General features: G+C 59.4%; 53 protein-coding genes (2 of these 53 cut by a window edge). 23 read left to right on the forward strand and 30 right to left on the reverse strand.

The features are described from left to right. On the forward strand, positions 1–3 hold the 3' portion of the coding sequence (locus ED655_RS02295; RefSeq protein WP_162993350.1) for a hypothetical protein. 570 nt of this gene lie to the left of the window's left edge; only the last 3 of its 573 coding nucleotides appear in the window; the start codon falls outside the window, past its left edge; its stop codon occupies positions 1–3. Between the two features lie 138 nt (positions 4–141). Then, entirely contained in the window at positions 142–1467 is a 1326-nt protein-coding gene (locus ED655_RS02300) for a UDP-glucose dehydrogenase family protein (protein WP_205835967.1), read from the forward strand. 150 nt (positions 1468–1617) lie between these two features. On the opposite strand, the gene ED655_RS02305 is transcribed toward ED655_RS02300, so the two are convergent. Continuing rightward, the gene (locus ED655_RS02305; RefSeq protein WP_205835973.1) at positions 1618–2901 is read right to left on the reverse strand and encodes a DEAD/DEAH box helicase; all 1284 of its coding nucleotides are present in this window, start codon (positions 2899–2901) and stop codon (positions 1618–1620) included. 538 nt (positions 2902–3439) lie between these two features. After that, positions 3440–4561: a phage shock protein operon transcriptional activator gene (pspF, locus tag ED655_RS02310; protein WP_122048812.1), complete on the reverse strand. Its 1122-nt coding sequence runs from the start codon at positions 4559–4561 to the stop codon at positions 3440–3442. Between the two features lie 133 nt (positions 4562–4694). On the opposite strand from pspF, the gene pspA reads away from it, so the two are divergent. From pspA to ED655_RS02375, 10 genes are all read left to right on the forward strand, one after another. Then, positions 4695–5381 (forward strand): phage shock protein PspA, encoded by a 687-nt coding sequence (pspA, locus tag ED655_RS02315; RefSeq protein WP_023979662.1) that lies wholly within the window; start codon positions 4695–4697, stop codon positions 5379–5381. 40 nt (positions 5382–5421) lie between these two features. Continuing rightward, a complete protein-coding gene (pspB, locus tag ED655_RS02320) occupies positions 5422–5676 on the forward strand; it encodes an envelope stress response membrane protein PspB (protein ID WP_122038574.1) in 255 nt (84 codons plus the stop codon). After that, entirely contained in the window at positions 5673–7199 is a 1527-nt protein-coding gene (locus ED655_RS02325; protein ID WP_122048813.1) for a hypothetical protein, read from the forward strand. Before pspB ends, ED655_RS02325 begins: the two co-directional genes overlap by 4 nt. Beyond that, positions 7196–8482 carry a GIN domain-containing protein gene (locus ED655_RS02330; RefSeq protein ID WP_122048814.1) on the forward strand — a complete coding sequence of 429 codons (1287 nt, stop codon included), beginning with the start codon at positions 7196–7198 and terminating at the stop codon, positions 8480–8482. The genes ED655_RS02325 and ED655_RS02330 overlap by 4 nt, the downstream gene beginning before the upstream one ends. A gap of 91 nt (positions 8483–8573) precedes the next feature. Continuing rightward, on the forward strand, positions 8574–9986 hold the full coding sequence (locus ED655_RS15435; RefSeq protein ID WP_162993351.1) for a head GIN domain-containing protein: 1413 nt from the start codon (positions 8574–8576) through the stop codon (positions 9984–9986). Between the two features lie 222 nt (positions 9987–10208). After that, the gene (locus ED655_RS02350; protein ID WP_023979657.1) at positions 10209–10994 is read left to right on the forward strand and encodes an MlaE family ABC transporter permease; all 786 of its coding nucleotides are present in this window, start codon (positions 10209–10211) and stop codon (positions 10992–10994) included. Beyond that, on the forward strand, positions 10991–11779 hold the full coding sequence (locus ED655_RS02355) for an ABC transporter ATP-binding protein (protein WP_122038579.1): 789 nt from the start codon (positions 10991–10993) through the stop codon (positions 11777–11779). Before ED655_RS02350 ends, ED655_RS02355 begins: the two co-directional genes overlap by 4 nt. A gap of 209 nt (positions 11780–11988) precedes the next feature. Next, positions 11989–13371: a DNA repair protein RadA gene (gene radA, locus ED655_RS02360; RefSeq protein ID WP_062165648.1), complete on the forward strand. Its 1383-nt coding sequence runs from the start codon at positions 11989–11991 to the stop codon at positions 13369–13371. A gap of 310 nt (positions 13372–13681) precedes the next feature. Beyond that, the gene (locus ED655_RS02370; protein ID WP_122048819.1) at positions 13682–14311 is read left to right on the forward strand and encodes an IMPACT family protein; all 630 of its coding nucleotides are present in this window, start codon (positions 13682–13684) and stop codon (positions 14309–14311) included. A gap of 83 nt (positions 14312–14394) precedes the next feature. Continuing rightward, positions 14395–16518: a M3 family metallopeptidase gene (locus ED655_RS02375; protein WP_122048960.1), complete on the forward strand. Its 2124-nt coding sequence runs from the start codon at positions 14395–14397 to the stop codon at positions 16516–16518. Positions 16519–16702: 184 nt separating this feature from the next. Here ED655_RS02375 and ED655_RS02380 read toward each other — a convergent pair whose 3' ends face one another. From ED655_RS02380 to zapE, 3 genes are all read right to left on the reverse strand, one after another. Continuing rightward, on the reverse strand, positions 16703–17770 hold the full coding sequence (locus tag ED655_RS02380) for a Hint domain-containing protein (RefSeq protein WP_162993352.1): 1068 nt from the start codon (positions 17768–17770) through the stop codon (positions 16703–16705). 538 nt (positions 17771–18308) lie between these two features. After that, positions 18309–19307, reverse strand: coding sequence for a phosphorylase family protein (locus tag ED655_RS02385; RefSeq protein ID WP_122048821.1), 999 nt, complete (start codon positions 19305–19307; stop codon positions 18309–18311). A gap of 405 nt (positions 19308–19712) precedes the next feature. Then, positions 19713–20846 (reverse strand): cell division protein ZapE, encoded by a 1134-nt coding sequence (gene zapE / locus ED655_RS02390; RefSeq protein ID WP_122048822.1) that lies wholly within the window; start codon positions 20844–20846, stop codon positions 19713–19715. A 247-nt stretch (positions 20847–21093) separates the two neighbouring features. Here zapE and sdhC point away from each other — a divergent pair, with 247 nt between their 5' ends. The 4 genes from sdhC to ED655_RS02410 are packed head-to-tail and all read left to right on the forward strand — an operon-like array spanning position 21094 to position 24549. After that, positions 21094–21555 (forward strand): succinate dehydrogenase, cytochrome b556 subunit, encoded by a 462-nt coding sequence (gene sdhC / locus ED655_RS02395; protein ID WP_240993451.1) that lies wholly within the window; start codon positions 21094–21096, stop codon positions 21553–21555. Then, a complete protein-coding gene (sdhD, locus tag ED655_RS02400; RefSeq protein ID WP_122048823.1) occupies positions 21552–21956 on the forward strand; it encodes a succinate dehydrogenase, hydrophobic membrane anchor protein in 405 nt (134 codons plus the stop codon). Before sdhC ends, sdhD begins: the two co-directional genes overlap by 4 nt. Further along, complete coding sequence (gene sdhA / locus ED655_RS02405) at positions 21956–23758, forward strand: succinate dehydrogenase flavoprotein subunit (protein WP_122038591.1); 1803 nt, start codon at positions 21956–21958, stop codon at positions 23756–23758. Before sdhD ends, sdhA begins: the two co-directional genes overlap by 1 nt. Positions 23759–23769: 11 nt before the next feature. Beyond that, positions 23770–24549, forward strand: coding sequence for a succinate dehydrogenase iron-sulfur subunit (locus ED655_RS02410; protein ID WP_122048824.1), 780 nt, complete (start codon positions 23770–23772; stop codon positions 24547–24549). Positions 24550–24622: 73 nt separating this feature from the next. On the opposite strand, the gene tcuC is transcribed toward ED655_RS02410, so the two are convergent. Together tcuC and gmk are read right to left on the reverse strand one after the other, a co-directional pair. After that, a complete protein-coding gene (tcuC, locus tag ED655_RS02415) occupies positions 24623–25909 on the reverse strand; it encodes a tricarballylate/proton symporter TcuC (RefSeq protein ID WP_122048825.1) in 1287 nt (428 codons plus the stop codon). A gap of 168 nt (positions 25910–26077) precedes the next feature. Continuing rightward, positions 26078–26716, reverse strand: coding sequence for a guanylate kinase (gmk, locus tag ED655_RS02420; protein ID WP_122048826.1), 639 nt, complete (start codon positions 26714–26716; stop codon positions 26078–26080). 262 nt (positions 26717–26978) lie between these two features. On the opposite strand from gmk, the gene ED655_RS02425 reads away from it, so the two are divergent. Then, positions 26979–28301, forward strand: coding sequence for a DUF1800 domain-containing protein (locus ED655_RS02425; RefSeq protein ID WP_122048827.1), 1323 nt, complete (start codon positions 26979–26981; stop codon positions 28299–28301). A 3-nt stretch (positions 28302–28304) separates the two neighbouring features. Beyond that, positions 28305–29507 (forward strand): DUF1501 domain-containing protein, encoded by a 1203-nt coding sequence (locus ED655_RS02430; RefSeq protein ID WP_122048828.1) that lies wholly within the window; start codon positions 28305–28307, stop codon positions 29505–29507. A gap of 41 nt (positions 29508–29548) precedes the next feature. Here ED655_RS02430 and ED655_RS02435 read toward each other — a convergent pair whose 3' ends face one another. Beyond that, positions 29549–30613 carry an SDR family oxidoreductase gene (locus tag ED655_RS02435; RefSeq protein WP_122048829.1) on the reverse strand — a complete coding sequence of 355 codons (1065 nt, stop codon included), beginning with the start codon at positions 30611–30613 and terminating at the stop codon, positions 29549–29551. Between the two features lie 101 nt (positions 30614–30714). Here ED655_RS02435 and ED655_RS02440 point away from each other — a divergent pair, with 101 nt between their 5' ends. Continuing rightward, complete coding sequence (locus ED655_RS02440; RefSeq protein WP_122048830.1) at positions 30715–31107, forward strand: winged helix-turn-helix transcriptional regulator; 393 nt, start codon at positions 30715–30717, stop codon at positions 31105–31107. 15 nt (positions 31108–31122) lie between these two features. Here the strand turns inward: ED655_RS02440 and ED655_RS02445 are convergent, their stop codons facing one another. Both ED655_RS02445 and ED655_RS02450 read right to left on the reverse strand, forming a co-directional pair. Further along, positions 31123–32106 carry an aldo/keto reductase gene (locus tag ED655_RS02445; protein ID WP_122048831.1) on the reverse strand — a complete coding sequence of 328 codons (984 nt, stop codon included), beginning with the start codon at positions 32104–32106 and terminating at the stop codon, positions 31123–31125. Between the two features lie 56 nt (positions 32107–32162). Then, positions 32163–32558 carry a (R)-mandelonitrile lyase gene (locus ED655_RS02450; RefSeq protein ID WP_062163870.1) on the reverse strand — a complete coding sequence of 132 codons (396 nt, stop codon included), beginning with the start codon at positions 32556–32558 and terminating at the stop codon, positions 32163–32165. A 131-nt stretch (positions 32559–32689) separates the two neighbouring features. Between ED655_RS02450 and ED655_RS02455 the strand changes: the two genes are divergently transcribed. Continuing rightward, positions 32690–33583, forward strand: coding sequence for a LysR family transcriptional regulator (locus ED655_RS02455; protein WP_122048832.1), 894 nt, complete (start codon positions 32690–32692; stop codon positions 33581–33583). Between the two features lie 15 nt (positions 33584–33598). Here ED655_RS02455 and ED655_RS02460 read toward each other — a convergent pair whose 3' ends face one another. The 6 genes from ED655_RS02460 to iolE (ED655_RS02485) form a co-directional block, all read right to left on the reverse strand. Then, entirely contained in the window at positions 33599–34339 is a 741-nt protein-coding gene (locus ED655_RS02460) for an SDR family oxidoreductase (RefSeq protein WP_122048833.1), read from the reverse strand. Next, a complete protein-coding gene (locus ED655_RS02465) occupies positions 34336–34689 on the reverse strand; it encodes a carboxymuconolactone decarboxylase family protein (protein WP_122048834.1) in 354 nt (117 codons plus the stop codon). The genes ED655_RS02460 and ED655_RS02465 overlap by 4 nt, the downstream gene beginning before the upstream one ends. 176 nt (positions 34690–34865) lie before the next feature. Then, positions 34866–35867, reverse strand: coding sequence for an inositol 2-dehydrogenase (gene iolG / locus ED655_RS02470; protein WP_122048835.1), 1002 nt, complete (start codon positions 35865–35867; stop codon positions 34866–34868). 22 nt (positions 35868–35889) lie between these two features. After that, positions 35890–36906, reverse strand: coding sequence for a Gfo/Idh/MocA family protein (locus tag ED655_RS02475; protein WP_122048836.1), 1017 nt, complete (start codon positions 36904–36906; stop codon positions 35890–35892). A gap of 96 nt (positions 36907–37002) precedes the next feature. Beyond that, positions 37003–38217: a Gfo/Idh/MocA family protein gene (locus tag ED655_RS02480; RefSeq protein WP_122048837.1), complete on the reverse strand. Its 1215-nt coding sequence runs from the start codon at positions 38215–38217 to the stop codon at positions 37003–37005. A gap of 11 nt (positions 38218–38228) precedes the next feature. Continuing rightward, positions 38229–39194 (reverse strand): myo-inosose-2 dehydratase, encoded by a 966-nt coding sequence (gene iolE / locus ED655_RS02485; RefSeq protein ID WP_205835968.1) that lies wholly within the window; start codon positions 39192–39194, stop codon positions 38229–38231. 158 nt (positions 39195–39352) lie between these two features. On the opposite strand from iolE (ED655_RS02485), the gene ED655_RS02490 reads away from it, so the two are divergent. After that, the gene (locus ED655_RS02490; protein ID WP_122048838.1) at positions 39353–40366 is read left to right on the forward strand and encodes a LacI family DNA-binding transcriptional regulator; all 1014 of its coding nucleotides are present in this window, start codon (positions 39353–39355) and stop codon (positions 40364–40366) included. A gap of 430 nt (positions 40367–40796) precedes the next feature. Then, complete coding sequence (locus ED655_RS02495) at positions 40797–41891, forward strand: tyrosine-protein phosphatase (protein ID WP_122048839.1); 1095 nt, start codon at positions 40797–40799, stop codon at positions 41889–41891. Positions 41892–41995: 104 nt separating this feature from the next. Here the strand turns inward: ED655_RS02495 and ED655_RS02500 are convergent, their stop codons facing one another. From ED655_RS02500 to ED655_RS02510, 3 genes are all read right to left on the reverse strand, one after another. Further along, on the reverse strand, positions 41996–42289 hold the full coding sequence (locus tag ED655_RS02500; RefSeq protein ID WP_122048840.1) for a DUF1330 domain-containing protein: 294 nt from the start codon (positions 42287–42289) through the stop codon (positions 41996–41998). Between the two features lie 47 nt (positions 42290–42336). Continuing rightward, a complete protein-coding gene (locus tag ED655_RS02505) occupies positions 42337–42951 on the reverse strand; it encodes a YitT family protein (RefSeq protein WP_122048841.1) in 615 nt (204 codons plus the stop codon). A gap of 93 nt (positions 42952–43044) precedes the next feature. Continuing rightward, a complete protein-coding gene (locus ED655_RS02510) occupies positions 43045–44694 on the reverse strand; it encodes an alpha-keto acid decarboxylase family protein (protein ID WP_122048842.1) in 1650 nt (549 codons plus the stop codon). Positions 44695–44790: 96 nt separating this feature from the next. Here ED655_RS02510 and ED655_RS02515 point away from each other — a divergent pair, with 96 nt between their 5' ends. After that, positions 44791–45711 (forward strand): LysR family transcriptional regulator, encoded by a 921-nt coding sequence (locus tag ED655_RS02515; protein ID WP_162993353.1) that lies wholly within the window; start codon positions 44791–44793, stop codon positions 45709–45711. Positions 45712–45819: 108 nt separating this feature from the next. Here ED655_RS02515 and ED655_RS02520 read toward each other — a convergent pair whose 3' ends face one another. From ED655_RS02520 to ED655_RS02575, 11 genes are all read right to left on the reverse strand, one after another. After that, positions 45820–46134, reverse strand: a complete 315-nt coding sequence (locus ED655_RS02520; RefSeq protein ID WP_122048844.1) for a hypothetical protein — start codon at positions 46132–46134, stop codon at positions 45820–45822. Positions 46135–46284: 150 nt separating this feature from the next. Next, a complete protein-coding gene (locus tag ED655_RS02525; protein WP_122048845.1) occupies positions 46285–47745 on the reverse strand; it encodes a catalase in 1461 nt (486 codons plus the stop codon). Positions 47746–48057: 312 nt separating this feature from the next. Further along, positions 48058–48888, reverse strand: coding sequence for a TIM barrel protein (locus ED655_RS02530; RefSeq protein WP_205835969.1), 831 nt, complete (start codon positions 48886–48888; stop codon positions 48058–48060). A 25-nt stretch (positions 48889–48913) separates the two neighbouring features. Then, positions 48914–49303: a tautomerase family protein gene (locus tag ED655_RS02535; protein WP_122048846.1), complete on the reverse strand. Its 390-nt coding sequence runs from the start codon at positions 49301–49303 to the stop codon at positions 48914–48916. 184 nt (positions 49304–49487) lie between these two features. Continuing rightward, positions 49488–50609, reverse strand: a complete 1122-nt coding sequence (locus ED655_RS02540) for a Gfo/Idh/MocA family protein (protein WP_122048847.1) — start codon at positions 50607–50609, stop codon at positions 49488–49490. A 15-nt stretch (positions 50610–50624) separates the two neighbouring features. Further along, positions 50625–52091, reverse strand: a complete 1467-nt coding sequence (locus ED655_RS02545) for a sugar porter family MFS transporter (protein WP_240993452.1) — start codon at positions 52089–52091, stop codon at positions 50625–50627. A gap of 171 nt (positions 52092–52262) precedes the next feature. Next, positions 52263–53291, reverse strand: coding sequence for a Gfo/Idh/MocA family protein (locus ED655_RS02555; RefSeq protein ID WP_122048850.1), 1029 nt, complete (start codon positions 53289–53291; stop codon positions 52263–52265). A 24-nt stretch (positions 53292–53315) separates the two neighbouring features. Beyond that, positions 53316–54116 (reverse strand): 5-deoxy-glucuronate isomerase, encoded by an 801-nt coding sequence (gene iolB, locus ED655_RS02560; protein WP_122048851.1) that lies wholly within the window; start codon positions 54114–54116, stop codon positions 53316–53318. Beyond that, positions 54113–55012 carry a myo-inosose-2 dehydratase gene (gene iolE, locus ED655_RS02565; protein WP_122038745.1) on the reverse strand — a complete coding sequence of 300 codons (900 nt, stop codon included), beginning with the start codon at positions 55010–55012 and terminating at the stop codon, positions 54113–54115. Before iolE (ED655_RS02565) ends, iolB begins: the two co-directional genes overlap by 4 nt. Positions 55013–55050: 38 nt before the next feature. Then, the gene (iolD, locus tag ED655_RS02570) at positions 55051–56907 is read right to left on the reverse strand and encodes a 3D-(3,5/4)-trihydroxycyclohexane-1,2-dione acylhydrolase (decyclizing) (protein ID WP_122048852.1); all 1857 of its coding nucleotides are present in this window, start codon (positions 56905–56907) and stop codon (positions 55051–55053) included. Between the two features lie 22 nt (positions 56908–56929). After that, a protein-coding gene (locus tag ED655_RS02575) for a bifunctional 5-dehydro-2-deoxygluconokinase/5-dehydro-2-deoxyphosphogluconate aldolase (RefSeq protein WP_122048853.1) crosses the window boundary here: on the reverse strand, positions 56930–57671 show its 3' end. 1184 nt of this gene lie beyond the right edge of the window; 742 of the gene's 1926 nt are visible here — the last part of the coding sequence; its start codon lies off the right edge, out of view; its stop codon occupies positions 56930–56932.

The raw sequence follows: 57671 nt of genomic DNA on the forward strand, positions 1-57671 counted from the left end.
TGATCAGGAGGAGGGTCAAGTCCTGCGCAGAAACCGTAGAGGGAACCATCTGCCACCCCCTTTCCAGCACGCAAGCTTTATCCCGTGCCCGGTTTGGGCTACGCCCTGCACAAAGAGAGTTCGCACAGGATAAGAGATCACATGCGCATAGCGATGATTGGCGGCGGTTATGTCGGACTGGTTTCCGGCGCCTGCTTTGCTGAGTTCGGCACCGAGGTCGTGATTGTCGAAGCGGATCAGGACAAGCTGGCCGCGCTCCGCGCCGGGTCCATTCCCATCTACGAACCGGGTCTCGACAAGATTGTCTCGGCCAATGTCGCAGCCGGTCGCCTCAGCTTTACCGATGATCTCGCCACCGCCATCGCGCAGGTCGAGGCTGTCTTCATTGCCGTGGGTACACCGACACGGCGCGGCGACGGCCATGCTGATCTAACCTATGTGTATGAGGCCACGCGCCAGATTGCCCGTCATGCCCGTACGGGTCTGCTGGTTGTGACGAAATCGACCGTGCCAGTGGGCACAGGGCGTGAAGTCGCCCGCATCCTGCGTGAGGAACGCCCCGAACTTACCTTCAGCGTGGCCTCGAACCCGGAATTCCTGCGTGAAGGCAATGCGATCGGGGACTTCATGCGCCCTGATCGCGTCATCATCGGCATTGACGACACCGGCGCCGACAAGGGCGAAACTGCCAGCGCCCTCATGCGCCAGCTCTACCGCCCGCTCTATCTGATCGAGACGCCCATCGTCATGACCGGCCTTGAGACGGCTGAACTGACGAAATACGCTGCCAATGCCTTCCTTGCCATGAAGGTGACCTTCATCAACGAAATGGCCGATCTTTGCGAAAAAGTCGGTGGCAATGTTCATGACGTAGCGCGCGGTATGGGCCTCGACCAGCGCATCGGCCGTAAATTTCTCCATGCGGGGCCGGGCTATGGTGGCTCCTGCTTCCCCAAGGACACACGCGCCCTGACCGCCATTGCCCGTGATGCCGGGGCCCCCTCCCTTCTGGTCGAAGCCACGGTCTCCATCAACGAGTCCCGCAAATCGGCCATGGCCGAACGCGTGATCGCCCTGTGTGGGGGCACGGTCAAAGGCAAGAAATTGGCCGTTCTTGGCCTGACGTTCAAACCCGACACTGATGACATGCGCGAGGCCTCTTCCCTTCCGCTCATTCATCGCCTCGTGGAAGAAGGTGCCATCGTTCAGGCTTTCGATCCGGAAGGTATGAAACCGGCCCGCCCCCTCCTGCCAGAGAGCGTGATCTACGCAAATTCTGCCCAGGAGGCCGCAACGGATGCCGATGCGCTGATCGTCCTGACCGAATGGAACGAGTTCCGCGCCATCCCGCCCGCCAGGCTCAAAGCCGCGATGCGCGGCAGGGTGATTGCCGATTTCCGCAATATCTGGGACCCCGCAACCCTGCGCGACGCAGGGTTCACCTACCGCTCCATCGGGCGCCCCTGAGCGGTCCCGCCCATGAATACGGTGAAGTCAGTTCCCTGACGTCACCGCACCCGGGTCGATCCGGTTTCTGTACCCATGTCCCTGACGCGGTACGGGCAGGAGTTATGCATGGCAGGGGCAACGCCCCCTGCCATGCATAAGTAAAATGGTTCAGATTGCGCGTTTGGCCATAGCAGCGGCACGGGCTGCCGCCTTCTCTTCATCGGTCCAGATCTTGCGCTCGCGTATTTTCGGCACCTTGATCTGCTTGACCGGGCCGCCGCCCAGCACCGGTGCCCGTGCCGTGGAATGGCGTGCTTTCTCGCAATGCCATTCGTGATTTTCATGCACTGTCAGTGCGCGTCCGATCGTGCGCTCCACATCGTGCAACCAGGCGCGCTGCTCGGCATCGCACAGGGTGATGGCCCGCCCGCTCCGTCCCGCACGGCCCGTACGGCCAATACGATGGACATACGCCTCAGGCAGGCTGGGCAGATCGTGATTGACCACATGCGTCACCGTATCGACGTCGATACCGCGTGCGGCAATATCCGTGGCGACAAGAACCCGTGCACGGCCTTCGCGGAATGCTTCGAGCGCCCGTTCGCGCTGACCCTGCGACTTGTTGCCGTGCAGGGCTTCAGCCGTGATGCCCGCTTCGGTAATATGAGAGCAGACCTCATTGGCGATGTTCTTCTGAAGCGTGAACACGACAGCCTGCCCGACATCGGGGGCGCTGAGAAGCGATAGCAGGGCCGCCTTCTTGTGCTCTGCATCGAGAAACATGACTGTCTGCTCGATACGATCCACCGTGGTGGAAGGCGGGGCGATTTCCACCTTCGCCGGATCGCGCAGCAGGCTGTCTACCAGTGCCGCAATGGATTTCGGCATGGTTGCGGAAAAGAGGACCGTGTGGCGCTCAACCGGTGTTGCAGCAACGATCTGCTCGATAGGCTTGGCAAAGCCCATATCGAGCATCTGGTCTGCCTCATCCAGCACAAGAGCTTCGAGAGTGGACAGGTCGCAAAGCCCCTGCTCGATCAGATCCAGCAAACGACCGGGCGCCGCGACGAGAATATCGACGCCTTCCTTCAGCGCATTGACCTGATGAAACTGGCTGACACCCCCAAAGATTGTGGTCACGCTGAAATCCAGATGGCGGCCAAATGCCTCAAACCCATCGGCAATCTGGCTGACCAGTTCACGCGTAGGTGCCAGAACAAGAACACGGGCACCGTTTTTCGGCGCGGGACGTGGGTCAGCAGCCAGGCGATGAAGCAGGGGCAGCGCGAAGGAAGCGGTCTTGCCCGTTCCCGTCTGGGCCATGCCCAGAAGATCACGGCCTTGCAGCAGCAGGGGTATGGATTGCGCCTGGATCGGCGTGGGCGTTTTGTAGCCAGCCTCGGCCAACGCTTTGAGAATAGCGGGCGCAAGGGCCAGTTCGTCGAATGTCATGGTCAAGATAGAACAGCGCCTCCGGCGCACAAATTGGTTGCGCCTTGGCGGGCATTTAGACTGTGGAAGTGCTCTTTTGCGGGCGAATGGTCGTCGCGTCAACGCAATCGCGCATTCATGTCCTTATGGTCATCCATTGTGGCAATAAGGATGCGTTTCACGCTTGTTCTGCCCCTCGCACGATGCCCGGATCAAACTCTCCAGGGAAACGCGCCGGAGTAATACAGCCAATCCAGCAGGGCATTTACACCCCTTGAGGCGACAACAATGCCGAACGCGGGGCAACAGCTTATTCCTACCACCTGTCAAAAAAGCAGCGTGGCACACATCCTGACTGTGTCATCCCTGAAAAACCCCCTGTCGGGATGCATGCTCGCACATCTTCCGAGCGTCGATCGCCCCAACACACGGAGGCAATTTCTCCCAACTTATGGTGGTTTGCACCATATCAAAACGATCAAAGGCAAGCAGCCCTCAGTGATGGTAACTTTGGCATGTTTTTTGCATGATTGAGATCATGATCAAGATCCCACCCCTTTCAGGCTTCGGTTCCGACGGATTTACGGGCGTTACGCTCGGCGAAGCCGTGCGCGCGGAGCAGGTGCCGGAACTGGTAATAGGTCAGCCCCAAAGCCGTAGCGGCCTGCTTCTGGTTGAAGCGTGCGTCACTCAGGGCGTATTCGATCAGGGCACGTTCATAGGCGCGCGTGGCTTCGGTGAAGGTGAGCCCCTCAGGGAGGGAAGCAGGCAAAGGCGCGGATGGGGCTTTACGCGGGGCCGGCGCGGCGGCGTCCTGCACGATGCGCTCCGTCATGACGGGCAGCTTCGTGGCCGTCGCTCCTTCGGGGGCGAGAGGACGCAACCAGTCAGGCCCATTGCGGAAAGGATCGAACACGATGTCATCGAGGGGGCGCTCAGGACGCTCCATACGATAGACGCTGCGCTCCACAACGTTGCGGAGCTCCCGCACATTGCCGGGCCATTCGTACTGCATGAGACGCTCGCGGGCCCTGTCGCTGAACCCGGCGAAAAGCTTGCGACCAAGGCTTGCGGTCATACGGGTGGCGAAATGCTCGCAGAGAATGAGGATATCCTCGTGTCGGGCACGAAGGGGCGGCAGCATGACCACATCGAAGGCGAGACGATCGAGCAGATCGGCTCGAAAATCACCCTTGCGGGCCATGTCGGGCAGGTCGGCATTGGTTGCGCCGATAATGCGGACATCGACATGGATGGTCTCGTTCCCGCCCACGCGCTCGAAGCTGCCATACTCGATGACACGCAGGAGCTTCTCCTGAACCGCCATGGAAGCAGAGGCAATCTCATCGAGGAACAGCGTGCCACCATGCGCCTGTTCGAAACGCGAAAGCCTGCGACGCTGGGCCCCGGTAAAAGCGCCAGCCTCATGACCGAACAGCTCGCTATCGAGAAGGGTATCGGGCAGGGCTGCACAGTTGAGCTTGATAAGCGGCCTGTCCCAGCGCGGCGAGAGCAGAGCCAGTCGTGCGGCCACAAGCTCCTTGCCTGTACCGCGCTCGCCGATGATCAGCGCCGGCCGATCGAGCGGTGCGAGACGCGAGATATGGTCGAGCATCTCCAGAAACGCGGGAGATTGTCCGATCGGTGTCGGGTTTTCTTCGTTTCTGGCAGATCGCGCCATTTTCTGGCCAGTCTCATCCGTGGTGTTGCAAGAACTCTATCTTTCACCCCGGATCGTTACGCTTGCAAGAGAAGCCTGTGTTCTCCTGCCCCGATTTCCTGTTAAATTCGTTCCAGCAAAGAAAGATCGTCACATGGGTATCTTCTCCCGCCTTGCGGATATTGTGAACTCCAACCTCAACGCCATACTGGCCAGCGCCGAAGACCCGGAGAAAATGATCCGGCTGATCATCCAGGAGATGGAAGACACGCTGGTCGAGGTGCGCAGCCAGGCTGTCACCATGATTGCCGAGCGCAAGGGGCTTGAGCGTCGTGCACGCACGATGGTGCAGGAGGAAGACGAATGGCTGCGCAAGGCCGAACTGGCCCTGACCCGCGACCGCGAAGATCTGGCCAAGGGCGCACTTGCCGCCAAGGCCACCATCGAGCAGTCGCGCAAGACGCTGGAGCAGCAGATTGCACAGGTCAATGAAAGCCTTGACCAGCAGCATGACGATATTGGCAAGCTGCAGGCCAAGCTGGCGGACGCGAAATCCCGCGAAAAATCGCTTTCGCTGCGCCACAAGGCTGCGACCAATCGCATCAAGACACGCGAGCGCCTGTATGACACGCGCGTGGAAAATGCCTTCAACCGCTTCGAACAGGTCGAGCGTGCGCTTGACGCCCTTGAGGGGAAGGCCGAAGCCTATGATCTCGGCCGTGGCCCCGGTGGCACGCGCAAGCCAAGCCTGCAGGAAGAACTGGCGGGCCTCGAAACCGATATGGCGGTCGAGAACGAACTCGAAGCGCTGCGCGCCCGGATCAAGAGCCGCCAGGGATGAGGACAAGCATGAGACGCGTTGCAAGCAAGGATAGGCCGTCATGAGTCATGGTTCCGGAACCGATCTGGGTGATCTGATCGGCCTCGCTGCGGTTGTGATGCCCTTCGTCATGGTCATGTATATCGTGACCATCCGTGCGCGTTCGAAGGCGACGGCCAGCAAATTGCAGGAATCGGATCTCGCTGCGCTCAATATGGCGCATGTGCAGGCACGCCGCCTTGAAGAACGCGTCGACCAGCTCGAGCGTATTCTGGACGAGGATGTCCCTGGCTGGAGAACGCGGAGCTTTTCATGATGGCAGACTGTCTGTATCGCCGCCCCGCCGGTCGCCACACGCGCCGCGTGGCGCTTGCGGCCCTGCTTCTGGCTGGCCTGGCACCGCTCGGGCCGGGAGGAGCCGGGTTTGACGGCCATGCCATGGCTGCACCGGCTCATGCCGGTTCGCCCGTTGTGATGGATGCGGAGGATCTCGATCTCAGCGTGCCCTGCCTGGGGCGCTTCGAGATCATGGTCGATCCGGCCATGAGCGACGGGGTATCGATCGACAGCTCTCCCTCAGGTGGGGCGCATCTGACCATGCGCACAGGCAAGACGCAGGGATCGTCCAAGGTTCTGATCACCAGCCGGACCTGTGCTCCCAGTGCTCGCGTCTCCATTCTGGTCGCGCCGAATGTCGGGGTGATGATCCATGACAGTCATGACACGCATATCATCATTCACGGCACGTTGGCCTCGCTGGAGGCCAGCCTCGAAGCCGGACAACTCGATGCCGACACCATCCAGTCGCTCGATCTGAGCCTGCGTGGCACCGAGCAGGTCCATATCGCCAGCCTCAACCGCGCCGCTCAGGTGGTTGAGACCGGGGCTTCGGGTCTTGTCGTCGATCACGCCGATCTCGATGCCTTTTCGGCACAGCTTTCTGAGACCAGCCATCTGACGGTGACGGATGGCCGTTTCGACGTGTTGACCCTCATGGTCGAAAATGCCGCCAGCGCCCGCCTTGGGGGGAGCGCCAATACGGCCACCGTCTCCGCCTCGGGCACAGGGCTCGTCGCCATACCAAAGGTGAGCGGTGCCCTGACACGCACGGGCAACGTGCAGATCGGCCCGGTCGCATCGCCACCGCCCGATGCGGGATCACCACCCCAGAGCCCCTCTGCTCCGACAGCCGCGCCGCCAGCCCCCCCGGTTCCCGGGGACAAGACCCTGCCGCAGGATCATGCCGCGCAAGGAAGCGTTCCCCAGGATAGCGCTACCCCGAGCGGCGTCCCTCAGAGCGGCGCCACAACGGGAGGCGCTTTCCCTGCCGGAATACCGCAGGGCCGCCCCGTGCAAGGCAATGGGGTTTCTGGCCCGACACAAATTGCCCCGCAGGGCATGATGCCCCCGAGCACGCCGCCCCTTCCCCCGGAAACATCAGGCCAGACTGTGCCGACACCGCCCACACCGGCACCTGCTACGGGGAATCCGGGCCAGAGCGGCACGGTAACAGCACCCGCTACGGGCTCGACTTCGGGCATCGCTACGTCCCCTTCCGCCTCTGTGGCGACGGTGCCGAACACGAGTGCTTCGCCCCAGAGCCCAGCAGCGAACACATCTGGAGTAACCAACAATGCTCCGAATAGCGCCGGGCAGCCCTCAGGCACGGACACGCCCGCCAGCTTACCGGATGCAGCGCCCGCCACGCAGCCCGTGACGAATGGCGCAGCCCAGACCATTCCGCAGGATTCCTCAGGCGCGGCGACGCGCACGACAGGGAGCGTCACGCCCGCCACCCCTGCCGCTCCCTCCGCATCAAAGGGAGATCAGACGAGGTGATCCGCCTGCCCCTGTCCCGCTATCCGTATGCAGCCGTGAGCCGGATCCTGCCACAGGTCATAGGCCTTATGGGTCTGTGCATCCTGCTTCCCATCACGGCCCTTGCCGATCCGACACTTTCGAGTTCGGCCCTTTCGAGCGCGACCACGCCTCAGGCGCTTCTTGACGCCGCCCCCTATACGCTGCGCCTGAACACCTCATGCACGTCGTCCATCACGATCGAGGGGGCCAGCGAGGGTCAGGGTGACGCTGCCCTGCTGGAGGACCGGGATGGCGGGCAGATGGCAGGGCTGACGATTGCCGGCTCAGGCCATGAAACAACTGTCGATGGCAATCAGTGCGAGCGTGCCTCGACCCTGCATGTCAGGCCGGGTACAGCCATCATCGCGGTCATGCGTGGCTTTGGTTCGCTGCATATTTCCGGCGTCAACGGGCCGGTTTCGCTCACACAGCGTGGCAGCGGCACGATTTCCATCGATCAGGCAACGGCGCTGGTTCTGAACGAGAACGGCTTTGGCAGTTTGCGGCTCGGCTGGCTGAACGGCCCCGCCACCCTGACCACCTCAGGCAGCGGCAGTGTCACGATTGCCCGCGTAGATGCCTCACATCTTGCAGCGGATTCGGGCGGATTTGGCTCTATCACCCTTAATGCCGGGACCATCGGGGCACTCAACGCCGATATTCATGGCTCCGGGCATCTGAAATTCGGTGGGACTGTCGGCACGGCAAACCTTGTCGCTTCGGGCTATGGCGGGATCGACATCGACAGGGTAACGGGCGAACTGCATCAGGAAGCCCATTCGCCAGCGACGATTTCACTCAATCATGCGTCGACCTTCCGCAAATCGTCTCATGCAAGCCATGCTATCCTCACCCTGCCTGATGGCACCGTCATCACGGCCCATAGTCTGACGCGGCCCGACGGCACGGTTATCAGCTTTGACAATGATGAAAGCGGCGACCGGGCCACAGCCGGTGATGATGCGACAACGCGTCACGGCCAGCGGCGATGGCTGGGCTGGGGCCTCCTGGCGCTGCTCCTTATCGTGTTCCGTCGGCGTATCGCAGGCTTCGTACCGGTGGATTTTCTGTCGCGCATCCGGCGTTCTGCCGGCTCGTCCCATGCGCCCCAGCCCTTGGCTGCGAGCGCGCCGGAAATTGCCACACTGGAAGCCCGTTTGCAGCGTCTCGACAAACGCGTGAGCGATATCGAGCAATGCGTGACCTCACGCAATTTCCACCTGCATCGCGAATTTCATCATCTCGTCAGAAATCACGGGTGATGCAGAGCGTGCCTGGCGGCGACAGGACAACCGACGCCTGCGCGCAGTCAGCGGGTCCGAACTGCGGCCCCATGAAAGAAGGACAGACGTCATGAGCCGTATCAGCCTGGGCGTTTTTCTCGTCCTGACCATATCGCCCGCCCTTGCAGAAACGAGCTTGCCCACGACACCTGAGGCCGCACTCGCCGCCGCACCCTATACGCTGCATATCGAGGCGGGATGCGCCGCCCGTATTCACGTCCGGGGTGCCGGGGCGCTCCAGCAGAATGCCGACATGCGGGAGGTGCCGGCGGGTCTCTCCTTCGAGGCAGGTCACCACGACGCGTGGCTGACCGGCAATGCCTGCGGTCAGGATGCCACAATTCAGTTGCGGGAGGGGGCAGCCATCGTCTCCACCGCGATGAATTACGACAAACTGGATATCGACTGGGTCAACGGGCCGCTTTCCCTGCGTCAGGGCCGGGGCGATATTTCGGTCGACAAGGCGAGCGCCCTTCTGCTGAGGGGCAGCGGTCCTGGCGCCCTTTCCCTAGGCACACTGACCGGGCCGGCCATTCTTGCCACCTCCGGGCCGGGCGAGGCGCAAATCGATACCGCGACTGCGCCCTCGGTCGTGATCGGCACGACCGGCCCCGGCGATGTCGTCATACGCGGTGGCACTATCGACCAGCTTGCCGTGTCGCTGTCCGGTCCGGGTGACGCCATCTTTGACGGCGTGGCGCGCAACGCCACGCTACGCACCAGCGCTTCGGGCGATATCCGTGTGCATCAGGTACTGGGAGACGAGCACGCCCATTCGAGCGCGAGCGGCAGTATCGAAATTGCCATGCCGTCCGGCCATGGCGAGCGCTTTACCGGCAAGGTGCGCGACAGCAACACTAATAATGGCACCCGCATCACGCCCGACGACATGCGTCTGGCCGATGGGACACGCATCAACAGCCATCGCCTGATCAAGCCAGATGGTACGATCATTGATTTCGATGCGCTGCGTCGCATGGGGAGCGAGAGCGTTCACGTCTCCACCCCCGAACCGCCTGAGCCTCCAGAGCCGCCGGAGCCACCAGAACCTCCCGAGCCACCGGCAGCGTCAGTCACGTCGGGAACGACCCATGTCAGCACGCAACATACGCCCTCCAGCCCATACACATTCGGAATGACCCTACCTACACTGTCCGATAACGGCAGCATGGCCTCCGGGCTGGTTGCGCTGAGTGCGCTGGCCATTGCCTTGATGCGTCGGCGTCTCATCCCGAAGATCATCGCGGCCCTTCAAAGCCACAATCCGGCACTTGCCCGCAAAGTCGAGCCTTTCCTTCTGTCACTCATGACCCGTGTGTCAGACCCGATGCCACAAACCCAGCTTCCGCAGTTGCTTGATCTGACAGAGCGTCTGCAAAAGCTCGACAGGCGTGTAGGGGCCGTTGAGACCTGCGTCACCTCGCGCGACTTCCACCTGCATACGCAGTTTCGCGATCTGGACCGCCGTCAGAACGGAGCCTGACCGCGCCTTCTGACGCACAGGCCCTGCCGTTCGGAAACGCCTGAGAGGGCTGACAGAATTCAGCCCTCTCACACCCTGTCTCCCCAATCCGGTCTGTTGCAACTGCCATGCGCAGAAAGGCAGACGATTGGGGTGCATCCTCGCGTCACAGAGGGCTTTGACGTAGCGCGTCAGGCAGGCTAGGGCTTGAAGCATGACCTTCCCTGATGGCAGCTGCTGACCGTGAATTTCCTACTCGATCCCGTTGCGGCCATCGGGCGTGCCTTCCTCGGCATCGTGCGCAAGGCTGGTGCTCTGGCGCTTTTTGCCTTGGCAGGCCTGTCGCATCTGCTGCGACCGCCCTTCTACTGGGGCGTGTTCTTCAACAGCCTGATTGAAATCGCCTTCTATTCGCTGCCAGTCGTGGCGCTGACCGCGATTTTCTCAGGCGGCGTGATCGCGCTTCAGTCCTATGCAGGCTTCGCCCAGTACCATGTACAGAGCGCCATTGCTGGAATCGTCGTTCTGGCTGTAGTGCGTGAACTTGGCCCGGTTCTGGCCGGTCTGATGGTGGCGGGCCGCGTCGGCGCAGCCATGTCAGCCGAGATCGGCACCATGCGCGTGACTGACCAGATCGACGCGCTGCGCACCCTTTCGACCGACCCGATGAAGTATCTGGTCACGCCGCGCCTTCTGGCTGGTACGCTGGCCCTGCCCTTTCTGGTGCTTATTGCCGATATTCTGGGCGTGCTCGGCGGCTTTACCGTTTCGGTTTCCAAGCTCGGCTTTGACCCGCAGAACTACATTATTGCCACGTTCAACGCGCTCAAGCCGCTGGACGTGCTGGTCGGTCTTTCCAAGGCGGCCGTGTTCGGGTTCATCATCAGCCTGATGGGCTGCTATCATGGCTATACCAGCCGTGGCGGCGCCGAGGGTGTGGGATCGGCCACCACGGCAGCGGTCGTTGCTGCCTCGATCCTGCTTCTCGCTTTCGATTACCTCCTGACGGATCTGTTCTTCGCCCAATGAGCGCCCTGCCCAAGATCCGCATTCGCGGCCTGACCAAATCCTTCGGCTCCAAAACCGTTCTGGATGGCATCGACCTCGATGTCGAAGCCGGAACGTCAATGGTGATTATCGGTGGTTCAGGCAGTGGCAAATCGGTGCTTCTGCGCTGCATCCTCGGTCTGATCACCCCGGATTCCGGCACGATCGAGATCGACGGTGAAAACGTGCTTACTGCTTCCCCCGCACGACGCGATGCCCTTGTCGAACAGATTGGCATGCTGTTCCAGAATGCTGCGCTGTTCGACAGCATGAGCGTGGCCGATAACATCGTGTTCGGCCTGCGCGCCAAAGGCCGCGGCAAGGCTCATCGCTTGAGCGCGGCACAAGCCCGTGCCCAGGCCGGTGATATTCTCAAGCAGGTCGGGCTCGATCCCTCAGTCGGGGCACTCGCGCCCTCCGAGCTGTCGGGCGGTATGCAAAAGCGCGTGGGGCTTGCCCGCGCCATTGCAGGCACACCCAACATCCTGTTCTTCGACGAGCCGACAACGGGCCTCGACCCCATCATGGGGGCTGTGATTGACGGGCTGATCGTGGATTGTGTCAAACGCCTTGGCTCGACCGCTATTGCCATCACCCATGACATGGCCTCGGCGCAGCGTATCGGCGACCGTGCGGCTATGCTCTATCATGGCAAACTTGTCTGGCAGGGGCTGGCGTCAGAACTGATGAACAGCGGAAACGCGATGGTCGATCAGTTTACCCATGGCCGCAAGGACGGACCGATCGGTATGGAACTGCGGCGTTAGAGGATAAAGAGGCGTTCTTTTTTGCAAAAAAGAACCAAAAAACTCTTTTCCGTGGAGGGGATCAAACCCCCCGGTTTTTCTCTGACTAGAATCTGAGAGTCTTTTTGCTTCTTTCTCCTCGGAAAAAGAAGAACCTCCTCCCCGTTCTTGTTATGTTTCCCCATCTGCCCTATCTTCCGATCTGAACCCCAGACCGGAAGATGTTCCTCATGGCCAAGCGTCCCACAGCCCGTTTCGTATGTCAGGCCTGTGGGGCAGTCACCAGCAAATGGTCGGGTCGCTGCGATGCCTGTGGCGAGTGGAACACCATTGTTGAAGAGGCCGTCGAGCCCACCAGTCGTGAAACACGCAAGCGTGCCGGTCGCCTCACGCTCATGCATCTGGATGGCGATCTCACTCCCCCGCCACGCATCCAGACTTCGATCGCCGAATTCGATCGCGTGCTCGGCGGCGGTCTCGTTCCGGCCTCTGTTGTGCTGGTGGGCGGTGATCCGGGCATTGGCAAATCCACGCTTCTGCTTCAGGCCACCTGCGCCCTGGCGCAGGCCGGCCGGCGCGTTCTGTATGTGTCGGGCGAAGAAGCGGTGGACCAGATACGCCTGCGCGCGCGCCGTCTGAAACTCGATGCGCCGACACTCGATCTGGCAGCCAGTATCAATGTGTCCGAGATTGCAGGTTCGCTGGAGCAGGACCGCGTTCATCATGTGGTAGTTATCGACTCGATCCAGACCATGTGGCTCGAGACCATCGAGAGCGCGCCGGGCTCTGTCGCTCAGGTGCGCGCCTGCGCTTTTGAGCTGATCCGACTGGCCAAGACGGTCGGGTTCTCGCTCGTTCTGGTCGGTCATGTCACCAAGGAAGGCGCGTTGGCAGGCCCACGCGTGCTCGAACACATGGTCGATGCCGTCATGTATTTCGAAGGCGATCGCGGTCACCAGTTCCGCATCCTGCGCGCCGCCAAGAACCGCTTTGGTGCGACAGACGAGATTGGCGTGTTCGCCATGACCGATACAGGACTGACGGAGGTCCCCAACCCCTCGGCCCTGTTTCTGGCAGAGCGGCGCGGCAATATTGCGGGATCGGCGGTTTTTGCCGGCATGGAGGGTACACGCCCCGTCCTGCTGGAAATTCAGGCCCTTGTCTCGCCCAAGGCCGGTGAAGGCGCAGCCAGACGTGCAGTGGTCGGATGGGAAACGGCGCGACTGAACATGCTTCTGGCTGTTCTTGAGGCCCGCTGCGGCCTCAAGATGGCTGGAATGGATGTGCACCTCAACATTGCGGGCGGCCTGCGGATCAGTGAGCCCGCCTGCGATATGGCGGTTGCAGCTGCATTGATCTCGGCCGCGACGGGCGTACCGACATCGGCGGGCTCAACCTATTTCGGCGAGGTCGGGCTGTCCGGTGAGGTGCGTCAGGTTTCGCAAACGGATCTTCGCCTCAAGGAGGCCCAGAAACTCGGCTTCGCACAGGCTATCCTCCCCCGGCGTGTGGCCAGCGGAGGTGCTCGCCCGAAACCTCCTGAAGGTCTGGCGCTGAAAGAAATCGGTCATCTGAACGATCTGGTGGAGCTGTTCCAGCCGCTTGACGAGTAAGCGCATCGTCCTGAGCCGTCGGGCAATGAGCGTCCGCATAGGATGTGCCGAACAGGTGCAAAAGACTGCCCGGTAACCGGGGCACCCGCTCCTTTTCAGGCCTCGTGCGCAATCACCGCGCCAGGGTCGGCGTTATGGTAGCGGCAACCTCATAAGCACGGGATTTTTGAAAAGCCACGATCATGTGGCCCGAGCAGGACCGCGACACACCTGTTCCCACCGCCCTTGCAAAACCTGTTCAGGCCTGCTTCCTGACCGGAGAAGAACCGCAACTCAGAACCCGAAAAGGGCGAGGCAGGATTTAGGACGCATGACCCGAACACTGGTGGCTGAAACGCAGCAGGACATTGTGGTCAAGAAGAGCCTGTTTCGTGTCCATGCTGCGCCGATTGCCCATGAAGCCGAGGCACTGGCTTTTTTCGAGCGCGTGCGTGTGCCAGACGCCACCCATAATTGCTGGGCATGGCGCATTGGAGGGCGGTATCGCAGCTTCGATGATGGCGAGCCGGGTGGCACGGCTGGACGCCCCATTCTGCAGGCCATCGACTCACAGGAATTCGACCGGGTGGCGGTCATTGTCGTGCGCTGGTTCGGTGGCATCAAGCTGGGCGCTGGCGGCCTCGTGCGCGCCTATGGCGGGGCAGCGGCTTCCTGCCTGAAACAGGGCGAGGCGGTTGAGATCGTGCCTATGCAACGTCTTGGCTTTCATGCCTCGTTCAGCCTGCTGCCCATCGTACAGGCCAGGCTGGCGGAGTGGGAGGCCACTCAGGAGAGCTGCTGCTTCGATGAGACCGGGGCCACGCTCTCGCTCGACATCCCTCTCTCACGCTCCGGGGCTGTGCAGGCTGTTCTGCAGGATCTTCTGCGTGGCGGCCCGATCCGCGTGCTGGATGATGATGAGCAGGACCATCCCGGTGACCAGGATAATCCGGTACGATAGTGGAACATCATGCGGGCGGTTTGACGCCTCTTCGTTTCCTTCCTACGGTAACATATCATGTTACGATCGTAGGATCCTTGTTCATGCCCGTTTTCAGACACGCTGCGGCTCTGGCAGCTGTTGCCCTCCCCCTTCTGTCTTCCACGGCGCTGGCAGCCCCTGCCAACCCGCTGTTTCAGGCAAGCCCGCTACCCTATCAGGCGCCCCCCTTCGACAAGATCAAGGACAGTGATTACGTCCCGGCCTTTGAAAAGGGTATGGCCGACCAGCTGAAGGAAATGCAGGCGATTGCCAATAACAAGGCTGCGCCGACCTTCGACAACACCATTGTCGCCATGGAGCGTTCGGGCCAGTTGCTGAACCGCGCCCAGAGCGTGTTCTACGGTGTTTATTCGGCGGACAAGGACGACGCCATGGACGCTATCGACAGCAAGGAAGCGCCCAAGCTCAGCCAGCATCAGGACGAGATCTATCTCAATCCCAAGCTCTTCCACCGCGTCAAAACCCTTTATGACAACCGCGCCAAGCTGAACCTGAACGCCGAGCAGGCGATGTTGCTGGAGGTTTACTACCAGCAGTTCGTCCATTCGGGCGCTGAGCTGAATCATGCCGACCAGCAGAAGCTGCGCGCCATCAATACCCAGCTGTCCAAACTCGAAACCGCCTATAATCAGAAGCTGATTGCCAGCGCCAAGGCCGGCGCTCTGGTTGTGGACAAGAAAGAGGCGCTCGCCGGGCTCGATGACGGCGCCGTTGCTTCTGCCCAGAAGGCCGCCGAAGGGCGCAAGTTGGCAGGTAAATATGTCCTGCCGCTGCAGAACACGACGCAACAGCCCGATCTCGCGTCTCTGAGCGACCGTAGCACGCGTGAAGCCCTGTTCAACCAGAGCTGGACCCGTGCGGAAAAGGGCGACGCCAACGACACCCGCCAGACGATTGCAGAAATCGCCCAGCTGCGCGCCGAAAAGGCCGCCCTGTTCGGTTACCCAAATTACGCTGCCTATACGCTGTATGACCAGATGGCCAAGACGCCAGCGGCTGTGAACAGCTTCATCCACCAACTCGTGCCGGCAACGGCGGCCGAACAGCATCGTGAGGCTGCAGAGCTGCAAAAGGCCATCGGTGAAGATCATCAGAGTTTCACACTCAAGCCGTGGGACTGGAATTACTACGCCGAGCGCGTCCGCAAGCAGAAATTCGACCTCAACCAGAATGACGTGAAGCCGTATTTCGAGCTGCACACCGTGCTGACAGATGGCGTATTCTATGCAGCGAACCAGCTTTACGGAATCACCTTCGAACCCCGCAAGGACATCCCGGTCTATAACCCTGATGTCATGGTCTTCGAAGTCAAGGACAAGGACGGCTCGCCGCTTGGCCTGATGTATTTCGACTATTTCAAGCGCGACAACAAATCGGGTGGCGCCTGGATGTCGAATTTCGTGGGTCAGAGCGACCTGCTGAAAACGCGTCCGGTAATCTATAACGTGGCGAACTTCACCAAGGCGGCGCCCGGCCAGCCGCAGCTGATCACGTCAGACGATGTGACGACCATGTTCCATGAATTCGGTCATGCGCTGCATGGTCTGTTTGCAAGCCAGACCTACCCCACGCTTTCCGGTACGGCGGTTGCGCGCGATTTCGTCGAGTTCCCCTCGCAGTTCAACGAGAACTGGGCGATGGACCCGAAGGTGTTCGCCCATTATGCCCGCCACTACAAGACCGGCGCCCCGATGCCGGCCGAGCTGGTCGCCAAGATCAAGAAAGCCGCACATTTCAATCAGGGCTATGCACTGGGTGAAATCGTGGCTGCGGCGCAGCTCGACATGTCATGGCACGGCCTCTCGGCCGATGCGCCGCGTCAGGATGTGGATCAGTTCGAAGCCAAGGCACTCAACGAGACCGGCCTCGATGTCGCGAACGTTCCGCCGCGCTATCGTTCAAGCTACTTCCTGCATATCTGGGGCAATGGATACTCGGCGGGATATTACGCTTATCTCTGGACCGAAATGCTCGATCAGGATGTGTTCTCGTGGTTCCAGTCACATGGCGGCCTGACCCGTGAAAACGGCCAGCGCTTCCGTGACATGATCCTGTCCAAGGGTCACACCATGGATTACGGCCCAATGTTCAAGGCCTTCTACGGCAAGGACCCTGAAATCGGTCCGATGCTGGCCCATCGTGGCCTGCTGCCTGACGCGAAGTAAAACATATCTCCCGGCTCTCATAGCGATACAATGAGAGCCGGGACGCCGGGTCAATCATTCGACCGGCAATGCCTACCCAATTGTCGGCCCCGCATCAGCAACGCCAATCGCCCTGAGCTATTCGTCACAGAGGCGTGCCTTTTCCTGCCGATGTGAAGACGCAAACAGCGCTCACAAGAGACGCTCACGCTGAGTGCCTTACCGGCGACGGAAGAGATGTCACGACGACATAAGGCCCACCTGCCAGAACTTCTATCGACAATCTGGAAACACCCTCATGCCGACGCTGGGGCAGTGGCAGATAGGCGTTGCCTTTCGTCCATCGCATGTTTCCGGCGCTTTCATCCTGCCAGCCGGGCAGGGACGCGCCCTCCTGATGAATCCGCACAGGAATTGAAACACCACCTTCCTCTATGGTCACCGCACTAACCAGAATACCGAGCAGGCGCCGGTCATCCATATAAGGACCGAGCGCGTCGCAGGGTCTGCTGGCGTGGCTCATCAGATGAACCGACTTCACCTGATGTGGGAGCGGAAAATGCACGACGCCCAGCGCATCAATCTGACCTTCGAGATTGGCGCCCCTGTCGGTAATCAGATACAGCCCATGATCGAACGTCACCTGCAAAGGGGTTTCCCGTACGGTCATGCCCAGCATTGCGGCACGTTCCTGGAATTCCCTGAACAATGGCTCGACGAAATCGCGTGCCGTATTCAGCGGTGCAGCAGCGTGAGACCAGTCCGTGGCCAGACGCTGAGGAAGGGACTGGGTCGGGTTATACAGCCGACGCTCGTGACCCTCATCGAGAAATGTCTCACTCAACGCACCATCTGCCCTGATAACCGAATGCGGATCGGTTTCGATATGGTAGTAATTGAACGAGGTAATCGTCTTGTCGTAATAGATCGACTGCCCGTTCACCAGCATACGCACCGGGACAAAACACCCCTTGAGATACAGACAATGCTCTGCTGTGATCAGCATGTCCTTGAACGGCACATCATCTGCCAGAGCGCCCCGACAAACCCTGACCGGCCAGCCTGCCAGATCGTCCGGCAAGCCGGGCTTTACATTGGCCTGACCGCAACCGATGGCCCTGATGGACTTCAAAGAAGGCAATTCTGTCTCATACCCAGGCAGAACGTCACCGATCTTCAGGTTCTCGATAGGTACATAGCCTTCTGATGTCTCAATAAGCGTTCCCGGCAGATAGCATGATTCGAACTCGACACGACCTGAATATGATCCCATGTAATTTTCCAGATCGCTGATAGCGATTGGCTGGTTCATATATTCAACGGAAATATCAAAATAATTTCTCGGTATATATATGGTTATCCCATTCTCCTGACCTTCAGGAATATAATGTATGACGGTGATGTATGAACCGGTAAAAGTTATCGTTGTTCGTGAACATTCGCTGGGATTGATGAGAATAGAAAAATCACCTGTCACATAAAATGGATTCAATGCCATTCCAGTCGATGGATCCGGTATTGTGTCGTTGCACCCATCAAAAACCAAACGGGCATCTGGTGGTGATCCGGTGAAATAATAAACGTAATTCCAGTAAGTTGGACCAAAATTTCTAGTATTAAGATCGCCACCAAAGGTCCTGTTGATCTGCATTTCTTATACTCCCATTAGGTGGAGAAATTAGAACAGATCAATACGAATATAGTCAATAACTTCTCGTGCTATAGCAAATTTATAGATGGATTTTTTAGGTATATGCAAATATTATTACATACTTGTTTGCATAGAGATAACCACCTCTTTGTCAGTTTATTTACATTTTACATTCATCCAGCAGCTTGCGGGGATCGCGCGGTGTTTGAAAATAGCTTTCGGGATAAACGGACGGGGAGACGGATCTGAATTTGGCGGAAAGGAGTGCCGGACCATCATGTTTCAACAGATCAAGCAGAATGCGGTTCGACAATCTCTGCGCCACAACGTGCGAGTCAGGCTGGCCGTCAGGTGATTCAGGGACACCATGTTTTTGTGCCGGGAAGGCAAAGATACTGTTGGAGATGACAGACACCTCAAGAAAGGGAACATGCAGGACCGTTGCGGCAAGATTCGAGTACCAGTCCCCATCTTCGTCTATCTCATGAAAAACCTTCATCGTGGCTTGGGTATACGCCACATTGTCGGACCAGATTTCAGATGTACCCTGAATGCCGTAGTAGAAAATCTGCGGTTGCCTGTCACTGCGAACGGGAGCGAGGAAATCCGGTAGGGTCGTCTGCGTTGCCACGCGTTTTGCAGAACAGGCCAGCATCGCCAGCAGACCCGGATCGGCTTGGAATGCACCTGTCAGGGTTTGCCCCGAATGTGCATCCTTGAACTCGCCGCCCTCCATATGGCCGTCAGGCGCCAGATAGTAATTGCCATGATTCACGTTCCGGGCACCCAGAACGATATCGCCGATCGACATTTCACCCTTTGGCTGGTGGCCTCCCGATGTTCCGGGGTAGAGCAGCACGCGTACGTTGAAATCGTGCAGCATGGATGTTGCCTCGATCGCACGCAGCACTTCGCCGGGTGCGGGCTGCACGATCATCACGACAGGCACACCGTCTATTTTGCCAGTCATGAAATCGAATGCCCCGTCGGAGACATGCCCGCGTGCCGCAAGGGCATTCAGAAGCAACCCATAATCGGCTGGCAGTTTCGGAATGACGATCCCCAGCCTCGGGGTCGCATCATAGGCCGGAACGGGAGCCGCATGCGCAACCCCCATACCACCAAGCAGGCAAGACAATAAAATACGTAGCGGCTTCATGGTCGCCTCATGGAAACAGGTAGAGTTCGGGTCGGAACGAGCCTTGTGCCGCCCCTGCACAGAGAAAGCATATCAGCAGGATCTTGCCGGATATTCAAATCGCCAGCGTTACAAACCGGTAGCCTCGTGCGATCCTGACCCGATATATCGCCGCTGTCCGCCGAAGGGCCGACAGCGGCAGAGACCGCCCCCCGGTAACCAGCTTGGAAACCACCCATTCTGCAAGAAACCGGTTCTGCTTAATACCGAATGAGACAGTGCCGCCAAATCATCACATCGCGACGGAAGTCACCTAATCATATGGTAGCGTGGTCAGCATATGCGGGCAGGCCAGCAGTGTCACCACTATCGCGGTGCAGGACATCATGTCGCCAGCCTCGCAAGGGCAGGACCATGTGCCTCTCTTTACCCTTCCGCCTCATGCATCCAGCCATTCGAGCGCATCTCATCCAGACGCGAGGCTGTCCGCTCGAACGCCTTTGCATTTTCGCCGGTCTGGTACAGCGCCTCCGGCTCAGCTGCTGCACTCGCAAACAACGCCGTGTGGTTTTCATACATGACATCGACCAGCGTGATGAAACGCCGCGCCTTGTCAAACTGATCCGGCACAAGGGCGGGGATCCCCTCGATGAAAAGCGTGCGAAACCTGCCCACAATGGCCAGATAATCGGCTGGCCCAAGTGCCTCGCCGCACAAGGCCTCGAAGGTAAACCACGCCACGTCACCGTTGCATGCCGGGACGCTTATGTGACGTGATCCAATGGCTACAGAACCGGGTTCGGCACGGGTATCGGTCAGGGTTTCAAAGCGCTGTCGCAGATGCGCACGGTTTTCTTCCGAATCCGGAACAAGCCATGTCTGTGCATCGATCTCGCGTCCCCGGCGATAATCGCGGGCGGAGTCCAGCGTCATTACCGTCATGCAGCCTGCAAAGGCCTCTAGATAGGGCCGCATGGTTGCACGGTTCTGAACCTGATGCTTCATCAGGTCGACAGGGGCTGTGTTGGATGTCGCGACAACCACAGTCCCCAATGCCATGACCCGGTCGAGCAGACGCAGGACAAGCACAGCGTCGGACATATCGTTGATCTGGAATTCGTCGAAGCAGAGCAGCTCATATTGTTCATGAATCCGGTCCGCCAGCTCGTGCACCGGGTCCTCACGGCGCTCGGCCCGGCTCTGCCCCTTGTGCAGGGCGCGAAGCACCTCCTGCATGAACACATGAAAATGGATACGCCGCTTTTTGGTGAGACTGACCTCGCGGCAGAACAGATCCATGAGCATGGTCTTGCCCCGTCCCACCTGCCCGACAAGATAAAGCCCGCGGATCGGCTCCGGCTTGCGTCTGGCAAGACGGGAGAACAGCCCCGGTTTTGCTCCTTCGCGCGCCAGGAGCGCCTGCGCGAGACGGTCCAGAGCAAGTGCGGCCTCCCGCTGCGCGGCATCGGCCTCGATCTGCCCCTGATCGACAAGACGTTGATAGGCGCCAAATACCGTGCTGGTCGTCGAGGAAGGCGGGGCGAAACTCACGTCAGACATCGAACTCTCTCTTGTCGCGCATTACGGGTTTGTGCCCCCCTCCTAACACGCCCTCGAACAGAACGCGCCCCTTGTGAAATGTCACGCATTGGTGAGGCGCAATATCGGAAAAAACGGGCCAAATCCGTAACATACAAGACAAAATCAGTGCCAATTCTCACATCAATATGCACATGACGAACCATCTGAATGAGACTATGTGGGTAATGTATCGCCCAGCCCGAACACAGAATTCAGAGGTATCGCCATGGCTTCCGACGGACGTGAAGCGTTCTATCACGGCACCGACACAGAGGGGCGGCCCATCAGACGGCCCATGTCGCCGCATCTGGATATCTATCGTTTCCGCCTCTCCATGGCGCTCTCGATCGGCAATCGCATATCGGGTGTCGCCTCGTCCCTCGGTGCAGGTCTGGCTGTGGCGTGGCTTGCTGCCCTGGCACAGGGTCCACGCGCCTTTGCACGCGCCCAGCGCGTGGCAACGCATCCTCTGGGCCGGCTGGTGTTTCTCGGCTGGGGCGTCGCCACACTATACCATTTCGTCGCCAGCATCCGCCATCTGATCTGGGATAGCGGCGCACGCTTCGAGAAGAAGGAAATCGACGAGGACGGGCGGCGTTCGGTCTTTGTCACGGCCGGGCTCTCGGTTGCGCTTGTCACGGCCTTTGTCGCCCTCTCCCGGCTGCGCAACAAGGGAAAAAAAGCATGAACCGTTCTTCCGACATGCGCACGCCTCTGGCGCGTGCAAAGGGGCTTGGCGGCATGGCCGACGGGGCCGAGCACTGGACGGCTGAGCGTATCTCGGCCGTGCTGCTCGGCCCGCTTTCCATATGGGGTGTTGCCCAGATCCTGCGTCTGGCTGGGCGTGACCGCGCTGCCATTCTGGCCTGGGCAGGTCGCGTGCAGAATGCTGCCCCGCTTGGGTTGCTGATTGCCCTGACAGGCCGCCATGCCCAGCTCGGACTGGAAGTCGTGGCCTCCGATTATTCGCGTGGCTGGCGGCGCTTCGGGCTGCGTCTGGTGATCCGCCTGAGCACGCTTCTTTTCGTGGCGCTCGGTTGCGCCTCGCTCGCCCGTATCCTCATGACCCGCACGACGGAGACAAGATAATGAGCGCGGAATCCGTCAGGAAATACCGTATTGTCGATCACGCCTATGACGTGGTGGTCGTGGGTGCGGGCGGCTCGGGCCTGCGTGCCACGCTGGGCATGGGGGCCGGTGGCCTGCGTACAGCCTGCGTGACCAAGGTTTTCCCCACACGCAGCCATACCGTGGCCGCCCAGGGTGGAATTGGTGCCTCGCTAGGCAATATGTCCGAGGATAACTGGCGCTGGCATATGTACGACACCGTCAAGGGGTCGGACTGGCTGGGCGATCAGGACGCCATCGAGTTCATGTGCCGCGAGGCCGAAAGCGCCGTGATGGAGCTGGAACATTTCGGCGTTCCCTTCTCGCGCACGGAAGACGGCAAGATCTATCAGCGTCCGTTTGGCGGCCATATGAGCGAATATGGCAAGGCCCCTGTGGCCCGCGCCTGTGCCGCTGCCGACCGTACGGGCCATGCCATCCTGCACACGCTGTATCAGCAATGCCTCAAGCATCGCGTCGATTTCTACGTCGAGTATTACGTGCTCGACCTGATTATGGATGACGATGGGGCATGTCGCGGCATCGTGGCCTGGTGCCTCGATGACGGCTCCATCCATCGCTTCAGCGCCAAGATGGTCGTACTCGCAACCGGCGGTTACGGGCGCGCCTTCCAGAGCTGCACCTCGGCCCATTCCTGCACCGGTGATGGTGGCGGTCTGGCCATGCGCGCCGGTGTGCCGACTCAGGACATGGAATTCGTGCAGTTTCATCCTACCGGCATTTTCCCGGCGGGCTGTCTGCTCACGGAAGGCTGTCGCGGTGAAGGCGGTTATCTGACCAATTCCGAGGGCGAGCGCTTCATGGAGCGCTACGCGCCCACCGCCAAGGATCTGGCCTCGCGCGATGTCGTGTCACGCGCCATGACCATCGAGATCAATGAAGGCCGTGGCTGTGGTCCCAAAAAGGACCATATCATGCTGCATCTGGAGCATCTCGGCCCGGAATTGCTGCACCAGCGTCTGCCCGGCATCTCTGAAACCGCGCGCATTTTCGCCGGGGTGGACGTGACCAAGGAGCCCGCTCCGGTGCTGCCCACGGTCCATTACAACATGGGTGGTGTGCCGACCAATCTGCACGGCGAGGTCCTGCGCCCCACCAAGGACAATCTCGAAGCTGTCGTGCCCGGACTGATGGCGGTCGGTGAAGCCGCCTGCGTTTCCGTGCATGGCGCCAACCGTCTGGGGACAAACTCCCTGCTCGATCTGATCGTATTCGGTCGTGCGGCTGGCAAGCGTGCTGCCGAAATCATCGATCCCAGCGTGCCGGTACCGCCGCTGCCTAAGGAAGCGGGCGAGGCCATTCTGGCCAAGTTCGACCAGACCCGCGAGGCTTCAGGCAAGTTCACCGTGGCGGAACTGCGTGAGCGCCTTCAGCGCATCATGCAGAGTCATGCAGCCGTGTTCCGCAATACGAAATCCCTCGCTGACGGATGCGAGAAAATCCGGGAGCTCTGGAAAGACGCGCAGCATATGGGGCTGGCCGATCGCTCTCTGATCTGGAACAGCGATCTGATGGAAGCCCTGGAATTCGCGAATTTGCTGGCCAACGCGACGGTTACGATCGAAAGTGCCCATGCACGCCACGAAACGCGTGGTGCCCATGCCCATGACGATTATCCCGAGCGCGATGACGAGCACTGGATGAAACATACCGTCTCCTATCTCGATAAGGATGGTGCGGTGAGCCTGCTCTACCGGCCGGTGCGGATGCAGACCCTGACCAATGATGTCGAGGTCTTTCCGCCCAAGAAACGTGTTTACTGAGGAGCCTCACCATGGTTGAACTCCGCCTGCCCAAAAACAGCACGACCCGCCCCGGCAAATTCTATCCGGCGCCTGCCGAAGCCAAGCGCAAGGCCATTTTTCAGGTCTATCGATGGTCGCCCGATGACGAGTCCAATCCGAGCCTCGACAGCTATGAACTCGATCTCGACAAGGTCGGGCCGATGGTTCTCGATGCCCTGCTCTATATCAAGGACCATATCGACGCGACGCTGACCTTCCGCCGCTCCTGCCGCGAGGGGATCTGCGGGTCCTGCGCCATGAACATCGATGGCGAGAACACGCTGGCCTGTCTCAAGCCCATCAGTTCGATCAAGGGCACGGTCAAGATCAATCCGCTGCCGCATATGCCGGTGGTGAAGGATCTGGTGCCTAACCTGAACGGCGCTTATGCCCAACTCGAGTCCATTCAGCCCTGGTTGAAAAGCGACACCCCGCCGCCGCCCGATACCGAGCGCCTGCAAAGCGTGGAGGAGCGTGAAAAGCTGGATGGCATGTGGGAGTGCATCCTGTGCTTCTGCTGCAGTACATCCTGCCCATCCTATTGGTGGAATGGCGACCGCTATCTCGGGCCAGCCACGCTGCTGGCCGCCAATCGCTGGATCATGGACAGCCGAGACGACCATACGGGTGAGCGACTAGAAGCACTGGATGATTCCATGAAGCTCTATGGCTGCCGCACCATCATGAACTGCACCCAGACCTGCCCCAAGGGTCTGAACCCGGCCAAGGCCATCGCCAATATCAAGAAACTGCAGGTCGAGCGGGAATAGAATCTCCGCATCAGACGCCAGGATAAAGAAAAAGGCCGGGATGCTCTCCCGGCCTTTTCTATTGAGGGGCTCGTTACACCATCGGGTGCGCGCTCCGTTCCACATAGGGCCGCGACACGATAGCGGCCAGCAACCCGCAAAGCGCTGCCCCCGAGAGCCACAGAGCCGGCATGGCGCGGTCTCCCGTATGCTCGATCAGCCAGGTACAGACAGCCGGGCTGAACCCGCCAATGCAGGTGGCGAGACTATAAGCCAGCGAAAATCCCGTTGTGCGGATGCGCGGCGGAACGATCTCGGTCAGCCAGACGATGGCCGCCCCGTTATAGGCGCTGTAGAGCACCGCCAGCATCAGCTCGACGCCAAGCAACCTCCCGAAGCTTGGGGCAGCCACAAGCCATTTCATCATCGGCCATGCCGAACACAACACGAGCGCTGTGGCGCCAATCAGAAGCTTCTTGCGCCCGATCCTGTCAGAAACCAGCCCGAAAACAGGGACCAGAACCAAGTTGGCAAGCCCCGCGCAAAGCGTGACCAGCAGCGCATCCTGTCGCCCCAGATGCAGCACGCGCGTACCAAAAGCGGGGCAATAGGCGGTGATGACATAAAACGAGACCGTGCTCATCACACCGGTCAGGATACCAATCAGCCCCACATACCAGTTACGAACCAAAGACACCGCAATCTCCCAGATGCCGGGATGCGTGGCCTGAGAGGAGAAAGCCTCGGTCTCCTGCAGATTGCGCCGCAGGAATATGAGCACAGGCACAATCATGCAGCCCAGCGCGAGCGGAATACGCCACCCCCAGGCCGACATGACCGGACCGCCCAGCAGGGATGTCAGGCCAAATCCGATTGCCGCAGCCAGCACGACGGCCAGCTGGATGGAGGCAGACTGGAAAGCCACGATGAAACCGCGATTTTTCTCCGTGGCGATTTCGGACAGATAGACAGAACTCGATCCCACCTCGACCCCGGCAGAAAACCCCTGGATCAGCCGCCCGAGCAGCACCAGAAGCGGCGCGAGGAAACCGATCCTCTTGTAACTGGGCGTCAGAGCCAGGGTCATGGTGCCAATGGCCATGAGGGTGAGCGTGAGGATAAGCCCCTTGCGCCGCCCGATACGATCAACATAGGCGCCAAGCACGAGCGCACCGAGTGGGCGCATCAGAAACCCGGCACCGAACGTGGCAAAAGACGACATCAACTCGGCCTGGGCGTTGCCCGAGGGGAAAAACGCCTTGCCGATATCGGCAGCGTAATAGCCGAACACCATGAAGTCATACATTTCGAGCATATTGCCGCTCGCGACCTGGCCTACGGCCTTGGCAAGACGACGGCGTGAGGGCGGCTCGTTTGTCATGATGCGGGTTCGCCTCTGTCGTGATGAATGTCAGATCTGCCAGGCCGGAGGTTCCGGCCCGCAGGATGAAATCCATCCTACCGACAAACAGGCATCATGCGAAATGATGCAGGCAAAGTGCAGGTATACTGTCAGTACAGGGCAGTTATCACCACGCGCACCCGGCTCTCAGCCGGGCTTGTTCGCCTCATATTCCCTCATGAGATCAGCCAAGCCATGCTGACGCTTCGTTTTGAGCCTCGCTGCGACCAGAATCGACTGTGCCTCCCGCACGGCGCGATCGAGTTCAGCATTGACGATCACATGATCGAATTCGCTCCAGTGCGAAATTTCGGCCAGAGCCGCACCCATGCGCTTGTCGATTTCGGATTCCGCATCCGAAGCCCGCGAGCGCAGGCGGCGATCGAGCTCCTTCATTGAGGGGGGGAGCACGAAAAGGCTTACCACGTCGTCCGGCAGCGCCGCGCGCAGGAGCCTATGCCCCTGCCAGTCAATATCGAACACCATGTCCCGCCCACTGGCGAGCGCGGCCTCGACGGGCGCACGGGGGGTGCCGTAGCCGCGACCGAACACCTCGGCCCATTCCAGCAATTCCCCTTTCGCGGCCATGTCGCGAAACTGGTCCATGCTGCGGAAATGGTAATGTACGCCCTCTTTTTCACCAGGACGCGGGGCGCGCGTGGTGACCGATACGGAATGGGCAAGGCTGGAATCACCCGCGCGCAGCGCATTGGCGATGGTCGATTTCCCTGCGCCGGAGGGTGCCGAAATCACGAGGCAGACGCCACGTCTTGCTATGGTCGTCATGTCACACCTCCAGTCCCAGGTCATTACTCGTGCTGAGCCATAGCCGTTCGGGCAGGATTTGAAAACATGGGAGCATGGCGAGCCCCGCTCCGTGGACAAAGCGCGGCCGTTCGTCTGGGGTTCAGGGCGCCCCTCCCCGTCATCCACTATGAGCGTCATCGTTACAAAACAGCTGTTTTTACGCCACAAAGCGCGTACACAGTTCGACACAATCAAAATGCATCCCGGTCACCACGCATCCCGGTCCTCGTCAGGAGAGATCATGCAGGCTGTCGATATGGAAAACCGCTTTGGCTGGGGTGCTTGCCCCGATCCCCCGACGCCTGATTCAGGGCGTCACTGGCTGATGGCGCAGCTTGAAGGCCCGCAAAGCCGGTCCTGGGTTTCCCTTGGCACGAGCGCCGATGGTCTGGTGGCACTGCGTACGCAGCGACAGGAAAAACTGCGTGGCAACCCATTGGTCAAACCCATTCTGCAAGCGGAGATAACCGCCCAGCTCGACGCCGTGCTTGATGGCGTGCAGCCCTTTCGCGAGAGGCTGGTGTGGTTCTGGTTCAATCACTTCACGGTCAGCCAGAGGCAGGATCGTACGAAAGCGGTCATCGGGGCCTATATGCGCGAGGCCATACGCCCGCATGTGACCGGACGCTTCGCCAATATGCTGACTGCCGTCATGCGCCATCCGGCCATGCTGATGTATCTCGACAATGTCGCCTCGATCGGGCCGGACAGTCCCGCCGGCCTGAAGCAGCATCGCGGCCTGAATGAAAATCTGGCGCGGGAATGTCTGGAGTTGCACACGCTCTCGCCGGCCTCCGGCTACACACAGAACGACGTCACGAATTTCGCGGCAATCCTGACCGGCTGGGGCGTGGACATGAAAGCCGAGGCACCGGGATTCCGCTTCAATCCCCGTGCCCACCAACCGGGCAGCAAGACGCTGCTCGGCCAGGTTTTCCCCGAGGGCGAGGCAGGCGGCGTTGCGGCCCTGCAATTTCTGGGTACGCATCCCGCAACGTACAAGCATATCGCCACGCAACTCGCCCGGCATTTCCTGACCGACACCCCGACACCTGCCCAGATCGCCCCCATCATGACAGCCTTGCAGCGCAGTGGCGGCAATCTGCAGGATGCGACCCGGACCCTTGTCGATCTTGCAGGTGCAACACCGCACGGCAGCAAGCTGCGTACACCCATGGAATATGCAGCCGCCGCCCTGCGCGCCACGGGAACGATACCGGCTCTGACAAGCGCGGATACGAGCAACCCGGACGACCCCCACGCCCCTGCCATGATACTGGCGGCCGCCTGTGCCGCGATGGGTCAGCCGGTCTGGAATGCCCCCATGCCCAACGGGTGGAGCGACCTTGCGCCGGACTGGTTCGCCCCTGCCGATATGATGGCCCGAGCCGACTGGGCCTATCGTTTTGCTGGCAGGCTGACCGAACAGGACCCCGAGACCGTGGCTCAAATCGCACTAGGCCCCCTGCTGCGCCCCGCCACAAATCTGGCCATGCAACATGCCGGATCACGGCGCGACGCTTTCACCCTGCTTTTTTCTTCACCCGAGTTTCAGAGGCGCTGACCCATGATGCTCCGTCGTCGTTCTGCCCTTCTCGGTCTGGCCGCGAGCTGGTCTCTCGGTCGTTCCTCCCTTGCTTTCGCGGCGTCATCCGCCGTCTCGTCCGGTCAGGCTCAGGATGCGCGACTGGTCGTGATCCTGCTTCGTGGTGCGCTTGATGGCATGGCGGCTGTCACCCCCTATGGCGACCCCGGGCTCGCTGCGCTGCGCAAGGCACTTGTCCTGCCTGAGCCGGGGCAGGATCAGGGGTTGCTCGATCTGGGTGGTACATTCGGGCTGCATCCCGCCCTGGCGGGGCTGCACGACCTATATGGTGCCGGGCAGATGCTTCCAATCCATGCCGTTGCCGCGCCGTATCGCACGCGCTCTCATTTTGACGCCCAGGATTATCTTGAAAGCGGGGCGGATCATCGCCTCTCCAGCGGCTGGCTCAATCGTGCCGTTTCTTTCCTGCCGGGGCAGAGGCAGCACCCCGAAGGGCTGGGTCTGTCGCTTGGGCTCGATGTACCCCTGTTATTGCGCGGTCCAGCCCGCATCGGCAGCTATGCCCCGGCAGGCAGCCAGCATCCCACAGACGAGCTTTACCGCCAGATTGCAAAGCTGAACGAGCATGACAGGCTGACCGGCCCGGCCTTTCACAACGGCCTTCTGGCTCGTGGTTTTTCAGACAATGCCCTGGCGCAGGGCGCCATGCAGGACGGACGGAAGGAGGATGGTTTCACACGTCTGGCCTCGGCAGCAGGGCTCATGATGTCACGCGACGACGGGCCACGTGTCGCCGCCCTGGAAATAGGCGGATGGGACACCCATGCGGGCCAGATCGGGGCGCTCAAGGCCCCGCTCGCCCGGCTCGATCAGGGAATGACAACCCTGAAAAACAATCTGGGCGCATCCTGGTCACGCACAGTGGTGCTGGCCATGACAGAATTCGGCCGAACCGCCCGCATGAATGGCACGGGCGGGACCGATCACGGCACGGGGGCCGTGGCCTTTCTGGCGGGCGGCGCTGTGCGTGGCGGACGCGTCGCCGGAACATGGCCGGGATTGCGCCCCGGGCAGCTTTTTGAAAACCGCGATCTCGCGCCGACAACCGATCTGCGCAGTGTCATAGCCGGAATTCTGTGCGCTCATATGCACCTGCCACGTACAGCGCTCGCGCAGGTCTTTCCCGATGGCACACCCGATCTGATGACAGGCCTTGTAGCCTAGCAATATGCCGGGGCTGAATTGCCCCGGTGCAACAGCCCGTCTCAGGGGATGAGTTTGCGCGCCTGCAGCAGGGTAAACAGATCGGCAAAGGAGCGCCGTGTATCGTAATACCCTGTAAAGCCGAACAGACGGCTTTTCGTCATGTCAGTCACACATTCCACCGGGCGGCCCAGATCAGCATCCGTATGCCACGGCGAGGCCAGACGGGTCAGGTCGGGCTCAACCAGATCGTGCTTGCGGGCGAGCGCCGACCATACATCTTCCTTACCGCGCATCAGGGCTTCGAGCGACGTTGCCTCACCGGGATAAGGCGCAGCCTCGATGCCAAACCAGTTGGCCAGTTCACCCCATAGGCTCGACCAGCGAAACACGTCGCCATTGACCACATTGAAAGCCTGGTTACGCCCGGCCGGATTTGTCGAGGCCCAGTGAATCTGGCTCGCAAGCTGCCTTGCATCCGTGACATCGGTAAGTGCGCTCCACTGGGTCTGGGAGCCGGGAAACACGAAGGGCATCCCCGTCTCGCGGCATAGCGAGGCATAAACAGCGAGCGTGGTGCCCATATTCATCAGATTGCCAATGGCAAAGCCGATCACCGTATGAGGGCGATGCACCGACCACGTAAAGTTGAGGCTGCGCGATGCCTCAAACAGCACGTCTTCCTGCGCGTAATAGAAATTCTCGACATCCAGCCGCCCCATGCTTTCGCGGAAAGGGGTGACCGGCGGTGCGCCTTTGGCGTAGGCGTCGAATGGCCCGAGATAATGCTTGAGCCCGGTAACAAGCGCTGCATGGACAAGGGCTTCCGGCCTGGCGAGCGCCTCGAACACATTGCGCAGCATGGCGGCATTGGCGATGCAGTTCTCACGCTCGGTCTCTCGTCGCGTCCATGTGGTGAAGAACACATGGCTTGGCGCGATATCCGCCAGTGCCGCCTTCAACCCCTGCGGGTCGAGCGTGTCGGCCTTGATGGGCAACACCGTGGCGGGAAGCGCCTCGACACGACGGGCAAGGCCATAAACGGTCCAGCCTTCGGCCACCAGACGATTGGCAAGATTTTGCCCGACCAGCCCGGTCGCACCGATGATAAGGGCAGTATGGGTCATCAGAAATACTCCAGCGTCGTTCCTGTCTTTGCGAAGCTGGAGCGAGGGACTAAAAAACACAATCCGGCACCTTTTTGTGCCCTGGTTACCTGAAGGGCTCCATGACCGACCCCACCCCGTCTTCTGATCTCCTGGCCAACTACCGTCAGGCTCCGTTTGCCGAGGATTGCGCCCCACGACGCCTGCTCAAGCTGTTTTCAGGCAAATGGGTGACCATGATCCTGCATGCCCTGCATATGTCCGAGGGGTCAGCCCGCCCCGGCGCCCTGCAGCGCAACCTGCCCGGCTTGTCGAAAAAGATGATGACCCAGACGCTACGCGACCTTCAGACGGCTGGTCTGGTCGAACGGGTCGTAATCCAGACCATGCCACCCAATGTGGAATACAGGCTGACCGCGCTTGGCCAGCGCTTTATCGAACCGCTGGAAATGCTTTATTGCTGGGGTGTCCGCCATGCGGATCTCCTGCAGCAGCTTGGCCAGCAACCCGAGTGATCCGCACCCGATTGATCAGCGTCCTACGAGCGCTTTCATGCTGGCGGGATAACGTTCACCCACAACGTCGATCTGCGTCAGCGCCTCGTCGATCGCCTGCAATTCATCGGTGCCAAGCGCCAGTGTCGCGCCGCCAAGATTTTCTTCCAGACGCGACAGGCGACGCGTACCGGGAATGGGCACGATCCACGGCTTGCGGGCTAGAAGCCAGGCAAGCGCAATCTGCGCCGGGGTGGCCTGACGCTGCGCCGCAATGGCTTCGAGCTGCGTGATCAGCGCCTGATTGGCCTGCAACGCCTCCGGAGCAAAACGTGGCACGATCTTGCGGAAATCCTGATCGCTAAACTGTGTGCTCGTGTCGATCTTGCCCGTCAGGAAGCCCTTGCCCAGCGGGCTGAAAGGGACGAACCCGATACCGAGTTCTTCCAGAAGCGGCAGGATTTCCTGTTCGGGCTCGCGCCACCAGAGCGAATATTCGCTTTGCAGGGCAGCGACCGGCTGCACCGCGTGAGCCTTGCGAATGGACGCCGCACCCGCTTCGGACAAACCGAAATGACGGATTTTACCCTCCCATATGAGTTCCTTGACCGTCCCTGCCACATCCTCCATCGGCACATCAGGATCGACACGATGCTGATAGAACAGATCGATCACATCGGTGCGCAGGCGCCTGAGCGAATCCTCGGCAACCTGACGGATGCGGGCCGGATGACTGTCGAGCCCATCGCCCGGCCGGCCATTGCGGAAGCCGAATTTCGTGGCAATCACCACATCCTTGCGGAAAGGCGCGAGCGCCTCGCCCAGCAGGCTCTCATTGGTGCCGGGGCCATAAGCCTCGGCGGTGTCGAAAAACGTGACCCCGCGCTCATAGGCACCGCGCAGGAAGGTGATGGCGCTTTCATGATCTTCGGCGGGGCCATAACCGAAACTCAGCCCCATGCATCCCAGACCAAGGGCAGAAACCTCGAGTCCGCTTTTTCCCAAAACCCGCTTCTCCATGTTCCGGTCTCTTTCCGATGATTATGATATGTGTGGGACCTGTTCAGCCCTCAATTTCAGTCAGCGCGGCGGTATTGTTCGTCGCTCACCTTATCCAGCCATCGGGTGGAAACACCCTCGACGCTCTCGGTAATGGCGACATGGCTCATCGCGCATAGCGCCGAGGCACCGTGCCAGTGTTTCTCATCGGGCTCGAAAAACACGATATCGCCGGGGCGCACTTCCTCTACCGCGCCGCCGTCGCGCTGCACCCAGCCCAGCCCGGAAAGCACCAGAATGGTTTGTCCCTTGGGGTGCGTATGCCAGGCCGTACGGGCACCGGGCTCGAAGGTGACCGTTGCACAGGCCAGTGCACCGCTTCCCGAAAAAGGCGCGTCCACACGCACCCTGCCGGTAAACCAGGCGTCATTTCCCTGCGCAGAGGCTGTGCTGCCTGAACGTGTGATCTGCATGGTGATCCCTTTCCCTAAATTCCCGGATCAGCCGCCTTGCGGGCGCGACGGGGCGATGAGTCATAAAACCATTATCCTGCGCAAACGATTAGCGCGTATAATCGGTACGTACCTATGTTGGATTTTCATGAATGAAACGCGATGATCTGGTCGATCTGAACGCCTTTCTGGCCGTAGCGGAAGAGCAGAGCTTTACGCGTGCGGCGGCAAGGCTTGGCACGTCGCAATCGGCACTCAGTCATACGGTCAGACGGCTCGAAACCCGCCTTGGTGTGCGGCTGCTGACACGCACCACGCGACGGGTCTCGGCCACCCTCGCCGGGGAAAGACTCCTCCAGACCCTTGTCCCTGCGCTCGACAGTATCAGCGACGAAATTGCCGCCATCAGCGAATTATCCGAGCGCCCGTCAGGCACGATTCGGCTCACCACGTCCGATCACGCCGCCCGCACCCTTATCTGGCCTGCATTGAGACGCCTGCTACCCGATTACCCCGAAATACAGGTCGAACTCGCCATCGATTCAGGCCTGACCGACATCGTGGCCGAGCGCTTCGATGCGGGTGTACGACTGGAAGAAACCATCGCACGTGACATGATTGCGGTACCGATCGGGCCACCGTTGCGCATGGCCGTTGTGGGCGCCCCTGTTTATTTCACGCATCATGCACCTCCCCGGCAGCCGCAGGATCTGTCGCAGCATCAATGCCTGAAACTGCGCATGGCCAGTTCGGGGGCGATCTATGCCTGGGAGCTGGAAAAAGGGCGACGCAGCCTGCGTGTTCGCCCCGAGGGGCCCCTGACATTCAACAATGCTCCTATGCTGCTCGAAGCTGCACGAGACGGGTTTGGTCTGGCCTGCGTCATGGAGGATCAGATTCTCGATGATGTGGCAGCCGGGCGGCTTGTTCGCGTGCTGGAGGATTGGTGCCCCCCCTTCCCCGGCTACCATCTCTATTACCCGAGCCGCCGCAATACTTCGGCAGCCTTTCGACTGCTTGTCGAGGCCTTGCGGTATCGGGCCTGAAACAGCGCCCTTCGCTCAGTATTCCTGAGCGGTCGGGCGGAACAGGATTTCGTTGATATCCACCGCCTCGGGCTGGCTCATGGCGAACATCACACATTCCGCAAAGGATTCCGGCGGAATGGCGTAATTCTGGTAGAACGCCTTCATTGATTTCGCCGTGTCCGGATCAGTGATGCTGTCTGTCAGTTCTGTCGCCACCGCACCGGGGGAGATGATGGTGGTGCGGATATTATAGGGTTTGACCTCCTGCCTCAGCCCTTCAGAGACAACACGCACAGCCGATTTGGTGGCGGAATAGACGGCTCCACCCGGCCCGACCTTGTGCCCCGCTACTGAGGATACATTGATGATATGGCCGCTCTTTTGCTTTTGCATCTGCGGCAGAACGGCGGCGATGCCATAAAGCGTGCCCTTGAGATTGACATCGATCATACGATCCCAATCCTCGATGCGGCGTTTTTCAAGCGGCGAATGAGGCATCAGACCGGCATTATTGATCAGCACATCCACACGACCATGCAGCGCAATGGCGTGATCGACCAGAGCCTGCACCTCGGCGCTGCGGCTGACATCAGTCTGTTTGACGGCATCACGCCCTATGGAAAGGGAATCCGCCAGGGCTTCAAGCCTGTCGAGACGCCGAGCCCCCAGAACGATTTTGGCCCCTTCTGCAGCAAGACGGCGCGCGACTGCCTCGCCCAGCCCGCTGCTTGCCCCGGTGATAACCACCACTTTTCCTGAAACCGGCTGGTTCATCGTGTCGTCTCCTTTTTGTCCTCAAAGACCTGTCGTGCAATGCCAAGCGCCGTCGAGGCCGTGGGCCAGCCGGAGTAAAAGGCCAGATGCGTGATGATCTCGATGATTTCGCTCTCACTCACGCCGGTATCGAGCGCCTTGCGCAGGTGAAATCCCAGCTCATTGCCGCGATAAAGCGCAATCAGGCAGGTAATGGTAACCATGCAGCGATCGCGCGGCGTCAGCCCAGGACGGGCCCAGACATCGTCAAAAAGGACGCGATCGGTATAGCGTGCGAGATCGGGGGCGATATCGCCGAAAGCCTTTTGCGCTGTCGTGGAATGCAGGGATGTCTGATCAAGCTCGGCCATATTCAGGGCTCTCCTCGCTTTTCATTCTGTCTGGCGAGAAGACTAGCCCCTGAATGCGATGCAGGATTAGAGCATGAATTATTCTAGGACCTATATGCAGCATTCATGAAACGAATGTATCCCGGGATATTATCGGGGTTGGTTCGGGGGCATTTTCAGCAGAGTCTTATGCGCTTTTACCGGACAGATGCGACATCGACAGGCCTGCCGGTTTGCAGCGAGAGCGCTGCGGCCTCTGCCAGTCTCTGCGCCTCCACGCCATCACGCAGCGTGGCAAGCGGTGGGCGGCCTTGCACAATCATGTCACGAAACGCCTCCATCTCCGCACGATAGGCCTGCGCAAAACGCGCGATGAAATCGCTCATGGGGCCAGAAGACGTGAAACCACGCGCATCGGCACTGACAAGATGATGGGCGGGGTGATTGGCCACATAGAAAACCCGCTCCGCGCAAACAGCTTCAAGGCGCTGATCGTAACCGAACGCCGCATGACGGGCGTTGATCATCTGGACCAGAGACCCGCTTTCCGAGCGCAGCGTCATCATGGCGGTATCAATATCGCCCGCCTTGCCGATTTCAGGTGCGATCAGACAGTTTCCGGTAGCGAAAACACTGGTGATTTCCTCACCCAGAAGATAACGCGTCATATCGAAATCATGGATCGCCTGATCGCGAAACAATCCGCCTGAGGATTTGACGTAGCTCACAGGCGGCGGTGACGGATCGCGCGTATGCATGACGATATGCTGCACCTTTCCCGAACGTCCCGAGCGGATTTCCTCTCTGACCTGCATGAAATCGGGGTCATAACGACGCTGAAAGCCCAGCATGACGCGCGTGTCGGTGCGGGAAAACGCTTCCGCCACATCCACGACCTGTCTGAAGTCCAGACTAATCGGCTTTTCACAAAAAACCGGCTTACCTGTGCCAGCCGCCCGGCGCAGCAGGGACGCGTGTGTGTCGGTCGGGCTGGCAATGAGATAGGCGTCGATGTCAGGATCCGAAAAAATCGACTCCGCATCATCAAGGCGTGCCTGACTGCGCGTCAGCAGGTCTTCACGCGCTGGAGACGCAACCGGATCGGCGATAGCGACAAGCTTCATATCGGGCATGGTCATGAGATTGCGGGCATGCACCTGACCGATACGACCTGCGCCGAATAGAGCGAGACGTGTCATGATATCTCTCCAGAAATGGCTTTCATCGTGTCTCGCGACCGGCAATACGGACACGGTCCATGGTTTCCATGGCCATGAAAGAGGCAGAGAGCGGCCTGATCGGCGACTCTCTGAGCCCCTGACCGATGCACCAGGCCATATGCTCGACCTGATAATGCAGCCCGTCATAGGATGAGCAGGGCTCTTCGAAGACCAGACGCGTTTTCAGATCATTGGCAGTGACCGTGAAAGGCCCGGGCGTATAGAATTTTCCCGGCAGGGTAATCATGCCACGACGCCCGCCAATCGTGGCTTCACACGGCGTATGCGACAGAAGCGTCGTATGAAGTACGGCCTGTGCCCCGCTCTCGTAGTGCAGCACCATACCGGTCTGGCCATCCACGCCGCTTGCCGCCGGAACGGACTGCGCCACTACATGATCCGGGCGCCCCAGAACGCCTGTTGCGAGACCCACGACATAGGTTCCCAGATCGAGCATCGGACCACCGCCGAGATCGGCACGCATGATACGATGATCGGGAGGAAAGAATTCGCCGTGATCGGCCAGAACGGTCGTGATGTCACCAATAAGGCCATCGGCCAGTGTTTTGCGCAGCACGGAAAACTTGGGCAGAAAATCCGTCCAGTATGCCTCCATCAGAAAAACGTCGTGTTTTCTGGCGCATTCAATGAGATCCGCCGTTTCCTCCGCCGAAACACAGATCGGCTTTTCCACCAGTACGGGCTTGCCCGCTTCCAGCCCATGTCTGGCCATTGCTGCATGAAACGGATGGGGCGTGGCGATATAAAGCGCGTCGATTTCCGGATGAGCGCTCATGGCGCCATCGAATGCATGGGGAATATCGAATTGCCGTGCGAAAGCCGCTGCACGGTCGCCATTACGGGATTCAATACCGACGATTTTCTGTCGGGTAAACCGCTGCACCGAACGCACGAACCGCTCGGCAATCCAGCCAGGTCCGATCACACCCCAGCGTAATGAGGGCACCGATGCAGGATCGAGGCGGTCAGGATCCGGCAGACGGGAAGGAAACGTCATCCGTGTCTTCCTTGTAAAAGAGGGCGCATAAAGGCAGGGGAGCATGAAAATCCGATGCCACCCCTCGCATGAGACGATATGATTTCCCTGCAACCGTTATCCGGCCGACAGGTCTGGCGAAGCCCGGACAAGGCACTCGCCTTGCGGCAGTGTCTCCCACCGTCTCGTCTGGAGCGATGCCTCCATCGCATCCATGATCTGCTGATTGCGCAGGCCGAAACCGAATGACGGAAAACAATCCCGATCGGACATGATGCCCGTGATGAGGTCGTGCACTTCGATGACTTTCACATCGAGATATCCCAGTCCGCCCCCACCGAAATCGAAGCCGAAAAAGGCGGAAAACTGCGGCACCTGGCTTCCGACGAGCAGCGTGCGAAAACCACGATCCGCCTTGTCGTCACCGAAACGGAAGAGCTTGAGCTCGTTGAAGCGCTCCCCATCCATAATGAGTGTGCCTTCAGTGCCTGAAACCTCCCAGTACACACCGAAAATCTTACCTGCCGCGATGCGCGAGGCTTCTATCGTACCACCTGCGCCGTTTGCGAACTGGACCAGTGCCTGAATCTGGTCTTCATTTTCGACATCTGCCCAGATGGCGTCCTTACCGGCAGTGGCACCATAACCGGACCCCCCGTCTGGGACCGGCCTTTGTTTGAAAGCCGTCTGGCATTGGGCAATCGTAGCTGTCACATCGCCCATGAGGTACTGACCGACAGCGATGACATGCGAGCCCAGATCGCCCAATGCGCCAGATCCGGCTTCGGCACGCTTGAGGCGCCATGAAAAAGGCAAAGACGGATCGTTATAAAATCCCTGATCGAACCAGGCGCGAAACCGCGTGGGTTTCCCGATATCGCCACGCGCGATGATCTGCCTGGCATAGAGGGCTGCGGGGGTCTTGACGTTGTTGAACGCCACCATGGTTTTGACGCCTGCCTTTTCGGCAGCGCGCGTCATCTCTGCGGCATCTTCAGCACTCAGGGCGAGTGGCTTTTCGCAATAGATATGCTTACCCGCAGCAATGGCCGCCAGTGCCATTTCCTTGTGAAACAGGTTGGGCGAGGTAATATCCACCACATCGATTGCAGGATCGTTGACGAGCATACGCCAGTCTCCTGTCGAGCGTTCAAAACCGAAACGACGCGCCGCTTTTTCAGCCAGTTCCGGTGTTGCATCGGCCAGCATGGACAAACGGGGGAGCGCTGGAAGATCGCGATACAGCATGGCGGCACGCCGATAGGCATCCGCATGAGCCTGCCCCATGAAGCCCGAACCAATCAGTCCGATATTAAGATATTTCTGCGTCATGTCGGCGTTCCTCAAACGGTCGTCAGAGCGTGGGTGAAACAGGCCTCGATCACGTCGCGCCCGCGTTTTACTGCGGCCAGAGGCGGTGCCATGACAGGGTCCTGCTCGGCTTCGACCACCATCCAGCCCTGATAGCCGCTTTGGCGTACGAAACCGGCCAGAGGGGTGAAATCGATGCAGCCATCGCCCGGCACAGTGAACATCCCCGCACGCACGGCGGCATTGAAGCTCATATCCTGCCCGCGCACGCGCTCCAGTATGGCGGGGCGCACGTCTTTCAGATGGATATGACAGATGCGATCGCCATAACGGTCGATCAGCCGTTGATAATCAAACCCGGCGGCCATGGCGTGACCCGTGTCGAGCAGCAGGCCTACATCGCTGGAGAGGGCATCGAAGATCTGGCAGATCTCCTGAAAATTCTCGGCCACCATCATGAGATGATGGTGATAGGCCAACCTGATTCCATAGCGCGTACGCAGCCATGCATCGAAAGCACTGAGGCGCGTGGCATAGGCTCTCATGGCGTCGCGCGTCAGCACCATACGCCGTGACATGGGCTCATCCAGCGGTGCGGGAGAGGGCGTCATGGCACCGCATTCGCCATAGACCATCACCTTGCAGGCCATCGCACGCAGAAGCTGCACATGGCTTGCGACGTCCTCGATTTCTTCCTCCACCGAACGCTCTGCGAGACGCCCGGAATACCAACCCGACGCCAGAGACAGATCATGGGCGGCGAGCATAGGGGCAAGATCCTCGGCATTTCGCGGATATTTCCGCCCCAGCTCCGTTCCCTCATACCCGGCGGCGGCGATCTCGCTCAGGCACCGGTCCAGCGGGGTGTCGTCACCCAGATCCTCAAGCACGTCATTGGTCCAGGAAAGCGGGCTGCATCCCAGCCTCACGCCTTGCGGCAGCCCCGTTATTTTATCTGTCGGTCCCATGATCCATCCCTTGATGATCTGCCATTCCATGACGGGTAGTCATTCGCCGTGGCCCGTCGCGGAAAGCAGCGATTGATGCGCTCAGGCTAGGGCGCGCAGGCTGAGGCAACACGCAGAGATTTGATGTGTTCGCATCATCAACATGAGATAGATAACATTTTCAACATCACATTCCCGTTGGAGAATCCATGTCCCAGCGCGCCACCATTCAGGATATCGCCCGCTATTCAGGGGTTTCGACTGCGACGGTCGATCGTGTCATCAACGGGCGTGGCGGCGTGCGACTCGATAAGGAACGCGTGGTGCTCAAGGCCGCACGGGAACTGGGAGATGGGCGCAAGCTCGTTGCCCTTCACGCGCGACTGGCGCGCATCGCGGTTGTCACGCAGCCACCCAGCAATCCGTTTCATGCGGCCTTGCAGGATGCCTTTCGTCAGATCATGCCAGCCTATCGCGAACAGAACATTGCCTGTTTCGAGCATCATGCCGCAATCGGGCACCCGGAGCGGGCGGCTACGCTCATCGCCAGCCTGTCACGCGACTATGATGGTCTGATCCTGTGCCTGCCCGATCATCCTGCCATTCGTCAGGCAGTTACCGTTGCAGGCAAGAAACTGCCTGTGGTTACCATCGCCTCGGACATCACCGCACCGGAACGGCTCGCCTATATCGGGTCGGATAATTATCGGGCCGGGCGTATTGCCGCAGACATGATGGGCCGTCTGCTCGGCCCGCGCGAAGGGCGCGTCGCGCTGATTGCTGGCACCATGCATTATATCGGTCATCAGCAACGCTATGCCGGTTTCATGAAGGCACTGGACGAGCGTTATCATGCGCTACAGCCCACGCCTGCCCTCGAATGCCATGAAAATGACGATCGCGCCGCCGATGTCGTGCACGAGCTCCTGCAGGCACACAGGGATATCATAGGCATCTATCATTTCTCGACCGGGGCCGACGCCATTGCGCGCCTTCTGGAAAAACAGAATATGGCCGATAAGACGGTTTTTATCACCCACGAGCTGACACCCCATCGTGCCACATTGCTGCGCTCAGGCACGATCGATATTGTGCTCGATCAGAACCCCATGCTTGAGGCGCGAACGGCACTTTCCACTCTCAGCCACTATCTGGGGCGCTGCACTGCCCCACTCGATGGCCCGATCATTCCGCTATCGGTTCATACACGCGAGACCGTCTGATCGGCACGCGCTGGAGATCCTGCCTGTATGACCAGTGCGGGAGCAGGAGAACAGAGAATATCTCATCATGGCGAGGCGGCAAATCAGGCGGTCATCAAGGCTGCCGATAGCCCTCATCAGTCATGTATCGCCAGGAGATACTCCAGACGCCATGATCATCACTATAAATCACAACAATATTACCTATAATATTTATGAAATAAAAATTTAACTATACATCGCATTACCAACACACGAGATTACCCTCCATTCTGGAAACTCCCAATCCGGAGTAACGCAGCATGATCGTCGTCATCACGCTGCGTCCGTTCAAAACGCACGAGGGAAGAGTCAACGCCAGCCGGGACCATCCTCCCCTCAAGACTACCTGAAGCCAGTATCCCCGCCCCTGTCCGGTTACGTGCGGAGGACCTGCCAGAATGAGAGAACCATGTTTCTTAAAAACGCGCTTGTTTCCCTGCTCACCGCTACAGCCCTTGCCTCGCCCCCGCTTGCCAGTGCCGCAACGGACACGAACAGCCTCGCCACGGCTCATGTGACAATGGTGCCGCAGTACACTCTGGTCTGGCCCCATGGCCTCGGCACCGTCGATATCTTCGCCTCCCGTACCGCCAGCAAAGAGGGTCTGACCCTTGTGCAGCAGCACAATGACAGCGGCGCAGCCCGTGTGATTTCCCCGCTCCCGGGACAGGGGCGTGTCTATTTCTTCATCAAGCCGGTTGATGGCAAGCCGGGGCAGTGGGTTGCGAACCGCGTTCTGCCGCTCGATGGTGTCGCAAATTTCCGCGATATGGGCGGTTATGAAACAGCAGACCATCATCATGTGCGCTGGGGCGAATTCTACCGCTCGGCCGCGCCCGGCGGCTTGACGAGCGCCGATTATGCGCTGGTCGACACGCTGGGCATCAAAAGCGTGACCGATCTGCGCACGCAGGCGGAACAGCAGAAACAGCCGACGCACTGGCAGGTCAGCGGGCAGGAAAAACCACCCGCTTTCTATCCCTCGGAGAAGCCTGTTCTGCCGGGTGACATGACGGACAAATCACGTCTGGCGAAGATGGATCAGACCCAGGCCAAGGCGCTGATGGAGGCATTTTATGCAAAGATGCCGGATTACTACGCGTCTGAGCTGAAGGCGCTGTTTGCTCGCCTTGTAGCGCATCAGACCCCCACCCTGACTCACTGCACCGCGGGCAAGGATCGCACCGGATTTGCCTCTGCACTCATTCTCTATGCTTTGGGTGTGCCCGAACAGACGATCCTGAGCGATTATGCGATGAGTGGTGATCTGCTTCGCGCGCATATGACGCCCAGCTTCAAGGCCGCGATGAATGACCCCAAAAACGGTGGGGCCATGGCAGCATCCCCTGCCATGAGTGCGCTGCTCAATTCCGACCCTGCCTATCTTGAAGCGGCCTTTGCCTCGATCCGCAAGCAATATGGCTCGGTTGATGCCTATCTGGCCAAGGTCCTCGATGTCGGTCCGGCACAGATCAAGGCGCTGCGCGACGCCTATCTCGACTAATCGACAGGTGGTGGCCCCAGGTCCGGGACCGAGGGGCCGCCATGAGGAGGCAGGCCCCAGACTTTCCAGTTTCGCCCGGCAGCAGAGGCGCTGCTGGCAAGGGCTTATCTGGACGTGCCGTCCACGAGCGTGGCGCGATAAACTGCTCCGCGAAAACGATGTTCACGGGCTTTACGGTAAGCATCGCTTTCATACCAGGCCATTGCTGCCGCACGATCTGGAAACTCCAGGATGACGATGCCTTCGGGCCCCTCCCCCTCCAGGCATTCCTGTGCACCATAAAAAACGATCGGGGTAAGGGGATGCTTGTCGATTGTCGCCGGAGCAAGAGAAAAATACGTCTCCATCTCGCTCGGGTCGAGAACGCGCTCTTTGGTGAAAACGATATAGACACTCATGAAGCTTTTCCCTTCGGATAGATGATGACTGGTGCGGCCAGACGGACTCAATGTCCGATGTAACGGCCAGGTCTGTGAAAGGCGATCAGCACCCCGCTTGTCGCTACCGCGCTGAGGGCCGACAAGGCAGCCTTGTCGATCGGCAGATAGAATGCTGAAATCGAAAGAACGGCAGCGTCGAGCGTAATCTGAACACGCCCGGCATTGATGCCGCGCACTTTCTGCAACCACAGGCATATGATGCCCGTACCCCCGACCCCTGCCTGATGACGGGCCAGACACAGTATTCCAAGTCCGATCATCGTGCCTGAAAACAGGGCAGAGAACAGCGGGTTTATGTAGGAGAGGTTTATCACCAGTGGCATTTCCCCGGCAGCGAAGGTCACGCCAAAACTTGCCAGCATGGTTCTGAAGGCAAACCCCGTGCTCATGGCGCGTATGGCAAAAAGCAGGAATGGGAAATTGATCAGGGTGAACAGATTACCCGGCGAAACAGGCACCAGATAGGTCAGCAAAAGCGCAATGCCGGCCATGCCTCCCGTCACCAGCCCGGCCTTGTGCAGGCACAATATGCCCATGCCGATCAGGGAACATCCGATGAAAAAGGCATAGATATCTTCTGCGAGCGAGTGCCGCAGGGCCGGTACGTGCGGCGTGGTCATTTCCGGATCTTGTCCTTGATGCTGGGTCGGGCGGTCCGCTGTTGCAAGCAGGAAACCGCCGGGTAGATATCATTTTTTCAGTGTGTGAGCGGGCTAGTCGCCGTAGAGCGTTCCCACGGCATCATGCATCGCCATCGCGACGGGTGCCGCATCGTAACGCCTCATGCGGACCTCGATGAAATGACCGCGTGAGGTATCCGCGTTGCAGGCGGCGAAAGCGGCCTCGAGCTCATCGCGTGTCGAGACGGTGCTGACGGCCCAGTCGTCACATCCGAGCGCGGCTGGCAGGAGATGATAACGCCACTGGGCGAGATCATTGTAATAGGTCTCACCGTCCTTGCACAAAAGCCGCTCGATCAGGTAGCCATCGTTATTGATGACAACCACGACAGGGTGTTTCCTGAAGCGACCGAACTGGCTCAGTTCCTGAGCCGTCAGCTGATGCGAACCCTCGCCCGTCACAAGGATCACCCGGCGTGATGGTGCAGCCATCGCCATACCGAAAGAGGCGGGGGTCGCCCAGCCGATAGACCCCCACAGGGTCTGATTATGATAGCCTGTATCCTCTGGCAGACGGATTTCCGCCATACCCATTGAGGCGTTGCCTGTTTCGGCGGCGATGATATCACCCGGCCTGATGAGCGACTGAAGATCATGATAAAGCGTCGCGGAGGAAATGAAGGGCTCATTTCCCGCAACAGGACGCGCCTGTACAGGCAGTTCGCCCTCGAAACGCCGGATCATGTCTGCCTGGGCACAAAGCCCATCGAGGACATCGTGCATCATCACGCCATTGATGATCTCATGACCAAAAACAACATGGTCCGGCATGATGTTGATCAGGTGCTCTTCAGCGAGTTTCGCCGTAAACGCGCCGGTGTTGAAATCTGTCTGCTGCATACCGATCCCGAGCACCAGATCGCACCCTTCCACGAAATCGGCGATATTTTCATGGAGCAGATGGCCGTAATAGAGGCCGAGATAGTGCGGAGCGGTTTCTCTCACGACGCTCTTATCGGCAAACATGGTGGCGTGGGGGAGCGCCGTACGATCGAGAAAATCCTGCATGCGAGCCTGATTGCCAAAACGCGTAGCGAGGATCCCAGGCAGAACGCAGGATCGTGCGCTTTTCTCGAAACACGCAAGAATACGGGCGATGACCGTGCATAGGGCATCCGGGTTGCTCTGCTTAGGCTGAAGGGCGAGTGGCGCAGCCTGCGCCACCGGCTTGCCGGCGATATCGGACGGAACACCGAAGTAAATCGGGCGTCGTTCATCAAGCATCGTGTGAATGGCACGCTCGACTTCCTGGACGCAGTTTTCCGGAGTGAGAATGACCCGTGCACAGGTGAAATCGGCGGCAGCATTGTAGAAGGCCAGAAAATTACCATTGGCGAGTGAGTGATGGACCAGCCTGTCAGAGCCCAGCACCGATGAGGCGGGCATACCAACGATATGGATAATTGGCAGATGCTCGGCAAAAGCCCCGGCAACACCGTTCAGCGCGCTGAGTTCGCCCACGCCGAAAGTCGTGCTCAGGGCCGCAACGCCATTCACACGCGCATATCCGTCAGCACTGTAGGCGGCGTTGAGTTCGTTGCAATTTCCTACCCAGATCATGTCATCGCGGGCACAGACCGCATCTTCGATCGGGAAGGCGTAATCACCTGCGACACCGAAGACGTGGCGAATGCCCAGATCGGCAACGCGGTTCAGCAGATGCTCTATGACAGTCACGCTCATGGCTAGCCTCTCGTCAGATAAGGACAAGCCGGTCATACATGCTTCGCAATATATAAGATAATATGATATTTTTATGCTATATATAGGATTATGGCTATGTCGTCTGCGCAGATCACCTTTCGTGAGCTTACCCATTTCCTCGCCGTGATCAGCGAGGGAGGCTTTGTTCGTGCCAGTCAGGCGCTCAATATCAGCCAGCCATCGATCAGCCAGAGTGTGCAAAATCTTGAGGCCAAGATCGGGGCAAGCCTGATCGTGCGCGGCAGGAAATCCATCCAGTTGACCGAAAAGGGGCAGATATTCCGCCGCTACGCCGAAAGAACGGTCAATGACGAAATAAGCCTGAGAGAGCGGCTTTCAGAGACACGAGAAACCGTGGAAGGCCCGCTGCGCGTGGCTGTTCCTCCTGCCATCGCTTCGATCTGCTTTCCGGCCATTATCGACGTTTTCTGCCGCAGATATCCGGATGTGATGCTGGAAATCGACGAATGTCCATCCGATCGACTGATACCGCGCCTGCGTAGCGGCAAAACGGAGATTGCGGCCCTCATCCTTCCCGCAGCAGAGCGGGATTTGCGTCTTTATCCGTTGGGGCGAGATCATCTCTCCCTTGTCGTCCCAAGCCAGCACCCGCTGGCCGAAGCGCATCATTGCCGTCTGGACGACATTCTGGACGAACGCATCGTCCTGCTGCGTGAGGATTTCAAGATCAACGATTTCATCATGAGTGCCTTTGCCAGCCATTCGGCGCAGCCCCATGTGACCGGGCGCACAAGCGATATCCATCTTCTGATGGCAATGGTGCGGGCTGGGGTCGGGCTGGGGATCGTGCCTTCGCTTCTCTGCCGGGATAGCCGCATGACTGGCCTGACCGCCCTGAAGCTTCTGTCACCCAGTATCAGCTTCGATCTGGTGATGGCAACCCGCAAGGATCACACGCTTTCAAAGGCAGGCGAGGCCTGGAGGCGCGTCTGCCAAGCGCATTTCATTGAACCTGATACCGCCACTGAGAGCTGAAACGCACCCTATGCGCAATATCGCGACCCGGCTGCGCGTGTGAGTGGCTCGAAGCTCTCATAAGCCCGAGGCGAGCTTGCGTCATGGTGGCAGAACATACCGTTACTGTCATGCATCAACTTTGCGCGGTCTTGTCAGACAAAACAGATAAAGTTGGGGGATGGCGGACAAGGTTATCGCAACATAACTCCCCCACACCATAAAAACGACGCCCCAGCCGATAAGCGCCGTCACGGTTACAAGCCCGATCCATTGCAGCGGTGAGAGCGTTCTCCTGAAACTCTCGCGTATCGCCTGATACAAACCGAACAACGCAATCAGAAACAGGACATCACCGAGGCTGAGAAATGGTTCGGGATTGGGGTAGGATGCCATGGCCCAGAATGACTCATGCCCATTCCACATCGGTACCTGGCCGTCCATGCTCATCCTTCCTGTGCCGCGCACATTTGCGACCCTTGTTTCGATAAAGATACAATCGGGCGGCAATCCGGATGATGCAATTAAAAAAGGGGCGCCCTGCGGCACCCCTTTCCTGCGAAAGTCCTTAGCCGGTGCGGTAGACGCGACCGATCAGCCCTTCTGGGACAGGACAGCGTCCTTGATACGTTGCCCGATCTTCTCATCGACGTTGGACCAATACTCGAACACACGCGACAGCACCGGCTCCTCGACGCCACCGGCAATATGACCAGCGGCATTCTGGACCAGACGTTCGCGAGCAGCGTCATCCATGACCTTGTTTACCAGAGCATTGGCCTGACCGAAATCATCGTCATCCGGGCGAAGCGTGTAGGCCGCACGCACGAACTCACCATCCGCGGCCCACACGGCATTTTCCGGGAAGCGCTCACCATTGGCCACCGGGCCACCCTTGGAGTTCGGCGCATAGACCGGATCGGACACATTATGCGAACGCATCGTGCCGCCCTTGGAGTAGGAATGGACCGGACATTTGGGGGCGTTGACCGGGATCTGCTTGTAGTTCACGCCAAGGCGGGCGCGATGGGCGTCAGCATAGGCGAAGGAACGCGCCAGAAGCATCTTGTCCGGTGAAAGACCCGTGCCAGGCACATAATTGTTCGGCTCGAAAGCGACCTGTTCGATCTGGGCAAAGAAATCCGTGGGATTACGGTCGAGCGTGAGCTTGCCCACCTCGATCAGCGGATACTCACCCTGCGGCCAGACCTTTGTCAGGTCAAAGGGGTTGATATGATAGGTCTTGGCATCCTCATAGGGCATGATCTGCATCTTGAGCGTCCAGCTCGGGTTTTCACCGCGCTTGATCGCATTGAACAGATCACGACGGTGATAATCCGCATCGCTGCCTGCCAGCTTGTCGGCCTGATCCTGCGTCAGGCACTTGATGCCCTGATCGGTCTTGAAGTGATACTTGACCCAGAAGCGCTCGCCCGCCTCGTTGACCCACAGATAGGTATGGCTTGAGAAGCCATCCATGTGACGCCAGCTTGCCGGGATACCGCGGTCACCCATGAGCCACGTGACCTGATGGGCTGATTCCGGGCTCAGTGTCCAGAAATCCCACTGCATGTCATTATCGCGCAGACCGTTATCGGCACGGCGCTTTTGCGAGTGGATGAAATGCTGGAACTTCATCGGATCGCGCACGAAAAAGACGGGGGTGTTATTCCCCACCATGTCGAAATTGCCTTCTTCGGTGTAGAATTTCACCGAGAAGCCACGCGGATCACGCCATGTGTCAGGACTGCCGGACTCACCAGCGACCGTGGAGAAACGTACTACGGTCTCGGTCTTCTGGCCCTTTTGCAAGAATTTCGCCTTGGTATAGGCGCTGACATCATGTGTGACCTCGAAATGACCGAACGCACCGCCGCCCTTCGCATGGGGCTGACGATCGGGGATCATCTCGCGGTTGAAGGTCGCCATCTGCTCGATCAGATAATGATCATGCATCAGGATCGGGCCGTCGGCCCCGACAGTCAGAGAATAATCGGTGCTGGCGACAGGCGCGCCAGAATCGGTGGTCGTGTTCTTCAGACGTTCATCAGACATCGGAGCTCTCCGGTGGTGGAATACGTGTAGCTATAAGCGCGTATCCGCTTGCTGGTTCCGAAGATCTCTTATCGAGAATATTTATGAAGAAAGCCCGTAGAACGGTCTCGGGATCATATCGACCCTAGATGCGAATGACTATCATTTAATCTATATTATTGTCCCAGCCCACCATTCTTGCTGGTGACTCAACAACGCTCCGACGATTCGGCAGTTGCACCTGACGACGCACAGAACTTTCCGGTACGTGCTGACATGCTCGCCCTGTTCTGAGGAAACAGGGTCGAGCCTGATCAGACAGGACGCAGCCCTTTACAGGCCGACCTGAAAACTGGACGCGAAGCGTCGCAAGGCGCGCTCGCTATTACCATCCTCAGCCCAGGATTCGAGCCCGATCACACCCGTATAGCCCAGTCGCTTCAACGCACCGGCAATGGCCGGATAGTTGATCTCGCCCGTCCCCGGCTCACAACGCCCGGGCACATCGGCCACCTGTATCTCCCCGATATAGGGAAGCGCCTGCTCGATCAGGGCGATCAGATTCCCCTCGCCAATCTGCGCATGATACAGATCGAGCATCAGGCGCAGAGAGGGTTGATCGACGCTTTGCACCAATGCCAGACATTCCTGCGCACGGCCAAAGGGTACGCCGGGATGATCGACTGCGGCATTGAGATTTTCGAGTACGAACATCACGTCGTTTCTCGCCGCCAGTTCGGCAAGGCGCGCCAGCGTGTCACGCGCCTTCATCCACATGCCTCCATCGGCGCCGTTCGGGCTGGGCCGCACAGGTAGCCCGCTGGAGTCGAGGCCAGTGCCATGCAGATTGAGCCTTGGTGCCCCTAACTCATGCGCAGCGCGGATTGACTGCGCCGCAGTGTGCAGCATTTCCCGTGCACCACTTTCGTCAGCCAATGTGCCGCGTATGTAGCCGGTCATGGACGAGAATTTCGCCCCCGTAGCGGCAAGCCGCCTGAGATCGTGGCGCGTCCAGTCCCATATCTCGATCATGAATCCTTCACGCGCGATATGTCTGACACGCTCGATAAAGGGCAGATCAAGAAACTGCATTTCGGCGCAGACAGCCAGCGTGAAAGGCTGGGCGTCCGTCTGATCAGGCAAACCGGTCTCGGGGGGCATCATGGCTCTTCTCCCTGGAGGCGGATGCTCACAATTCTCCGGTCAGGAACTGGGCGCGACCATGGCCGAAGGACCAATGGGCATCGTTGTTCTCGACCACCGAAACCATGACATCCGAAGGGGCCATACCACAGCTTGTCTGGAGTCTCTCAGTCAGACATTTATAGAACGCGGCATTTTTGGCATCACCTCTTGGCCTTGTGAACATTTGCAAAAGAAGAACCTTGTCTGTTCTTGGTATATCAAGCCCGGTATCCTCAACAATCAGGTGTGTTTTCTTGTGCTCCGAAACGATCTGATAGCGATCGCCACGTGGTACCTCGAACGTTTCGAGCATGGCCTCATGAACCGCGTCGAGCATCGCCTTGATATCGTCGTCGCTTCGTCCTTCGACCACATGGAAATGAAGTAGCGGCATCGTTTTTTCCCGAATGGTGGATGCCGATACAAGGCATGTCCGGCATCGTGATGATGTGTTGACGCAGGGACTATGACAGGTGCACTGCCCCATCACCCCTGCGGGGCGTCCATTGTCTTCCCCCGCGCAGCGTTCCCTGACGGCACCCCGGCGATAAGCACCAAGGGTACAGTCTGAGGACGCGTCAGAGCGTGATCCAGCTCTTGTCCCTGTCGGACATCACCGCTGAATCGATCAGGCGCTGAACTTCCCAGGCCTCTCGGAAATCGGGGCTGGCCGTCCTGTTTTGATCAATGGCGCGGATAAACTCGGCCATCTCGATCGTCTTGAGATCGTTGAAGCCCAGATGATGACCGCCCGCCACGCAGAACGCGCCATAGGGCGCATGCTGCGGTCCGGACTCGATCAACCTGAAGCCGTTGCTGCGCGGATCTTCACCAGCCTTGAAATACTGGAGTTCATTCATCCGCTCCTGATCGAAAGCCAGCGTGCCCTTGCTGCCGGAAACCTGAAACGCAAGCTGCATGTTGCGACCGGTCGCCAGCCAGTTGGCCTGTAATGTACCAGAGCATCCCCGCTCGAACGAGACCAGCATACGCGCGATATCATCCACTCCCACCTGGCGGTGCTCGCTGGCACCGGGGCTGACAGGACGGGTTCTGATGGGTGTGTCGAGCTTGGCAAAGACCGTATTGACCGGCCCCAGAAGATAACGGGCAATCGCGATGATATGGCTGCCCACATCGGCAATCGCCCCCTGCCCGCCTGCCGGATCGCAACGCCATGACCAGGGCGTGGCGGGGTCAGCCATGAAGCCCTCAGCGTGGATTCCGTTGAAATCGGTAATCTCGCCCAGTTCGCCCGAGGCGATCATCTCACGAGCATATTTCAGGAGTGGGTTCTTGATATAGTTGAACCCGCTGGCGCTGCGCACACCGGCTTTTTCAGCCGCCAGCGTCATTTCCAGAGCGTCGGCCGCGCTGATAGCCAGCGGCTTTTCGCAATGGACATGCTTGCCCGCGGCAATGGCGGCAAGGGCCATCTCCTTGTGAAACAGCGTTGGTGTCGTGATCGAGATCACATCGATTTCGGGATCAGCCACCAGCGCCTGCCAGTCAGTCAGCGCCTTGGCGAAACCGAACTGGTTTTTGAACTGCTCGGCCCTGCTGCCATCGATATCAGCCACGGCATGCAGAACCGGGCGCGTGATATCATCAAAAACATTGCCCGCGGCCTGATAGGCCAGAGCGTGGGCCTTGCCCATGAAACCAGTGCCGATCAGGCCGACACGAATGGTCTTTCTCATCAGATTTCCCCTCGCTCAGACATGACGGGTGGAGTTGACCGCGACACTGGCCGCCGTATTCGACTGGGCACGATGATTGATCATCGTGTCCTCGATCTTCTCAAGGGAAACGCCCTTGGTCTCAGGCACGAATTTCATGACGAACCACAGGGCAAACAATCCAAGGATTGCGAAAAGCCACATGGAGAAGGCGCCATGAAAGTGCTCGGTCAGATATTTGTTTTCGCTCAGCATCGGGAAAAACTGGCTGACCACGAAATTCATGCCCCATTGCGACGTGACGGCAAGGCTGATGCCGACCGCACGGAAACGGTTGGGGAAGATTTCGGAAATCAGGATCCAGCATACCGGACCCCATGACAGGCCGAACATCAGCATGAATACCAGCATCCCTGTCAGCGCCATGAGGCCGGTGGACTGTGTGTAAAGCCCCCATGACACGACGAGCAGACCCAGCACCATACCGATCGATCCCCAGAGCATCAGCGGCTTGCGACCCTGACGATCCACGATCCAGGCCCCGATGATGCAGCCGGCCAGTAGCGCAAAACCGATCCAGATTGTCTGGAACAGCGCGGCCTGAAGGCTTCCGCTGGTCGATTTCAGCACCATCGGGGCGTAATACATCATGACATTGATGCCGGTGACCTGCTGCAGCGCAGCGATGCTGGCCCCGACGAAAATGATCCAGCGTGCACGCGCATCACCCAGAACCTTCGTAAAGCCCAGGGATGACTGCGCGACGGCACCGAGAGACTGCTTGATTTCAGCATGAAGGTTGCGGGCGTGATGCTCATTCGAAATACGGGTGAGCGTTTTCAGCGCCTCGTCGTGACGACCCTTGAGGACGTGCCAGCGCGGTGATTCCGGAATGAAGAAGATTGTTGCGCAGAACAGGATGCAAGGCACGATTTCAGAGCCGAACATCCAGCGCCAGCCCATATCCAGCAGCCATTCCGGCGTAGCGGAACGCGCGATCAGGTAATTGACGATAAACACAACCACCTGACCGAACACGATGGCGAACTGCTCCATGCTCAGGGCACGGCCACGCATATCCTTGGGCGAAACCTCAGACATGTACATAGGTGAGACAGCCGATGCGACACCCACAGCAATGCCACCGAGCATGCGATAGACCACGAACCAGGTGAAGTCCGTCGCAAGCGCTGTCCCGACCGATTGCAGGCTGAAAAGCAGGGCGCAGATGAACAGCGTCATGCGCCGCCCCAGTTTGTCGGCCATCGTGCCGGAAATCATGGCGCCGACCATGCAGCCGATCACCACGTTGGATACGGCCCAGCCAGTCTGCGCAGGGGAGAGGTGGAAATATTCCTGCAAGGGCGAAATCGCCCCCGAAATGACCGATGTATCGTAACCGAACAGAATTCCGCCCAGAGCGGCAATAGCGCAGATACGCAGGACATAGCCTACGTCATGTCGCTCGGACGCGACCATGACGACGTCTTTTACTCTTCTCATCGAAGATTCTCCTGTCCCGACGGTTTTTCCGCCGGGTGAGACAGTCAGAGACCGTGTTTCAGATGGCCATGGTGATCCTGAGCGCCCTGCGCTGCATCGCACCCCGTTGCGAGAACATGCGACAGACCCGTCCGGCCTCGTGAGATATCAGTTTTCCAGATCGATCGGCTTTTAACCGCCATACAGGCCCGGCCTGGGTGACATGGTAATTGGCTCGATCCTGCCGCTTTCCTGCGCCTTGACGCAGGCATCGGCGGCGACCGACGCGCAATACCCATCCCAGGACGTGGCACCGTTGAGCTTGCCGGCTTTCACACCATTGATGAAATCCTGCACCTCGACATCATAGGCAGCGATGAAACGCTCCTTCCAGTCAGTCATGATTTCAGTGGAGAGCGAGGCCGCCTTGCGCAGTTCCACGGCTGGCGGTGCCGGCAGGCTGGCCTCGCCAAGTTCGCCGACGACGGCGCATTTGATGTCATAGCCGTACTGGCAGTTCACGAATATCTCGACATCGATACGGATGCCTTTTTTCGTCTCCAGCAGAACGATCTGCGGATCGCGCATATGCTCCATGGCCTTTGACGTGCGGCGCGGGAAGATCACCTGTGCGCTCACATAGTCGTCGGCGAGCATCCAGCGAAAGACATCAAGCTCATGCACGAGCGTATCGGTGATGCCCATATCGGTCTTGTAATTCGCACCGACACGCTGATTGCGATGGGCTGCGTGAATCATCAGCACTTCACCGATCTCGCCCTTGTCGATCAGAGCCTTGAGGGCGCGATACCCGGAATCATAGGGGCGCATGAAGCCCACCTGCACAAGGCGTTTGCCATGCGCAGCCTCGGCTTCGACGATTTTCAGGCAATCAGCCGCCGTGGTCGCGAGCGGTTTTTCGCAAAACACATATTTACCGTACCGGATGGCCTCGAGCACATATTGCGCGTGCGTCCCACCCCAGGAGGTTACGATCACGGCCTCGACTTCGGGCAGGGCAATGAGCGATTCACCATCCTCTGGCACCTTGGCCTGAGGGGCATATTTGTCAGCCACTTCGCGGGCACGCACGAGGTTCACATCGGTAACGGCCACGATTTCCGCGCCCGAGAGTGACTGCATGCAGCGACGGATATGGTCTTCACCAATCGCGCCTGTGCCGATAACGCCAATTTTGAGAGTCCCGGTTTTGTAAGACATGGGTCTGCGCTCCGGTATGTCGGATCAATAGGGAAGATGGGCCTGGTCGGGATCCATGGAGAATTTCCACACCCGCCGCGGGCCTGCCATGACATTGAGGTAATAGAGATCGAAACCATGAGGGGCGCCGACCGGATGGTACCCTTTGGGCACCAGGACAACGTCGCGGTCAGCAATGGCCATCGCCTCGTCCAGCGAACCATCCTTGGTATAGACACGCTGGAGGGCGAAACCGCTGCCGCGCTTCAGGCGGTGATAATAGGTCTCTTCCAGATAGGTCTCGTTCGGGAAGTCATCCGTGTCATGCTTGTGTGGCGGATAGCTGGACCAGTGCCCGCCCGGTGTGATGACCTCAACCACCAGCAGCGTTTCAGCAGGGGCAGTATCGGGCAGGATATTGCGCACAAAACGCTGATTGGTGCCTGTGCCGCGTGTCAGTTCACCCACCTCCTTGGGCGGGATCAACCTTGCCGGATATTTTCCCTTGGCGGGCGACGCGCAAACAGCCAGCTCAACAGGGGTCTCGGCCTCAACGCGCCAGTCTGCCCCGGAGGGCAGATAGACCGACCAGGGTGCTCCGCTGAACGGGTCCATGCGCTCGCCGATCACACCGAAATCTTGACCCGCGCCGATGATGCGGGCCTTCCCGCTGATCAGGACAAGACAGGTTTCGTTCGGGCCGGTACGGTCCGCCACCTGTTCACCCGCCTCAAGCACGCGCACATTGAAGCTGATATAGCCCCAGCCCGCCGATTGCGGTGTGACCGAAACCGTGCATTTCGAATCATCGCGCTTGTGGGAATGGATCAGAAGCTTCGAACTCATGATGCCGCTCCTGTCATATGGCCTGTCGCAATCAGCGTATCGACCAGATAATTGCGGCCCATGCGGGCATAGACGAGCGGATTGGCAATCTCTGGGTCCTGCTCGGCTTCGAGCACGATCCAGCCGGAATAGTCGGGTAGCTCGCGCATGACGCGGGCATAATCGATGCAGCCATCACCCGGCACGGTAAAGACGCCGGAGAGGACAGAGCGCAGGAAGCTCCAGTCATACACATCGGCCTGGGCCCGCTTGAACGGTCGGATATCCTTGCCATGCACATGGCGGATACGATCACGATAGGATCGTGCCAGTTCAGCCGGATCAGACCCGCCCCATAGCGCATGGCCGGTATCGAGCAGCAGCTTCACCGAGGGGCCCGTCAGATCCATGAAGCGTGCGATATCCTCGCGCGACTGCACCACGGTGCCCATATGATGATGATAGACAAGGTCGATGCCATGATCGGCAAGGAAGTCGGCCACCACGGTCATGCGGCGTGCGAATTCGGTCCATTCGCCGCCCTTCAGATAAGGGCGTGCCGAGAGCGGTGTGTCGATCTGGCCATGAATGGCATTCGAGGTTTCGGCCGCAATACAGACCTTGCAGCCCATACCCTTGAGCAATTCCAGACGGGGCTTGAGCGCGGCAATTTCCTCATCCGCACTGCGGGTCAACAGCTCGGTGGACCACCAGCCCGAGATGAACTCGAGACCGAACGGGTCAAGCGCGGCCTTCATGCCTGAAACGGTCTGGGGAAATTTATGCCCCAGTTCCATACCCTGTATGCCCGCCTTGCGAGCCTGGGCCAGGCACATCTCCAGCGTGGTGGATGCCCCCACCGATTGCATGTCATCGTTGGACCAGATGATGGGATTTGCGCCGATCTTGATGGTCATGTCTGCCTCCAGAATGAGGATTGATGCGTCAGAAGGGATCAGTTGCCGATACGCTGGGTGCCACGCTGGCGCTCATAGCTCTCGCGGGCCTTGCCGACCTGGCTCCGTGGCGAGACCTCTGGCACGGCCACATCCCACCAGGCACCGCCATCGGTAGTCGTGGGTGCGGGATCGGTATCGATCACGATCACCGTGGTGCGGTCGGCAGCGCGGGCACGCTCGACGGCGGCTGTCAGGGACGGCAGATCGGGCACTTTCTCGGCATGGGCACCGAGCCCGTGGGCGAGTTGCACAAAGTCGATCTTGAACGGCTGAACCTGCCTGCAATCTTCCCAGAGATTATTGAAAGGCGCCCCACCACATTCCTGCTGAAGGCGGTTGATACAGCCATAACCGTGATTATCGAGAAGCACGATGATCAGCTTCTGGTCGAGCACCACCGAGGTCGCGATCTCGGCATTGAGCATCAGCCAGGATCCGTCTCCCAGCATCACGATCACCTCGCGCTCCGAGCAGGCCATCTTGACGCCCAATGCCCCGGCAAGCTCGTAACCCATGCAGGAAAAACCATATTCCATATGGTATCCGCCAGGTTGTTCAGCCCGCCAGTGCTTCTGCAGCTCGGCAGGTAGACCGCCCGCGGCGCAAACCACCGTATCGGTGGGTCGCCCTGCCCGCTGCACGGCGCCAATCACCTGGGCATCGGTTGGCAGGGAGGTCTGGCTCGCATCGGGCAGAGCCTGATAACGCGCCGAGATGTCCATCCAGTTCCGATAGGCACGCTCAGCCTTGCCGGTCCATTCCGGTATGGCTTTCCAGTCTTTCAGCCCAGCTTCGAGGGCAGAGAGCGACTTTCCGGCATCTCCAACCACGGCCAGTGCCTGATGCTTGGTCGCATCGAAAGGCTGGATATTAAGCGAGACGATCCGCATATCCGGGTTGGCGAACAACCCCCAGGAACCCGTCGTGAAATCAGCGAGACGCGTCCCAACGGCAATGACGAGATCGGCCTCGGCGGCCATTTCATTGGCGGCTGAACTGCCGCTCACCCCAATACCCCCCATGTTGAGGGTGTTCGACGTGGGCAGAGAGGACCGACCGGCCTGCGTCTCCCCAACCGGGATACCCTTAGCCGCGCAGAAAGCCGCAAGCTGCTTCTCGATCCCGGCATAAAGGACGCCGCCCCCTGCAATCACCAGCGGCTTGCGCGACTGGCTGATCAGGGCAATGGCCTCTTCCAGCTCGACTTCGTCGGCAACCGGGCGGCGTATGCGATGGATGCGCTCTGCAAAGAAGCTTTCGGGATAATCAAAGGCTTCTGCCTGCACGTCCTGACAGAGCGAGAGCGTCACCGGGCCACACTCGGCCGGATCGGTCAGCACGGTCATGGCGCGGTTGAAGGCCGGAATGATCTGCTCGGGACGCGTGATACGGTCGAAATAGCGCGAGACAGCCCTGAAGCAGTCGCTGGCACTGACAGTGCCATCGCCAAAATCCTCAACCTGCTGCAACACCGGATCCGGAATACGATTGGCAAAAACGTCGCCCGGCAACAGCAGGACAGGCAAACGGTTCACATGGGCAACGGCAGCGCCAGTAACCATGTTGAGCGCACCCGGCCCGATCGAACTCGTACAGGCCATGACCTGACGGCGGCGGGCGGCCTTGGCAAAAGCCGTGGCCGCATGGACCATGCCCTGCTCGTTATGACCACGCAATGTCGGCAGGATGTCACGCTGCGCATGAAGCGCCTCGCCCAGACCGGCGACATTGCCATGACCGAAAATGGCCCAGACACCGGCAAAAAAGGGCTCGACGCGCCCGTCAATCTCGGTTTTCTGCGCCATCATGGCCCGAACAAGGGCCTGGCTCATGGTCAGACGGATGGTTTTCATAGGCGTATACTCTTCCCTGACGTCACGCACTGGCCCCCGAGAGCACCGCCTGATCGCGGGACTCCCAAGCGGTCACGAAGGCCTGAAACCGGCGCGCCATTTCAGCCACGGCCTGGTCGTCTGTTGTCTTGCCGGCAAGCCAGTCGCGGGCAGGCTGGGCGAAAATGGTGCGACCGATTGCAAAGCCCTTGACCCAGGGCGTCGCGGCAGAAGCCTCGAAGGCCTCCATCAGTTCCTCAGCTGGCGCATCGAGGCCAAGAATGACCACGCCACGGCAATGCGGATCGCGCGCCTCGATCACAGCACCGATTTTCTCCCATGCCTTCCTGTCGCGCTGCCCCTCAAGCTTCCACCAGTCGGGGCGCAGCCCGATATCGTAGAGACGCGAGAGGATGGACGAGACGGTATCGGAATTGAGGGCACCGTTCTTGCCCGCGATGATCTCGATCAGGATTTCCTTGCCCAGCTTGCGGCAGGCATCCTGAGCCCGGATCAATTCGCGCTCCTGACGCTGCTTCAGCTCCTCAGGATCATCGGGGTGGTAGAAACACAGGCACTTGATCACCTGCTCACTCGGCCATTCTACCAGATGCGCCCCAAGCGACCCGCCGCACTCGAAATCGAGCGGACGCGAGCCGGTTTTCTCGATGGGGCGTGCGATCCATAGCCCGGCATGAGAGGCCTCGAACAACGCGTCCTGCCCGTAGCGACCATCCATAAACACACCAAAACCGGCACGCCCCTGAGCGACAGATTTTGCGGCC

It is taken from the genome of Asaia bogorensis (assembly GCF_900465345.1).
GTDB lineage: Bacteria > Pseudomonadota > Alphaproteobacteria > Acetobacterales > Acetobacteraceae > Asaia > Asaia bogorensis_A.

Bases quoted from the DNA above. Each gene is read 5' to 3' on its own strand.
- ED655_RS02455 (WP_122048832.1), top strand. From the start codon at position 32,690: ATGAAACGCGATGATCTGGTCGATCTGAACGCCTTTCTGGCCGTAGCG.
- gmk (WP_122048826.1), bottom strand. From the start codon at position 26,716: ATGACGACCATAGCAAGACGTGGCGTCTGCCTCGTGATTTCGGCACCC.
- ED655_RS02305 (WP_205835973.1), bottom strand. From the start codon at position 2,901: ATGACATTCGACGAACTGGCCCTTGCGCCCGCTATTCTCAAAGCGTTG.
- ED655_RS02325 (WP_122048813.1), top strand. From the start codon at position 5,673: ATGATGGCAGACTGTCTGTATCGCCGCCCCGCCGGTCGCCACACGCGC.
- ED655_RS02425 (WP_122048827.1), top strand. From the start codon at position 26,979: ATGCAGGCTGTCGATATGGAAAACCGCTTTGGCTGGGGTGCTTGCCCC.
- ED655_RS02475 (WP_122048836.1), bottom strand. From the start codon at position 36,906: ATGACGTTTCCTTCCCGTCTGCCGGATCCTGACCGCCTCGATCCTGCA.
- iolB (WP_122048851.1), bottom strand. From the start codon at position 54,116: ATGAGTTCGAAGCTTCTGATCCATTCCCACAAGCGCGATGATTCGAAA.
- ED655_RS02430 (WP_122048828.1), top strand. From the start codon at position 28,305: ATGATGCTCCGTCGTCGTTCTGCCCTTCTCGGTCTGGCCGCGAGCTGG.
- ED655_RS02510 (WP_122048842.1), bottom strand. From the start codon at position 44,694: ATGAGCGTGACTGTCATAGAGCATCTGCTGAACCGCGTTGCCGATCTG.
- sdhD (WP_122048823.1), top strand. From the start codon at position 21,552: ATGAACCGTTCTTCCGACATGCGCACGCCTCTGGCGCGTGCAAAGGGG.
- ED655_RS02440 (WP_122048830.1), top strand. From the start codon at position 30,715: ATGACCGACCCCACCCCGTCTTCTGATCTCCTGGCCAACTACCGTCAG.
- ED655_RS02355 (WP_122038579.1), top strand. From the start codon at position 10,991: ATGAGCGCCCTGCCCAAGATCCGCATTCGCGGCCTGACCAAATCCTTC.
- ED655_RS02380 (WP_162993352.1), bottom strand. From the start codon at position 17,770: ATGGGATCATATTCAGGTCGTGTCGAGTTCGAATCATGCTATCTGCCG.
- ED655_RS02495 (WP_122048839.1), top strand. From the start codon at position 40,797: ATGTTTCTTAAAAACGCGCTTGTTTCCCTGCTCACCGCTACAGCCCTT.
- radA (WP_062165648.1), top strand. From the start codon at position 11,989: ATGGCCAAGCGTCCCACAGCCCGTTTCGTATGTCAGGCCTGTGGGGCA.
- ED655_RS02435 (WP_122048829.1), bottom strand. From the start codon at position 30,613: ATGACCCATACTGCCCTTATCATCGGTGCGACCGGGCTGGTCGGGCAA.
- iolD (WP_122048852.1), bottom strand. From the start codon at position 56,907: ATGAAAACCATCCGTCTGACCATGAGCCAGGCCCTTGTTCGGGCCATG.
- sdhC (WP_240993451.1), top strand. From the start codon at position 21,094: ATGGCTTCCGACGGACGTGAAGCGTTCTATCACGGCACCGACACAGAG.
- ED655_RS02535 (WP_122048846.1), bottom strand. From the start codon at position 49,303: ATGCCGCTACTTCATTTCCATGTGGTCGAAGGACGAAGCGACGACGAT.
- ED655_RS02505 (WP_122048841.1), bottom strand. From the start codon at position 42,951: ATGACCACGCCGCACGTACCGGCCCTGCGGCACTCGCTCGCAGAAGAT.
- ED655_RS15435 (WP_162993351.1), top strand. From the start codon at position 8,574: ATGAGCCGTATCAGCCTGGGCGTTTTTCTCGTCCTGACCATATCGCCC.
- ED655_RS02445 (WP_122048831.1), bottom strand. From the start codon at position 32,106: ATGGAGAAGCGGGTTTTGGGAAAAAGCGGACTCGAGGTTTCTGCCCTT.
- ED655_RS02385 (WP_122048821.1), bottom strand. From the start codon at position 19,307: ATGAAGCCGCTACGTATTTTATTGTCTTGCCTGCTTGGTGGTATGGGG.
- ED655_RS02300 (WP_205835967.1), top strand. From the start codon at position 142: ATGCGCATAGCGATGATTGGCGGCGGTTATGTCGGACTGGTTTCCGGC.
- ED655_RS02530 (WP_205835969.1), bottom strand. From the start codon at position 48,888: ATGATGCCCCCCGAGACCGGTTTGCCTGATCAGACGGACGCCCAGCCT.
- pspF (WP_122048812.1), bottom strand. From the start codon at position 4,561: ATGGCGCGATCTGCCAGAAACGAAGAAAACCCGACACCGATCGGACAA.
- ED655_RS02540 (WP_122048847.1), bottom strand. From the start codon at position 50,609: ATGAGAAAGACCATTCGTGTCGGCCTGATCGGCACTGGTTTCATGGGC.
- ED655_RS02555 (WP_122048850.1), bottom strand. From the start codon at position 53,291: ATGTCTTACAAAACCGGGACTCTCAAAATTGGCGTTATCGGCACAGGC.
- ED655_RS02520 (WP_122048844.1), bottom strand. From the start codon at position 46,134: ATGGACGGCCAGGTACCGATGTGGAATGGGCATGAGTCATTCTGGGCC.
- ED655_RS02525 (WP_122048845.1), bottom strand. From the start codon at position 47,745: ATGTCTGATGAACGTCTGAAGAACACGACCACCGATTCTGGCGCGCCT.
- ED655_RS02375 (WP_122048960.1), top strand. From the start codon at position 14,395: ATGCCCGTTTTCAGACACGCTGCGGCTCTGGCAGCTGTTGCCCTCCCC.
- pspB (WP_122038574.1), top strand. From the start codon at position 5,422: ATGAGTCATGGTTCCGGAACCGATCTGGGTGATCTGATCGGCCTCGCT.
- ED655_RS02500 (WP_122048840.1), bottom strand. From the start codon at position 42,289: ATGAGTGTCTATATCGTTTTCACCAAAGAGCGCGTTCTCGACCCGAGC.
- ED655_RS02450 (WP_062163870.1), bottom strand. From the start codon at position 32,558: ATGCAGATCACACGTTCAGGCAGCACAGCCTCTGCGCAGGGAAATGAC.
- ED655_RS02490 (WP_122048838.1), top strand. From the start codon at position 39,353: ATGTCCCAGCGCGCCACCATTCAGGATATCGCCCGCTATTCAGGGGTT.
- iolG (WP_122048835.1), bottom strand. From the start codon at position 35,867: ATGACACGTCTCGCTCTATTCGGCGCAGGTCGTATCGGTCAGGTGCAT.
- ED655_RS02515 (WP_162993353.1), top strand. From the start codon at position 44,791: ATGTCGTCTGCGCAGATCACCTTTCGTGAGCTTACCCATTTCCTCGCC.
- ED655_RS02460 (WP_122048833.1), bottom strand. From the start codon at position 34,339: ATGAACCAGCCGGTTTCAGGAAAAGTGGTGGTTATCACCGGGGCAAGC.
- ED655_RS02370 (WP_122048819.1), top strand. From the start codon at position 13,682: ATGACCCGAACACTGGTGGCTGAAACGCAGCAGGACATTGTGGTCAAG.
- zapE (WP_122048822.1), bottom strand. From the start codon at position 20,846: ATGTCTGACGTGAGTTTCGCCCCGCCTTCCTCGACGACCAGCACGGTA.
- iolE (WP_205835968.1), bottom strand. From the start codon at position 39,194: ATGGAATGGCAGATCATCAAGGGATGGATCATGGGACCGACAGATAAA.
- pspA (WP_023979662.1), top strand. From the start codon at position 4,695: ATGGGTATCTTCTCCCGCCTTGCGGATATTGTGAACTCCAACCTCAAC.
- ED655_RS02410 (WP_122048824.1), top strand. From the start codon at position 23,770: ATGGTTGAACTCCGCCTGCCCAAAAACAGCACGACCCGCCCCGGCAAA.
- tcuC (WP_122048825.1), bottom strand. From the start codon at position 25,909: ATGACAAACGAGCCGCCCTCACGCCGTCGTCTTGCCAAGGCCGTAGGC.
- iolE (WP_122038745.1), bottom strand. From the start codon at position 55,012: ATGACCATCAAGATCGGCGCAAATCCCATCATCTGGTCCAACGATGAC.
- ED655_RS02545 (WP_240993452.1), bottom strand. From the start codon at position 52,091: ATGAGAAGAGTAAAAGACGTCGTCATGGTCGCGTCCGAGCGACATGAC.
- ED655_RS02465 (WP_122048834.1), bottom strand. From the start codon at position 34,689: ATGGCCGAGCTTGATCAGACATCCCTGCATTCCACGACAGCGCAAAAG.
- ED655_RS02480 (WP_122048837.1), bottom strand. From the start codon at position 38,217: ATGACGCAGAAATATCTTAATATCGGACTGATTGGTTCGGGCTTCATG.
- sdhA (WP_122038591.1), top strand. From the start codon at position 21,956: ATGAGCGCGGAATCCGTCAGGAAATACCGTATTGTCGATCACGCCTAT.